36 protein-coding genes and 1 riboswitch are annotated in these 44240 nt (G+C 67.4%); of the genes, 17 read left to right on the forward strand and 19 right to left on the reverse strand.

Annotated features, from left to right (window positions below; genetic code table 11):
* The first annotated feature begins 237 nt into the window (after nucleotides 1-237).
* The 3 genes from ACWDV4_RS29285 (at nucleotide 238) to ACWDV4_RS29295 (ending at nucleotide 4653) form a co-directional block, all read left to right on the forward strand.
* Nucleotides 238-1296, forward strand: coding sequence for a DUF5937 family protein (locus tag ACWDV4_RS29285; RefSeq protein ID WP_449985328.1), 1059 nt, complete (start codon nucleotides 238-240; stop codon nucleotides 1294-1296).
* Between the two features lie 89 nt (nucleotides 1297-1385).
* Nucleotides 1386-2414 carry an endonuclease/exonuclease/phosphatase family protein gene (locus ACWDV4_RS29290; protein WP_449985330.1) on the forward strand — a complete coding sequence of 343 codons (1029 nt, stop codon included), beginning with the start codon at nucleotides 1386-1388 and terminating at the stop codon, nucleotides 2412-2414.
* Between the two features lie 154 nt (nucleotides 2415-2568).
* Nucleotides 2569-4653, forward strand: a complete 2085-nt coding sequence (locus ACWDV4_RS29295; RefSeq protein WP_449985331.1) for a catalase — start codon at nucleotides 2569-2571, stop codon at nucleotides 4651-4653.
* A gap of 52 nt (nucleotides 4654-4705) precedes the next feature.
* On the opposite strand, the gene ACWDV4_RS29300 is transcribed toward ACWDV4_RS29295, so the two are convergent.
* Both ACWDV4_RS29300 and ACWDV4_RS29305 read right to left on the reverse strand, forming a co-directional pair.
* On the reverse strand, nucleotides 4706-5920 hold the full coding sequence (locus tag ACWDV4_RS29300) for a low temperature requirement protein A (protein ID WP_449985334.1): 1215 nt from the start codon (nucleotides 5918-5920) through the stop codon (nucleotides 4706-4708).
* Nucleotides 5921-6013: 93 nt separating this feature from the next.
* Complete coding sequence (locus ACWDV4_RS29305; RefSeq protein WP_449985336.1) at nucleotides 6014-6385, reverse strand: nuclear transport factor 2 family protein; 372 nt, start codon at nucleotides 6383-6385, stop codon at nucleotides 6014-6016.
* 167 nt (nucleotides 6386-6552) lie between these two features.
* Between ACWDV4_RS29305 and ACWDV4_RS29310 the strand changes: the two genes are divergently transcribed.
* The 3 genes from ACWDV4_RS29310 (at nucleotide 6553) to ACWDV4_RS29320 (ending at nucleotide 10856) form a co-directional block, all read left to right on the forward strand.
* Nucleotides 6553-6879 (forward strand): hypothetical protein, encoded by a 327-nt coding sequence (locus tag ACWDV4_RS29310; protein WP_449985339.1) that lies wholly within the window; start codon nucleotides 6553-6555, stop codon nucleotides 6877-6879.
* A gap of 8 nt (nucleotides 6880-6887) precedes the next feature.
* The gene (locus ACWDV4_RS29315; RefSeq protein ID WP_449985341.1) at nucleotides 6888-10478 is read left to right on the forward strand and encodes a CHAT domain-containing tetratricopeptide repeat protein; all 3591 of its coding nucleotides are present in this window, start codon (nucleotides 6888-6890) and stop codon (nucleotides 10476-10478) included.
* A gap of 108 nt (nucleotides 10479-10586) precedes the next feature.
* Entirely contained in the window at nucleotides 10587-10856 is a 270-nt protein-coding gene (locus ACWDV4_RS29320; protein ID WP_449985344.1) for a DUF6289 family protein, read from the forward strand.
* A gap of 141 nt (nucleotides 10857-10997) precedes the next feature.
* Here the strand turns inward: ACWDV4_RS29320 and ACWDV4_RS29325 are convergent, their stop codons facing one another.
* From ACWDV4_RS29325 to ACWDV4_RS29335, 3 genes are all read right to left on the reverse strand, one after another.
* The gene (locus ACWDV4_RS29325; protein ID WP_449985347.1) at nucleotides 10998-12311 is read right to left on the reverse strand and encodes a B12-binding domain-containing radical SAM protein; all 1314 of its coding nucleotides are present in this window, start codon (nucleotides 12309-12311) and stop codon (nucleotides 10998-11000) included.
* Nucleotides 12312-12632: 321 nt separating this feature from the next.
* Complete coding sequence (locus tag ACWDV4_RS29330; protein WP_449985350.1) at nucleotides 12633-13283, reverse strand: HAD family hydrolase; 651 nt, start codon at nucleotides 13281-13283, stop codon at nucleotides 12633-12635.
* A gap of 36 nt (nucleotides 13284-13319) precedes the next feature.
* Nucleotides 13320-15482 carry a hypothetical protein gene (locus tag ACWDV4_RS29335; RefSeq protein ID WP_449985352.1) on the reverse strand — a complete coding sequence of 721 codons (2163 nt, stop codon included), beginning with the start codon at nucleotides 15480-15482 and terminating at the stop codon, nucleotides 13320-13322.
* Nucleotides 15483-15777: 295 nt separating this feature from the next.
* On the opposite strand from ACWDV4_RS29335, the gene ACWDV4_RS29340 reads away from it, so the two are divergent.
* Both ACWDV4_RS29340 and ACWDV4_RS29345 read left to right on the forward strand, forming a co-directional pair.
* Entirely contained in the window at nucleotides 15778-16992 is a 1215-nt protein-coding gene (locus tag ACWDV4_RS29340; protein ID WP_449985354.1) for a globin domain-containing protein, read from the forward strand.
* 99 nt (nucleotides 16993-17091) lie between these two features.
* Nucleotides 17092-17979, forward strand: a complete 888-nt coding sequence (locus ACWDV4_RS29345) for an oxidoreductase (protein WP_449985356.1) — start codon at nucleotides 17092-17094, stop codon at nucleotides 17977-17979.
* Between the two features lie 58 nt (nucleotides 17980-18037).
* On the opposite strand, the gene ACWDV4_RS29350 is transcribed toward ACWDV4_RS29345, so the two are convergent.
* The 5 genes from ACWDV4_RS29350 to ACWDV4_RS29370 all read right to left on the reverse strand — a co-directional run bounded on the left by ACWDV4_RS29350 (nucleotide 18038) and on the right by ACWDV4_RS29370 (nucleotide 23419).
* Complete coding sequence (locus tag ACWDV4_RS29350) at nucleotides 18038-18664, reverse strand: LysE family translocator (RefSeq protein WP_449985359.1); 627 nt, start codon at nucleotides 18662-18664, stop codon at nucleotides 18038-18040.
* A 3-nt stretch (nucleotides 18665-18667) separates the two neighbouring features.
* Nucleotides 18668-19114 carry an acyl-CoA thioesterase gene (locus ACWDV4_RS29355; protein WP_449985413.1) on the reverse strand — a complete coding sequence of 149 codons (447 nt, stop codon included), beginning with the start codon at nucleotides 19112-19114 and terminating at the stop codon, nucleotides 18668-18670.
* A 213-nt stretch (nucleotides 19115-19327) separates the two neighbouring features.
* A riboswitch (cobalamin riboswitch) is annotated at nucleotides 19328-19554 on the reverse strand.
* 32 nt (nucleotides 19555-19586) lie between these two features.
* Nucleotides 19587-20594, reverse strand: coding sequence for a DUF1996 domain-containing protein (locus tag ACWDV4_RS29360; protein WP_449985362.1), 1008 nt, complete (start codon nucleotides 20592-20594; stop codon nucleotides 19587-19589).
* Between the two features lie 279 nt (nucleotides 20595-20873).
* Nucleotides 20874-21644 (reverse strand): hypothetical protein, encoded by a 771-nt coding sequence (locus ACWDV4_RS29365; RefSeq protein ID WP_449985365.1) that lies wholly within the window; start codon nucleotides 21642-21644, stop codon nucleotides 20874-20876.
* A gap of 266 nt (nucleotides 21645-21910) precedes the next feature.
* Entirely contained in the window at nucleotides 21911-23419 is a 1509-nt protein-coding gene (locus ACWDV4_RS29370; RefSeq protein WP_449985368.1) for a hypothetical protein, read from the reverse strand.
* A gap of 156 nt (nucleotides 23420-23575) precedes the next feature.
* Between ACWDV4_RS29370 and ACWDV4_RS29375 the strand changes: the two genes are divergently transcribed.
* Nucleotides 23576-24187: an ArsR/SmtB family transcription factor gene (locus ACWDV4_RS29375; RefSeq protein ID WP_449985371.1), complete on the forward strand. Its 612-nt coding sequence runs from the start codon at nucleotides 23576-23578 to the stop codon at nucleotides 24185-24187.
* Between the two features lie 69 nt (nucleotides 24188-24256).
* Entirely contained in the window at nucleotides 24257-25015 is a 759-nt protein-coding gene (locus tag ACWDV4_RS29380) for an SRPBCC family protein (protein WP_449985374.1), read from the forward strand.
* 58 nt (nucleotides 25016-25073) lie between these two features.
* Here the strand turns inward: ACWDV4_RS29380 and ACWDV4_RS29385 are convergent, their stop codons facing one another.
* On the reverse strand, nucleotides 25074-27728 hold the full coding sequence (locus tag ACWDV4_RS29385; protein ID WP_449985377.1) for a M14 family zinc carboxypeptidase: 2655 nt from the start codon (nucleotides 27726-27728) through the stop codon (nucleotides 25074-25076).
* A gap of 258 nt (nucleotides 27729-27986) precedes the next feature.
* On the opposite strand from ACWDV4_RS29385, the gene ACWDV4_RS29390 reads away from it, so the two are divergent.
* Complete coding sequence (locus tag ACWDV4_RS29390) at nucleotides 27987-28481, forward strand: YciE/YciF ferroxidase family protein (protein WP_449985380.1); 495 nt, start codon at nucleotides 27987-27989, stop codon at nucleotides 28479-28481.
* Between the two features lie 34 nt (nucleotides 28482-28515).
* Here ACWDV4_RS29390 and rnhA read toward each other — a convergent pair whose 3' ends face one another.
* A complete protein-coding gene (gene rnhA / locus ACWDV4_RS29395) occupies nucleotides 28516-29082 on the reverse strand; it encodes a ribonuclease HI (protein WP_449985382.1) in 567 nt (188 codons plus the stop codon).
* Between the two features lie 103 nt (nucleotides 29083-29185).
* On the opposite strand from rnhA, the gene ACWDV4_RS29400 reads away from it, so the two are divergent.
* On the forward strand, nucleotides 29186-30586 hold the full coding sequence (locus ACWDV4_RS29400; RefSeq protein ID WP_449985385.1) for an SWIM zinc finger family protein: 1401 nt from the start codon (nucleotides 29186-29188) through the stop codon (nucleotides 30584-30586).
* The gene (locus ACWDV4_RS29405) at nucleotides 30583-33288 is read left to right on the forward strand and encodes a hypothetical protein (protein ID WP_449985387.1); all 2706 of its coding nucleotides are present in this window, start codon (nucleotides 30583-30585) and stop codon (nucleotides 33286-33288) included. Before ACWDV4_RS29400 ends, ACWDV4_RS29405 begins: the two co-directional genes overlap by 4 nt.
* A 107-nt stretch (nucleotides 33289-33395) precedes the next feature.
* Here ACWDV4_RS29405 and ACWDV4_RS29410 read toward each other — a convergent pair whose 3' ends face one another.
* From ACWDV4_RS29410 to ACWDV4_RS29425, 4 genes are read right to left on the reverse strand one after another with little or no spacing between them, the layout of a single operon-like run.
* On the reverse strand, nucleotides 33396-34193 hold the full coding sequence (locus tag ACWDV4_RS29410; RefSeq protein WP_449985389.1) for an ABC transporter permease: 798 nt from the start codon (nucleotides 34191-34193) through the stop codon (nucleotides 33396-33398).
* The gene (locus ACWDV4_RS29415; RefSeq protein WP_449985392.1) at nucleotides 34190-35116 is read right to left on the reverse strand and encodes an ABC transporter ATP-binding protein; all 927 of its coding nucleotides are present in this window, start codon (nucleotides 35114-35116) and stop codon (nucleotides 34190-34192) included. The genes ACWDV4_RS29410 and ACWDV4_RS29415 overlap by 4 nt, the downstream gene beginning before the upstream one ends.
* Nucleotides 35113-35484, reverse strand: a complete 372-nt coding sequence (locus ACWDV4_RS29420; RefSeq protein ID WP_449985394.1) for a hypothetical protein — start codon at nucleotides 35482-35484, stop codon at nucleotides 35113-35115. The genes ACWDV4_RS29415 and ACWDV4_RS29420 overlap by 4 nt, the downstream gene beginning before the upstream one ends.
* Nucleotides 35484-36104 (reverse strand): helix-turn-helix domain-containing protein, encoded by a 621-nt coding sequence (locus ACWDV4_RS29425; RefSeq protein ID WP_449985415.1) that lies wholly within the window; start codon nucleotides 36102-36104, stop codon nucleotides 35484-35486. The genes ACWDV4_RS29420 and ACWDV4_RS29425 overlap by 1 nt, the downstream gene beginning before the upstream one ends.
* Before the next feature lie 90 nt (nucleotides 36105-36194).
* Between ACWDV4_RS29425 and ACWDV4_RS29430 the strand changes: the two genes are divergently transcribed.
* Nucleotides 36195-36803: a GNAT family N-acetyltransferase gene (locus ACWDV4_RS29430; protein WP_449985396.1), complete on the forward strand. Its 609-nt coding sequence runs from the start codon at nucleotides 36195-36197 to the stop codon at nucleotides 36801-36803.
* A gap of 11 nt (nucleotides 36804-36814) precedes the next feature.
* Here ACWDV4_RS29430 and ACWDV4_RS29435 read toward each other — a convergent pair whose 3' ends face one another.
* Nucleotides 36815-37117, reverse strand: a complete 303-nt coding sequence (locus ACWDV4_RS29435; protein ID WP_449985398.1) for a hypothetical protein — start codon at nucleotides 37115-37117, stop codon at nucleotides 36815-36817.
* Nucleotides 37118-37426: 309 nt separating this feature from the next.
* Between ACWDV4_RS29435 and ACWDV4_RS29440 the strand changes: the two genes are divergently transcribed.
* From ACWDV4_RS29440 to ACWDV4_RS29450, 3 genes are read left to right on the forward strand one after another with little or no spacing between them, the layout of a single operon-like run.
* Nucleotides 37427-39196, forward strand: a complete 1770-nt coding sequence (locus ACWDV4_RS29440; RefSeq protein WP_449985400.1) for a thiamine pyrophosphate-dependent enzyme — start codon at nucleotides 37427-37429, stop codon at nucleotides 39194-39196.
* Nucleotides 39196-42204, forward strand: coding sequence for an FAD-binding and (Fe-S)-binding domain-containing protein (locus ACWDV4_RS29445; protein ID WP_449985402.1), 3009 nt, complete (start codon nucleotides 39196-39198; stop codon nucleotides 42202-42204). The genes ACWDV4_RS29440 and ACWDV4_RS29445 overlap by 1 nt, the downstream gene beginning before the upstream one ends.
* A 6-nt stretch (nucleotides 42205-42210) precedes the next feature.
* Nucleotides 42211-43341 carry an enolase C-terminal domain-like protein gene (locus tag ACWDV4_RS29450; protein ID WP_449985405.1) on the forward strand — a complete coding sequence of 377 codons (1131 nt, stop codon included), beginning with the start codon at nucleotides 42211-42213 and terminating at the stop codon, nucleotides 43339-43341.
* A gap of 163 nt (nucleotides 43342-43504) precedes the next feature.
* On the opposite strand, the gene ACWDV4_RS29455 is transcribed toward ACWDV4_RS29450, so the two are convergent.
* Together ACWDV4_RS29455 and ACWDV4_RS29460 are read right to left on the reverse strand one after the other, a co-directional pair.
* A complete protein-coding gene (locus ACWDV4_RS29455) occupies nucleotides 43505-43663 on the reverse strand; it encodes a hypothetical protein (protein WP_449985408.1) in 159 nt (52 codons plus the stop codon).
* Between the two features lie 103 nt (nucleotides 43664-43766).
* Nucleotides 43767-44090, reverse strand: a complete 324-nt coding sequence (locus tag ACWDV4_RS29460) for a hypothetical protein (RefSeq protein WP_449985410.1) — start codon at nucleotides 44088-44090, stop codon at nucleotides 43767-43769.
* Between the last annotated feature and the right edge of the window lie 150 nt (nucleotides 44091-44240).

Below are 44240 nucleotides of genomic sequence, written 5' to 3' on the forward strand. Positions count from 1 at the left end.
CCTTCCGGGACGGTGGATCAGGTGCGGTCCGAGCTGGGAATCCCGGGCTTGCCCGGGAGGGAAAATCCCCCGGATTAATCCGTGGGGATCGTTAACTACTCTCCCAGTCAGTGCTGCCCGAGCGGTCTCGGCTCGGGCCCAGCGACGGATCACGTGGATCGGTGTGGGCAAGTCGAGCAGTTCGGTTGGTACCAAGCGAGCGATTCGAGGAACTTCGAATGTCCGGGAGGTCTGTTTGTGATCACGATCGGTGTCGACGCCGACGGTCTCGCCAGGTCACGATTCGCCCTGTCCCGGCTTGCTGAACTGACCAACGGTCTGGAGGTGCTGAGCCACCCCGAGCGGGCACCGTACGCCCAGCGTTGGGTGACGGTGACCCGGCCGCAGGTGGAGGAGGCGGACCTGGCAGTGCTACTCGGCCTGGTGGACCACTCGTCGTGGTACGTGCCGGATTTCCTGGTGCCGATCGCGGCGGAGTACGCGCCTACGCTGGCAAAGGAACTGGATGCGGTCGCCACCGCAGAGCCGGAGCTGGTGCGCTACCTGATGGAGATGGCCTTCCGGATCGGCCCGCCCCCGCCGGACGCGCTCCGGCGCAGCGGTGCACGCGCTGGGCGTGACCCGCGTGCTCCGCTGCCGGCTGCGGTCGCCGACGTACTTGCCGTGGGGGAGTCGGTGCTGGCCGAGTGCGTCGCCGAGCAACTTGCCCGCTGCTGGCGGCGCATCATGGCAGGTTCGTGGCCCGCGTTGCACCGGGTCCTCGACGACGACGTGCGACACCATGCGGAGGCAGCCAGTCGGACCGGGTTCGGGTCGCTGTTTGGCGGAATCCACGCCGATCTGCTCTGGGACGGGACGCGGATCAGTGTGCGGCGGCCACTGAACATCCGTCTCGACCGGATATCCGGGGTGGTCCTGCTGCCGTCCGTCTTCCTACCCTGGCCGGCTCTGTGGCTGGGAAATCTGAACTACATCATGATCGGCTATCCGGCACGTGGCCGGGGTCGGGTGTGGGACCTCCCGGAGGGCACAGGGGGCGGAGCTGACCTGCTCGGGCTGCGTCGGGCCGCTCTGCTCGCCGACCTCGACATGCCCCGTTCGACGTCCGAGTTGGCGATACGACACCAGCTCAGTCCAGCGACCGTGTCGTACCACCTTGCTCGGTTACGCCGGGCCGGCCTGGTCATCGGCCGGCAGGCCGGGCACCACGTGCTCTATCAGCGCACGGAACGCTCCACCGCGCTGCTCGCCCTGGCCGAGCCGGAAACGGGCGACAGCGAATCGACCACCGGTTGACCTTGGTTAGGAAGGGCCCCTTTCAAGACAGAAAGCGATAGGAAGGGGCCCCTCCTTTCGCCTGGCGACCAAGTGGAGAATGGGCGTCGATGGAAGAGGTGGACGGTGACCGGGCGGCCCGGGACCAACCCGTCCGGTTCCGCTGGGTGTCGCGATCATCCTGGCGGAGTTGGGGCAGGGACGCGCGGGGACGTTCCGGCTGGAGCCGTGGCCGGATCATCGCGTTGCTCGCCGGGCTCGTCGCCTGTCTCCTGGTGTTCCACCGGGCCGTACCGAATGTGGTCGGGCACCTGGGTAGCCTCTTGGAGACCTTCCTTCCGTGGCTCGGCTTGACCGTGCCGGTGCTGCTGGGCCTGGCGCTGCTACGCCGCTCGATCGTCGGCCTGGTTGCCCTGCTGCTACCAATCGTTGCCTGGTTCAGCGTCTTCGGCGGCCTGCTGCCGCCCCACGCCAACGCGACGTACGACATCGTCGTACTTCAGCACAATGTCAGCGACGAGAACGCGGACCCGGCGGGCACGACCCAGGCCCTGCTGAAAGTCCAGCCTGATCTCATTGCCCTGGTGGAACTGACGCCTCCGGCGTTGCCCACCTACGCGGCGATCCTGGCATCGGACTATCCCTACTACACGGTGCACGGAACCGTTGGGCTTTGGTCGAGACAGCCGATCGCCGATGCGCGACTGCTGGATATCAGGCCGACGGGAGTCGGAACGGACTGGAACCGAGGACTACGAGCCACGGTGCGGATGCCCACGGGAGACGTCGCGGTATACGTGGCCCATCTGCCCTCGGTGCGTCTTGGCATAACGAGCGGATTCAACACTGCCCGGCGGGACGAGAGTGCTGCCCTGCTCGGTGCCGCGATCGCCGCCGAGCCGCTGGATCGGGTGATCCTGCTGGGCGACCTGAACAGTACGGTCGACGATCGAGGTCTCCATCCGGTCAGCTCGCGGTTGACGTCCGCGGAATCCGGTTTCGCGTTCAGTTGGCCCGCCGCGTTTCCGGTGGCCCGGATCGACCAGGTCATGACGCGAGCAGCGACCGTCATCGAGATCTGGTCGCTGCCGGCGACCGGTAGTGATCATCTGCCCATCGCCGCGCGGCTCAGGTTCTGATCTCTCCGTGCGGCTCCGTCAGCGTCGGTGCCGTTGACGGCAGCAATCTCCCCAGCCCTGGTCGGCGCCGTGGGTTTCACGATTTAGGCATAAAACTGGCAATGGGTGGAAAAGATGCAACGGCAGTGACCGCGTGCCGTGCAGGGAGAGGTTCATGAGTAGTCCGCACCAGAACAGCCCGACCAGCAAGGACGAACAACTCGCCAGCTACCGCCTCGACAACCGGGGCAGGGTCATGACCACCGACCAGGGGATACCGGTCCAGGACACCGACAACTCGCTGAAGGCCGGCGCGCGAGGTCCGATTCTGCTGGAGGACTTCCACCTCCGTGAGAAGATCATGCGCTTCGACCACGAGCGCATTCCCGAGCGGGTGGTGCACGCCCGTGGGTCCGGCGCGCACGGCTATTTTCAGGTGTACGAGTCACTGGCTGAGCTGACCTGTGCGGAGTTCCTGACCGACCCGTCGGTGCGTACCCCGGTCTTTGTTCGCTTCTCCACGGTGCAGGGCTCACGGGGGTCGGCGGACACCGTCCGTGACGTTCGCGGCTTCGCGACGAAGTTCTATACCAGCCAGGGCAACTTCGACCTGGTCGGCAACAACATGCCGGTCTTCTTCATCCAGGACGGCATCAAGTTCCCGGACTTCGTCCACGCGCTCAAGCCGGAGCCGTACCACGAGATGCCGCAGGCAGCCTCGGCGCATGACAGCTTCTGGGACTTCGTCTCGCTCGCGCCGGAGTCGATGCACCACGTGATCTGGTTGATGTCGGACCGGGCGCTGCCCCGTAGCTTCGCGATGATGCAGGGATTCGGCGTCCACACCTTCCGGTTCATCAATGCGCAGGGTACGTCGACGTTCGTCAAGTTTCACTGGAAGCCGGTGTTGGGCACGCACTCGCTGGTCTGGGACGAGGCGCAGAAGGTGGCCGGCAAGGACCCGGACTTCAACCGCCGGGACCTGTGGGAATCGATCGAGGCCGGCAACTTCCCCGAGTTCGAATTGGGGGTCCAGCTGATCGACGAGGCGGACGCCGACCGGTTCGGGTTCGACCTTCTCGACGTCACGAAGATCATTCCGGAGGAGGAGGTGCCGGTCCGCCCGATCGGCAAGATGGTGCTCAACCGCAACCCGGACAACTTCTTCGCCGAGACCGAGCAGGTGGCGTTCTGCGTACAGAACGTCGTACCCGGCATCGGCTTCACCGACGATCCGATGCTCCAGGCCCGACTCTTCTCCTACCTCGACACCCAGTTGACCCGGCTGGGTGGGCCGAACTTCGCCCAGATCCCGATCAATCGGCCGGTTGCCCCGATGCACAACCACCAGCAGGACGGCTTCCACGCCGACCCCATCCCGGCTCGCCAGGCCAACTACCATCCCAACTCGATCAGCGAGGGTTCGCCAGAGCCAGCCGGTGACGCGGGCTACGTGCACTACCCGGAGATCGTGCAGGGCCCGAAGATTCGCAAACGACCGGAGAGCTTCGCCGACCACTACAGCCAGGCGACGTTGTTCTGGAACAGCATGTCCGACTGGGAGAAGCGGCACATCGTGGCCGCCTACCGGTTCGAGCTGGGCAAGGTCGAGCGGATGCACATCCGACAACGGGTCGTCGAGCACCTTACCCAGATCGACCACGGGCTCGCCGTTGCCGTCGCCGCGGGGATCGGCGTCGAGGCGCCGGCCAAGGTGGGGGAGAACCATGGTCGCCGCTCACCCGCGTTGAGCCAGGCGAACGCGCCACACGACTCGATCAAGGGACGCAAGGTGGCCATCCTGGTCGCCGACGGAGTCGACGCGGCCAGCGTGACGCCGCTGGTCGATGCCCTGCGGGCGCAGCACGCCGTACCCGAGTTGCTGGCCGCCGCCGACGGTGCGGTCACTGCCGCCGACGGATCGGCCCTGCCGGTGGACCGGGCCATCACCACGATGGCGTCGGTGCTGTACGACGCGGTCGTGGTCCCGGATGGTGCTGCCGCCGCCGAGACGTTGCGGGCCGACGGGTACGCGGTGCACTTCGTCGCCGAGGCGTACAAGCATGCCAAGCCGCTGGGGTTCGTCGGCGCTGGCGCCCAACTCTGGATGGCCGCGCACCTGCCCACCGGCGGTACGGCCGACGCGGGAGTGGTCACCGCCGAGGGGGACGGACTCGGCAGCCAGTTCATCGACACGTTCCTCACGACGCTGGCCGGGCACCGGTTCAACGAACGGCTGGTCGACGCCGTCGCCGCCTGATCCAGTGTTGGTTGGCGCACCGATCCGACCGGTGGGCGAACTGGCCGTGTGGTCAGAAGGGGGGCACCGCCGGCTCCGGCGGTGCCCCCCGGGACCGGCGCAGGTCGGCCACGGCAGCGGCACCGAGCACCACCGCAGCAACGGCGGACGCCACCAGCGTTGGCGCGAACAGTACGACTGGCGCGAGCACGAGCAGCACCGCGATCGAGACGATGCGCGACGGCGACACTCGGGAGAAGACCTCGTATTCGAGCCGGGACCGAGCGGCGATGAACAACACTGGCCCGCCGAGGATGGGGATCAGCCAGGATGCCTTCGGATAGTCGAAGGCGTGGTCGATGGAGATCTCGTAGCCGGCGGCGGTAGCGACGATGCCGATGGTCATCAGGATGTGGGTGTTGGCGACCGACCGACCAATCGTCGCGGGATGTGCCGATGCGGCCACCGCTTCGGCGAGGATCAACCCGGCGCGGTGGAAGTAGATCCGCCAGATCAGCAGCGAGGTGATGATTGCCAACGCGAAGGCAGCGGTACGGCTGTTCGTAAAGCTGCCTTCGCTGTAGGTGAAGCCGATCACCAGGATCGTCTCGCCCAGCGCGATCAGGAAGAATTGCTGGAAGCGCTCGGCCAGATGGCCGCCGGCGATGTCCCAGCGGGACAGGTCAGAGCGCGCCAGGCCGGGAACCGGCCACCCGAACCGGATCAGGGTGTACTCGGCGACCAGCGCCGTACTCCAGAGCAGGCCACGCGGCCATCCGACGACCAGCGCACCGGAGATCCACAGCACGGCCAACGCGCTGTGGGTGATCAACATTCGTAGCTTCAGGGCCTGCCGGTCGTGTTGACGCAGCGCGATCCGTAGCAGGAGCGGTCGGCTGATCTGGGCGATGCAGAAAGCGATCGCGAAGGCCAGACCACTGCTGCTGAACGCCCGGGGCATCGCTACCCCCATCACCATGCTGCAGACCAGGGCGATGATCACGATGATCTGGACCACGGTCGAGTCCGGGTTGTACCGGGTGGTCGCCCAGGCCGTTCCGTGCCAGACGGCGAACAACGCCAGCAGCAACACGACGGCCTTGAAGAAGCCGAGCGTGACCTCCCACAGTTCGTTGCCACCGGGATGGATGGTCAGGCCCTCGTCGATACGGGCGACGATCCGGGTCAGCGCGAAGACGAAGACCAGATCGAAGAAGAGCTCGAGAGAGGTGGGGCGGCGTGACCGCTCCTCCGGCGACCCGAACTCCGCCTCGATCCCCGTACGCATGATCAGCCTGCCCGTTCCTCGACCTACCTCCTCCCGCAGTCGTAGCATCCCCACCCGCTCGGCGGGGCGAGACCGGCGAAGCCCTGGCTGCGGTCAGTGTGGATCTTTCGGCTCGACCGTGTAGTGGATCGTCTGGGCCACGATCCAGCCGTCCTCGACGACGTACGAGTCCGCGCCGTCCCGTACCCGTGAATGCGCCGCCTCGGCGGACCACTCCAGGAAGGCGACGCGTCCCTCGGCCAGCCGACACGTGTAGGTGTACCGCGCATCGGGAATCTCTTCGGCAAGAAACCGGGCCAGTTCACGTGCCCCCGTACGACCCCGGAACACCCCACGACGCTCCAGGATCACGCAGTCCGGTGAGACGTTTCGTTCGATGTCCTCCTCGAACCGGTTCTCAGCGGACAGTTTTAGGTGGTCGTCGAGGACTGCGGTGGCCGAACGTGCTCGCAGGTCCTGAGTCATTCGGACCTTCACCACCTCATTTGATTCGAGCCGGTGGCCCGGGCGGACCTCGATTATCGCCCGAAGAGTCGGTGCCCGACCGGCCAATGCGAGACACCGGAGCGCAGTCTGGCGGGGTGGCCGACGTCCTCTATCGTTCGACCCGGGAAGACGCCCGGAGGTGCTGCATGGACGTGATCGTCGCCGTCGACGACGAATTCGGGGTTACCGCATCGGAGTTCGTACACCAGTGGAACATGAGCGACGATCACGCATTGGTGGCGGTGGCCCGCCCCCATGCCGGTCCCCTCGACCGGTTCGACCCGGGTGCCCTGGTCGATGGCACCCTGGTGGTGCTGGGCTCTCTGGCCACGGGCGTCGCCGGTAACGCCCTCTACGACCTGATCAAACGCCTGTTGAGCCGTAAGGCGCGGGGCCGGGAGGTCTACTACCGCAAGACCGAACGACCCGACGGCAGCAGTGTCGTCGAATTTCGTCTCACCGAGCCAAACTGAGCCGCAGCGTGTCCGGCGTACCGGATCGCGACGGGATCGATCTTCTCGTCACCTTCGACGGGGTCGACCGAATTACGCTCACCGATGGTGCGCGTAGCGCCGAGGCCGAGTTCCGCACTCCGTACACCGATGAGCGCGCGGAAACACTGCGTTGGCTGCTGGAGGAGTGTGCGCCGCTGCCGTTCGGCCCCGAACGGCAGCGTTACCTGACGGCGCTCAACGACTCGGAACAGCTCGGTTACGAACTCTGTCGGGCGCTCACCGACTCCGCCGGACTGACCGAGATCTTCGAGGACTTCGTCCGGACCGTGGACGACGCTCGGTCCGTCCACTTGATCTCCGAGGACCCGCAGTTCCTCGCCATCCCCTGGGAGTTGCTGCGCATTCCCGGGACCGACACCTACCCCCTGGCCTCGGCCCGGGACTTGACCCGCTGCGTACGCCTGACCCACCAGGACAAGTCGGCACCGGCGCACACGGGACCACTGCGGGTGCTGCTCGTGTCACCGCGGCCCTACGGTGCCCAGGACGTCCGGGCCCGAACCATCCGGGGGCCGATGCTGAAGGTCGCCGCCCGGTCGGTGGGTTCGGTGCACGTGGACCTGCTGCATCCGCCGACGATGGAGCGGCTTCGCGAGGTGCTGGCCACGACACCGGACTACTCGATCGTGCACTTCGACGGGCACGGGTTCTTCCGAGCCGATTCGACCCCGGCCGAACTCGCCAGTGGCCTGGTGTTCGAACGGGCCGACGGCCGCCCCGACCGGGTATCGGCGGCCGACTTCGCGGCGGTCGTCCCGGTCGAACAGACGCCCGTCGTGGTGCTGAACGCCTGCCGCTCGGCGCACCGCTCCACCGACCCCAACCTGCGTACGGTCGCATCAGCACTGCTCGCCGCCGGGGTGCCAGCGGTGCTGGCCATGACCCACAACGTGCCTGCCGCGGTCGCCTCCCGGTTCATGGCCGCCTTCTACCGGGCCCTCGGCAACCGGCAAACCATCGGTGCCGCAGCCTCCGCCGGCCGTCGCGCCCTGCTGGATCAGATTCGCCACCCGTCCACCACCCTGGGCCGCACCCGGCCGTTCCAGGTCATGCCGGTGCTCTACACCCAGGCGGTAAGCACCACCCCGGTACTGGACGTCCCGGTACCGCCCGGCGAACCCGTACTCGATGAAGAGTTCGACGACCTCGACATGCTGATGTACCGCGACGACGAGGTGACCCACCTCGACCGGCAGCTCAGGTCGCCGGCTCCGGTCGTGGTACACGGCCCCGTCGCGCTCGGTAAGAGCGTCTTCCTCCGGTCGTACGCCCGCTATGCCGAACTCGTCCACACCTTCGAACGAGTCGAGTTGGTGACTGGTGCAGAGCTCGCCAGCATGACCGGGAGGTTGCGGAATGCGGCGCTGGCTGCGGAACGGTCCCAGGTACTGCACATCTGGGACGGGATGGACGAGCACCTGCCGGCCTGCGAAGAAGCGTTGCACCTATTGCCCCGAGGGCATCGGGTCATCATCGGGCTGCGACACGACACGCTCGGTGCGGCCCACCACTCGTATTCGCTGCAGGACGTTCCGCCCGAGGTCACCGGCATGCTGCTGCGCCGGGCGATCGTCGACCACGGTGGCGAGCAGCAGCTCCAGTCGGTCACCGCGCCGCTTTTGCGCTGGCTGATCCGCTGCACCGGATGGCACGGCGGCTCGGTTCAGGCCGTCCTACGAGCCCTGGCCACCCACTCGGTGGAACAGGTCTGCCGGCAGATGGAGTTCGGTCTACCGGCCGAGGCCGAAGGTGAGGGCGAGGGCGAGGGTTTCGCCGGCACCGTCTCGCCGCCGCACCCGTCAGATCCGCTGTACGACGAATCGGTCGCCCGCTGCCTGGACACGCTGCCGGAGTCCAGCCTGCGCCCACTGTCCCTGCTCGGGTTGCACGGCGCGGTGGTCCTGCCCCGGCTACTCGCCGTCCTGACCAACAAGGGACTCACCGAGGACCCGTACACCCAGGCCACCGGCATGGTCGTTCCGGCAGCCCAGTGGCGGAAACTGCTCGCCGAGGCGGCCCAGGCCGGACTGGTACGACAGCTCGCCGCCGACCCCGACGTGGGTTTCGAAGTCGCGCCGGTGGTCCGGTACGCCCTCCGCGCGACGCTGCGTCGATGGTTCACCCCAGCCCAGGTGGCTGCTCTCAGCCGGGGAGTCAGCGCCTCGGCGATGGTGCTGCTGGCGAACACCCCCGGCCGGGGCACGGCTGCGGGCCAGGGGCGCGGTGCCTACGCCGACCGGCAGACCCGGGACCTGACCGTCAACCTGCTCGAATCAACCACACTGTTGTCGTTGTGGCACGCCGTACGGACCGGAGCCTACGAACTGGCCAGTTCGGTGGCGCAGGCGTTCGCCGATGAACCGGTCGGCTCGTTCGGCTGGAAACGGGCCCGCAGCCTGCTGGACGACTTCCACCAACTCGCGTTTGCCGAGTACGCCACCCGCCCCGGAGCCGACGTCATCTTCAACATGTTGGACGCGATCTTGGGACACGCCGCCATGGTGCGGGACGACTGGGCCACCGCCCGGGTGCACATCGACCGGCTGTTGCAGGACGAGCAGACCCCCTTCATGCGACGAAACCTGGTGACTATGCGCCTGCACCAGGTGACGATCCTGCTGGCGCTGGGGGAGCCGCCAGCGGCGGCGCAGGCGCTGCGCGTGGCCGTCGGGCATGCCGTGGCCAGTGCGACGGCCGACGCGCTGACCGCCTGCCGGATCGAGTTCGCGCGGTTGGTCGAGACCCTGGCACTCAGTGAACCCCAGGCGGCCGCGCTCGCCGTCGAGGTCGGGCTGCCCCCGGCCGAGACGGTGACGCCCGCGCGAAACTGGGACGTGACCGAGACCGACGAACTGGCCGCCCAGCTGCGTACGGCGGAGCTGCGGGGCGACTTCGAATCGTCGGTCAACATACGTCGTTACCTTGGTCGCCGGGCCCGACTCGGCGGCGATCTCGACGGAGCCCGCCGCTGGCTCGCCGCCGCGCTCGATGTGGACCAGGGCGAGGGGCAGCTGGGGCGGACCAGCCTCGCCGAGACCGCACACGAGCTGTCGATGGTGGAGGAGCAGTCGGGCAACTACGACGACGCGGCGCACTGGTGCGCCTATGTGATCGAGACCGCCGACCTGTCGTCCCGCCTTTACGCCGACGCCCACCACGAGCTGGGCATCGTCGAACTCTGCCAGGGACGACTGGCCGAGTCACGGACCGCCTTCGAAACGGCGCTTGGCATATACCAGGCACGTTCGATGCCGGTCTACGCCGCGGAGACGAGCTTCATGATCGCGTACGTGATCAGCGAGTCCGGTGACGTGCCGGAGGCGTTGCAGCGGTGCGCCCGGCTGCTCGACGAGTTCACAGCCGCCGAGTCGTGGTCGAACGTCGTACGGGTAAGCCTGTTCCTGGCCCAGACGTACGGCGAGCGGGGTGACCGGCGACAGGCGATGGCGTACGTCGAAACCGCCCGTACCCTGCTGCCCAGGTTGGCACCGGGTGAACGAGCGGAGGCGGGGGCGGCCCTGGATCAGATCGAGGTATCAGTTGACGCGCAACCCTGACAAAGTGTGGCGCCAGGCGTTGGCCGATGGAAATCTGTCGTTGCGCGTGGCGAGGTGTTGCCCGACGATGTGTCAATCGACTCCGATTGATCGTCGTCAGGAGGCTCTGTGTCCCTTCGTGCCGCAGTGATCCGTCGTACCCTCGCCGCCGCGTTTGCTGGTGTCGGGGCTGCCGTCGTACTCGGCCCCGTGACCCCGGCCCAGGCGATTCCCGCCTGTGGGTCCGGCTACCAGTGCACCTACACCTACTACAGCTCCAACACCTACGAAACGGTCGTCGGTGGCCGCACCCTCTTCTGCGACGGCACCAGCGACACGTTCGGTAGCACCAGTCGCTGGCTGCGCTTCACCACCGCCCAGTGCAACGACCCGTCCTGACCGGTCGTCAGGAGTCCCCTGGCGTCGAGGGTCCCTACGCCGGCTCGCCCGGCGTAGGGCTGGGCAGCGGGGCTGTCGCTCGCCGGTAGGTAAACTCCGCAGCCCCTGCGCGAGAACGTTTCTATCCGTACGCGGGGGCTGTCAGGGCGGCGGGGGATGTTGGGCCGCCGAGGTGTCGCCCGACCTGGCTGACACTGGCCGACGGGCCTGCTCCACCCGCTCCAGGTCGGCAGCGAATTCCTGCCGCCATGCGGGTGCGTTCCAGGCGTAGCTGAAAGCCCAGGGGGCGACACCGGTGAGCTCGACTCCCGGCGGAGGGTGGGTGACCATCGGTGCACCCCGAACCATTTCCAGCATGTTCAACGAACAGTCGACCCGATCCGTCGGCGCTGCCGCCTGCAACCGGAGGAACCACGCCAGTTGTGCCTGGGCCTCAAGTTCCTGCTCGCCGGGAAATCCGAAGATCAGGTTGACTACCACCGTGATGCCCTGTGCGGCCAGGGCCAGGATCAGTTCTTGGAGCATGACGGGGTCAGCCCGCTTGTCGAAGATACGTTGACCGGTCGGGCTGATGGTCTCCACGCCGATCTCCACTGTGACGAGCCCAGAGTCGGCCAGGAGGGGGGCCAGCGGGATGAGCGCCCGACTGGCCTTGGTGGTGGCGCTCCACTGAATGCCGGGTATCGGATCGACCAGCAATACCTGAGCGAAGGCATGCAGCATAGGGGCAGTGAACAGGGAATCCTTGAGCGAGAACCGGCGAATTCCGTGTCTGCGTAGGAGCGTGTCGACCGTGGCCCGCGCGGCCGCTGGAACAAGGGGGGTGCTCTGTGGCTCGACCACGGGATAGGTGCAAAACGTGCATCGGCCGTACGAACATCCGCGGGTGAACTGGACCGGCAACGTCATCCACCGCCGGTCGTAGTGGGCGAGTTGCTGTTCGGAGAAGGTGGGAAGGTACTCGAACGGGGTGTTGGCCCGAGGAGGTGTCGGTAGCAGTGGTGGCCGTATGCCGCGTGGGCTGAGGCAGGCCAGGGTGGAGACGAACTCGTCCTCGCAGTGGCCGGTGAGCACGAGGTCGGCCACGCTCCCCAGCCGAGCGTCGCGACGCATTTCCTCGTGCAACAACGTCACATGACTGCCGCCGAGGATGGTCGTTACGTCTGGCCAGATCTTCTTCGCCAGACGCAGGACAAGGAGGCCGATGAAGACCTGGGAGGGCCCCATCAGCGACACGCCCACCATCGTTGGTGGTCGGTCGCATGCCGCCCGAAGCTGGTCTTCGAGCCAGGACCGCCAGGGTTCTGGATCGGTCGCGGCGACGTTGACGGCAGTGGTGATGGCGGTGACCGGGTAATGCATGCCCGCCACCGGATCGGCGGTGTCGGGCAGGTGTAGCGGCGGCGTGTCACATAGGCCGGTATGCGCGAAGAGCCATCGTGCTGCGGCCGCCATGCCTGCACGGTCCTTACCATGATCGCCCAGAGTTCGCCCCAGGCTGGGGGCCCGGTTGCTGAACCGTCTGAGTAGAAGGACGTTGAGGTCCAGAACCTCCACATGAAAGCCGCTACGTGCCGCGACAGTCGTGAGGATCGCCGGCCCCAGGGGCGGGTTGGTGTCCGATGGGGAGGGTGGTGGTACGACGATCAGTGCATCGCAGATGTGTTTCCGTGTGCCATGCGTTTCGGACAGGGCGAAGTGATGCGATGACATGATCCACCTCACACATGGTCAGGCGCTGATCGCTGTCAGTGTAGATGCCGCCTTCCAAGCGGTCTACACGCGGCGTAGAACCTCTCGGAGGTCGCGAATCCGGAAGTCGGCAGCGCAGTCGCGGAAGGCGAACTCGGGATGGGCGAAGAGGTAGGTGGTCCCGCCGGCTACCTCCGCTAATCGCATGTCGCTCGCCGAGTCTCCAATTATCACCAGCTCATCAAAAGCTGGTCTCCCGAGGAGATATTCCCCGAGGACGTCCTTCTTGGTGGTCTTCGCGTCCCGAACGTGCTGGTCCACAGCGAATGCTCGTCCTGCTGGGAAGTGGTCCGTGAGCTCCAACAGTTTGAGGAACATGTCCAGAGTTCCTGAGCGGGTGTTGGAAATGACGATTTGTTGATGGTGGGCGCCGATCGCAGTGAGCACGGTACCGACGTGGGGTGTCGGCGTCATCCACCGGCACTGCAGGTCGGGTTCTTCCTCCGAGAGTGTGAAGCATGCCTCTTGGAGCTCCAGGTGGCGATCGTGGGTTTCGTCGGGCAAGATGAATGAGAAATACTCATACCACTTGTGTCCGTATAGTTGCCGGCCTTTCTGGTAGTCGAAGCGTTGCTCGTATCCGAAGGTCGACAGTACCTCGTTGGAAATATCGATCACTGCTCGGTCGTTTCCTTGCTCCAGCACGCCGTGCAGGTCCCAGACGAAGAGTTTCACAAGCTCCCCTTCTTGTGGTGGAGTGGTGTTGGTTGCTCATGTGGTGAACGAGGTCGAGTTTGGGTCCGCTATGGGGTGACTAGAGATTGCTTTCAGCATGTTCGATAGTTGTTCTTCCATCTGATGGGGCAAGCCCTGTCCTGTCAGTGCGTCGACCGCACCCCGAAGGGTGGACAGGGTGCGGTCGGTGATCACTTCTTGACGTACAAGATAGATGTCCATGAAGGTGTAGATATCGACGTAGCGGCGTTGTGCGGGGATCTTCTGAAAGTTAGGACTTTCGAACATCGCCAGCACTTGGCTCGAGGTGCGTTCGTGCGACAGGTAGGGAGGCTCATCCAGGAACGGTGGCTTTCCTGTCCGGACATCGCCGTAGTAGTAGAGGACGTAGCCCCGGCTGTAGGTTCGGAACTTAGGGTCGTGCTGCAACAACGAAAGGAATCGGGCGAGTGCCGAGTCCGACCTGTGGTGGCACAACGCCCAGAGGATCGAGTTGAGCAGAAACTCGCTTCGCTCCCGACGTAGCAGCACCCCCAGCTGCCGGGGAGCTGTTGGGCTGATTCGGGAAATCAGGTAGACCAGGAGATTACATACGGTGAGTCGGTCGACGGGATCGAGGTCCGGTTGGTCGCGCAGTTGCCCGTACAACTCGGACAAGCGCTCGCCGAGCCGGTCATCAGCCAGCTCCTGTAGTTGACCGACGAGGTGGTGTCGAATTTCCCGGGTCAAGTCTCGACGCAGCAACACGACCGCCTGATCGGCAGAGAGTTCAGAGCGCAGGCGGTCACGGATGTACGAGGCCAGCAGATACTCGTAGAACGAATAGTGCAGGAACTCGCCGATCTCCGTACCGTGCAACGTGCGACGGTCGATCACCTGGTCGAGCGCTCGGATTTCGGCGCTGCGCCGATCACCGGGAAGCGACGCGTGTAGGTCGATCATCGGAATCGCGTCCGCCGGCAGTTCGCGCGAGTGTACGAACCATCCCGCCATCTGCCAGACGGCCAGTGACTGGCCGTTCCACACGGGGTGGCTACTCCGAATCGCGAAGTCGGTCGCCTGGCTCAGCCGGATCAGGTACTCGCCGTAGAGCTTGCTTACGCTGCTGATCTGGGCGGCCGCGTCATGCCCGATGAAGGTGAGCATCCTGGCGTAGAGCGGCCGTGCCACCAGGCGGGCCAATTGTTCCGAAGCCACCGCCGTGCGGTAGAGGGCCGGATCGGCGATCAGCCGGTGCCGTCGTAGCCGGTCCAGATAGTCGGCGAACTCATCCTCCACCGACCAGCCCTTGAGTACGAAGACCTCGTCGAAGCTGATCGCGGTGGTCTCGAAAGCGATGCGCTCCTCGTACTCGCGGATGCGGGAGGTGACGAGTGCGGGGGTGCGGTCGAGTAGGTCGAGCAGCGTGGCGGCGAGTGTGCTGTCACTGGTCAACTCGCTCGCCTCGTCCAGGCCATCGACTAGAGTCACCGTATTTCCCGCCGCCATCGGGTCCCGCCCCACCCTACGGACACTGTCGAGAACCTCTGCGGCGTCCAGCGCGCGTAACGGGATGGGCAGCAGGCCGGCCTCCTGTAGTGCCAGTGCCACGCCATACAGGGAGAGACTCTTTCCGGATCCCGGCTCGCCGAGAAGAAGCACCGACTCACCCCGTCGCAACCGGGCTGTCAGCGCCGTTACGGTCCGCTCGCCCGATTCGGCGTCGCGTTCATAGTAGGGGGCGATCCGGCCGGGTACGAACAGGCCCAGTCGATGCAGTTCGGCCAGGCTCAAGTCAAGGGGGTACGCCGTCCGCCGCCGACCGAGACGGTTGACCAGCTCCATGGAAAGGCGGGTCAGTCGGACCCGGTGTTCGTCGTACCGGTCCTCGTTCGCGGGCGTCTCGTCACTGTTCATCCGGAGCAGTGCCGTCGACACCTCGGTCGGTGTTGCGGGTTCGGTGTTGGTAGGTGCTAACCGATGATGGCTGGTGGTCTTGTGCTTTGTGTCCTCGGGCAACACGGCCAGCGCGACGGTCAGACCGACCAGAAGCAGCGCCAGTACGCCGAGTGACTGCCACGGGTGGGTTCGGACAAGTTCCAACCAACCAGGCCAGCGCTGCTGGGCTGACGCCTCGTTCGTGATCAAGCCCGTCAGCACTGTCGCGGTGGAGAGGACGGCGGTAACTGCGATCGCCACCGCCATTCGGGTTGTCCTCATAATCGGCATCCCTAATCACCGTCACGTGGCCGGGTGATCGTGGTTTTCCTGGGCCAGCCCCACGTCGATCAGCTGACGGCCACCAGGTCTGACCGAGCGTATCGCCAATAATCGATGTTGACTGTCGGGGACATGGCGGCAGTGTTGTCGATCAGGTCGCCGAACCGGACCTCTGGGGGACCGCTGGTCGACTGCCGGACGACCTGCGGACCTGGGACTTCGGTCCCTAAAGAGGTGTTTTCTGCGCCTGTTTTATGAGGGTGGTCGTCCTGAAAAACCCACCGAGGAGAAACCCATGCTCACCGCGACTTCCGCAGCAATTGTCACCGCCACCCTGCCGCTGCTCAAGGCGCACGGCGAAGAGGTGACCGGCCACTTCTACCAGCGGATGTTCGCGGAGAACCCGGAACTGCTCAACCTGTTCAACCGTGGTAACCAGGCCACCGGGCAGCAACGCCAGGCACTGGCCGCCTCCGTGGTCGCGTACGCCGAACACCTGCTAGGCGATACCGGTGCACCGTGGAACGCGATCCTCGACCGCATCGCACACAAGCATGCCTCGCTCGGGATCACCCCGGCCCAGTACACGATCGTCGGTCGTAACCTGATCGCGTCGGTCGGCGAGGTGCTCGGCGAGGCGGTCACCCCGGAGATCGCCGCCGCGTGGGACGAGACCTACTGGCTGATGGCCTGCGAGCTGGTCGCCCGCGAGGCGCGGCTCTACCACACCGCCGGGGTTGGCCTCGACGTCGATGTCTGGCATTTGTGGCGGGTGACCGGGCGGACCGAGGAAACCGACGACGTCGTCTCCTTCAGCCTGGCCCCCGCCGACGGCACCGCGGCACCGTCCTTCACCCCCGGCCAGTACGTCTCCGTCGCGGTCGACCTTGGCGAGCACGATCAGCAGATCCGGCAGTACAGCCTCTCCGGTCGGCCCGGCGCGGCCGAGTGGCAGATCACCGTCAAGCGGGTACGCGCCACCGACGACGGTCCCGCCGGGGCGGTCTCGACCTTCCTGCACGAGCAGGTTTCGGTGGGGGACATGCTGCGACTCAGCCCCGCGTTCGGAGAGGTGAGCGCGGTCGCCGGGGATGGCCCTCTGGTGCTGGTCAGCGCCGGCATCGGCCTCACCCCCGCCATGTCAGCGCTGGAGTACGTCGCTGCGGCCACCCCGGACCGGGCGGTGCTTCTGGCCCACGCCGACCGGAGCGAGACCCACCATGCGCTGCGCCGGCACCTGCCCCGGCTGATGGAGCAGCTACCGAACCTACGGGTCAACCTCTGGTACGAGGATGTCGCCTCCGACTGCTGGTTGCCGACGGCACAGGTGAAGGCGGGCTGGATCGATCCGGACCTCATCCCGCTGGAGGCCGCCTCAGAGGTCGACGTGCACCTGTGTGGCCCGCTGCCGTTCATGACTCTGGTGCGCGGCAATCTGCTCACCCGTGGCGTATCCGTGGAGCGGATCGGCTACGAGGTGTTCGGCCCCGGGATGCTGCGCACCGCCTGACTGACTTTCCGGCCGCCTCCTATTTTATTTCGGAGGCTTGATTGGCTGCGCAGCCACCACCGACATGGACCCGTTGCCGGCACTGGCAGGCTGCGAGTCGTGACTATCGATATCAGCGCGGCCTCCGCAGGCACCTGGAAACTCGGGGACCGGACAGTCAACCGGATCGGATTCGGTGCGATGCGGTTGACCGCCCGGGCCGACGGGACTCCGATGGATCGCGACCGGGCGATCACGATCCTTCGGCGGGCAATAGAACTCGGCGTCAACCACATCGACACTGCCGCGTTCTATTTCTCGCCGTTGCGCTCTGCCAACGAGTTGATCAACCGAGCTTTGGCGCCGTATCCGGATGATCTGGTTATCGCCACGAAGGTCGGGCCTGGCCGGGATCCCTCAGGCGAATGGCTGCCGCTTGCCAGGCCCGACCAGTTGCGTGGGCAGGTCGAAGAGAACCTGCGCCAGCTCGGGCGGGATCACCTCGACGTAGTTAACCTGCGCGTCCACGGTCCCGAATCGATCGCCGAGCGGTTCGGCGCATTGGCCGAACTGCGCGACGCCGGGTTGATCCGCCACCTGGGCATCTCCAATGTCAGACCCGAGCACCTGGCCGAAGCCCAGGCCATCGCCCCAGTGGTCTGCGTTCAGAACGCGTACGGCATCGCCTACCGTCGGCAGAACGATGACCTCCTGTACACCTGTGGTGAACAGGGCATAGCGTTCGTACCGTTCTTTGCGGTCGCCGGTGCCGGCCGCGAAGCGGGCGCGAGTAGCACCGACCGGTCGGAGATACTCGCCATTGCGGGCGCCCACGGGGCGACAACGGCGCAGGTCCGGTTGGCGTGGACGTTGCAGCGCGGTCCGCACGTACTGGCGATTCCGGGTACCGGCGATCCGGAACATCTGGTCGCCAACGTGGCCGCTGGTTCGCTGCGCCTTTCGACTGAAGAGCTGACTCGCCTCGACTCTTTGTCGGCTGACCGGTAGGGCTGTCCGGTGCTGCCTGCCGGGCGGGGGTGGTGCCGACCCCGCCCGGCGTCATCGGTCACCCCAGGGCCAGTCGCAGCCCCAGACCGATGAAGGTGACCGCGCAGGCTTGCCCGATCCGGCGGGTCCAGCGGTCGGTGGTGAACCGACCGGCGAGGCGCCCGGCCAGCATTCCCAGTCCGATGTCGAGGGTCAACTGCACCAGCACGAACAGCACGCCGAGGGTGATCAGTTGTCCTGTGACGTTCCCGGCGGACGCGTCCACGAACTGGGGGAGGAACGCAACGCTGAACAGGATCATTTTCGGGTTGAGCAGGTTTGTTAGCAGCCCTCGGGTGAAGGCTCGGCCCAGCCCGGTATTGGGTCGATCGGCCAAGTCTGTGTGGGACTGCGGGTTCTGACGTAGCGCCAGTAGGCCAAGGACGACCAGGTACGCCGCGCCACCCCACTTGATCGCGGTGAACAGCATCGGTGAGGTGGTGATTACAGTGGCCAGCCCCAGTACGACGGCCAGGATGTGGATGGCCTCGCCGGCGGCGACCCCGACCGCAGCGACGACTCCGGCGCGGACGCCGTACCGGGCGGCGTTGGCCAGCACGAACATCATGTCCGGCCCAGGCGTGATCATAAGAAGGGTGATCGCGGCGAGGTAGCCGACCAGCACGCCGGTGGAGAGGGGACCCACGGCTCAGCCCTCGGTGGTGTGCTGTATGAGTGCCTGCCGTAGGGCCAGCCGGTGCTCACGTCGGATCCGGGCCTCCCGGTAGCGGCGACGGTCGTCGTCCGTCTCCGGCAACACAGCGGGGATGGCGCGTGGTTGACCTGCGTTGTCCACGGCGACCATGACCAGGTGCGCGGTGGCTACCGTGACAGCCGGTACCGCCCGGTCCCACCGGTCCGCAGTGACCCTGACGGCGACCTCCATCGAGCTACGACCGGCCCAGGTGATCCGCGCGTCAACGTGTACGACGTCGCCGACGCGCACCGCCCGCAGGAAGGCGGTCTCGTCGATGGCGGCGGTCACCGCCGGACCATCGGAGTGCCGGGCGGCCACGACTCCCGCGACGGAGTCGATGAGGTTCAGAATCCGGCCGCCATGGACGGTGCCCATCAGGTTGGTGTGGTGCTGGTCCATGATCTGCGACAGGGTCAGGTGTGAGGCCGAAGGCGGTCGGCCGTCGTCGGCGTCAGGCCGGGAAACGATGGTGGTGGTCACAGCAATAGTCCGTCCCTCGAGAACCGAACCGTCGATCCCCGGGAGACAGCGGCCTGCCACGTCGCGGCGTTGGCCAGCCACGGCGCGTCATCCGCCCGGCCCACCCGCGAAGCCGACGGCTGCGTACACGGGTTCGTGTACGCAGCGCGGGCAGGTCTTCGGACTCGCGGGCATCACATCGGAGACAGCCTCCGATGGCGTCCTACTGGCCGTCGCTTCCCAGACGTGATAGCGCCCAGTGCGTCTGACGGCGGTCGTTCCCGCTCACCGCTGCGGGGCAGTCCCGGATTCTCACCGGGTTCCCTCTTACGACGCCCGAGCAGCAAATTCCCGGGCGAACCAGCGCCGTGGACGAGCATAGCCGGCCGGCGGCGGGCAGGGATCGGATGCCTTACTGCTGGATCGGGTTGCCGTCGTTGCCGCAGATGTAGCCGGCGACGACGCAGTTGGTCACTCGGCGGGCGAGTTCGTCGACATCCCAGACGTTGAAAAAGTCGCCGTGGAAGGTGTAACCGGGGGCATCGGTGACATTGACCCCGTTACGGGTGCCGCCGAGGCTCAGCCCGCCGCCGTTGATCGGATAGGTGATCAGGAACTCCAGCCGAGGTACCGGGACCGGATGGCTGCTCGGGCAGTAGCCGCCCTGCCCACCGATGCCGAAGGCCATGTGGCTTTTGTGGTCGGCGCTGTCCAGGTTGATGCCGTCCCAGCAGGTCGGAAAGTCCAGATAGGTTTCCAGCTTCGAGTTGGCCGGGCAGGTCAGAAAGTCACGGCTGGACTGTGACTGGCCGACGCATGACCATCGGGCTGCCGGGTTCTGGTCGGGGTGGGTGGCCAGCGGGTTGCCCACCACGATCTTCAGACCCCGGGGGTACGGCTGGACCCGCGTCGGGTCGGTGATGCCCTGGTAGTAGACGGTGACGTGTTCCGGGGCCACCGGCACACCGTTCTTGTACAGGGTCGGCACCCAGTACGCGGACAGGTCGGCCACCGGGTTGCAGTTGGTGGTGCCGGCGCCTAGTGATTGCAGGGTGGAGTACGCGTTGGTTGTCTGGTTGCCGAAGAACTCGTGCATGTGAGAAGTGCCCGGCTGGCCGTAGCGCACGATCGGGTCGTCGGGGGAGCGGCCCTTACTGGCGCAGTCCGCCCGGAACTCCGAGCCGCGTAGCGGGGCTCGTTGCAGGGCGATGGCGGCCGCCTCCTGCTCCGGGCTGAGCGCGTACCCGTGATTGGTGTGTCCGCCGGAGACGGTGTTGGCACTGGCGGTCACTGCCTGCGCGCCGGCGGAGCTGTGGTTGACCAGGATTCCCGCGCCGAGCAACGTCACAAGCACCACGGCGATGGCGGCGGTACGACGTAGCTGGTCGGTGTTGTCGTGTTCTCCTCGTGTCGGCTGCACTCGTGCCTCCTTGCCCGCGCACCGAGAGGGGCCGGGTTGCTGGGTGTGACGGGGCAGTGAGAGCGCTCTCACAATCATTGATAACTTTATGCAACAGCCTTGTCAATGTGACCGTCAGTTCGGTTCACCAGCCGTGGTAACTGCCAGGGTGTGTCCTGCGGATCATGAGTGTGGATCATTGTGCTGATCGTGGATCAGTGATCAACAGGACTGCCGTAACCGGTCGGGTCGCGTTCTGTGGGCCCGACCCGACCGGTTTTTGTAATCCGCAGGACACCTCTAGTACTGCATGACGCAGTAGACGACGACCGGATCGGTGAACCGGTACCAGCGGTTCCATTTGTAGTCGCGCGTGCACCCCCTGTCGTTGGAGGCGCCAGGGACGATGTCGATGATGTGAACGGTGCCCTTTGCCTTGCAGGCCGCCCCCACGATCCAGCCGCTACCCTTCGGGAACTTGTAACAGTAGAAGCGCACCAGATGTCGTTCCAGGCACAATCGATATCCATCCTCGGTGAGGTATCCGGATTTCGGATTGGCGCAGTTGTTTTGCTCGTAGTCCACTGAGACCACCCGGTAGGTGCCACGGCTACCGTTGCAGTTACCGATTCCCTGGAAGTCGCCCTGCTCGCTGACAACGATGCACTGCCCAATTTTCGCCGGTGGTGGCGGCGGTGCCTGGGTTGTGGGGAGCCTGTTCGGTGGGTCCGTGTCCTCGTCGTCGGAGGGTGCCGGGTAACCAGTCCTGCGGGGAGTGGGGGAGGGCCACAGGTCGGTATCGCCGGTTGCTTGATTCTGCTGATCTTCTCGGTTGTTGAAGAAGAACACCGCAGCCACCGCGATCCCGCAGGTGCCGAGTAGGCAAAGCGCCAGCACCCCGGCGATCACGCCGACGATGAGGGGGCCATTGCGTTTCGGAGGCATCGGCGGTGGCGGGATGCCAGGCGCTGGTGGAGGGAAGCTGGGATATTCAGGCATCGGGATCGTGCCCTGGTCCGGCGGAGTCGCACCCGGTGGCTGGGGCATGCTCGGCGGCGGCGGGATCGTCACTCGCCGAGTCTCACATAGGCCGACCGCAGTCCGCCAATTCGATGTCCGATTTAGACTTCATGTGGTTCCGGTTTCTGCCACGATGTTGCTCTTCGCATCACCGCTATGTTGTCTGCCGGGCAAGAGGACACGATTCCGCGGCCTTGTCGAGGGCGTGTGAGCGGCGCTGGGCTGTCGTTACTACGACGAGGACGGCTAGGGCGACGAGGACTTGCTGCCTGGTGATCGTGGACTAATCGAGCCTTGCGCGTCGCCTGTTGGAGCGCCTATGTCGGTTCTGTCGGTGGGGATGGTTCGACCGGTTGTCCGACCCGATGGGCGAAGATGAGACCGGCCGACACGGCAGCCAGCCCCAAGAGCAGGGCGCCCATGTAGTTGGTCCACCCCCGGGCCCAGGCGATGTAGGGTGCCCACCAGCCGAGGGCGACGATCACGCTGATCATGAGGACGTTGAATAGCCTCCGACGCCCCACGACCCGCCACGGTGAGGTGGCGAGTAGGCCAATGGCGGCGATCAAGGCGAAGCACAATCCGGCGGCCACCATGACTACTGCGACCGCCGCCATAGGGCTCCCGTCCCAGGGGCGCAGCCCGCAGATGACCGCCACTGCGCCGCCCAGGCCAAACATGATGATGAGTCTGGTCCGCCCGGCTCGGCGAGCTAACCGCCAACCCGACGCGGCCACCACCAGCAGAGCTACCAGAATCGCGATGATGGTCTCGGGAATGAGTACGGAGGGCCGCGCGTCCAGCGGAGCAGAATCCCCTCCGTGTGCGGAGGTTCGCGTCCAACTCCCAGCGGTATCGCGTAGAGCGATGCCATCCCGGCCGTTCGCCACCAACACGACATGACCGCCGGGCACCGGGTGCACGGCCAGGGCATAGGACGACAGGTAGGTGTCGATGTCGTTGAGCTCCGGGTAGGAGCGCGCGAGGTAGCCACGCCGACTGTCCGGGATCTCCCAGCTCACCGACCATGTCGTACCGCCGTCGGTGCTCTCCTCGACGCGTAGGTGTCCCCGTACGATGCGGTAGCAGTGTGCGGGCTCGGACGGCACGCAGGAGCGCTCTGCTGTCGTGGTGAGCGCGGGCAGCTCCTGTTCGAAATCCGCTTCCTCCGTGTCTGTCATCGACCGCCAGCTCTGACCGTCCGTGCTCACCGTCCAGATTTCCGGGCTCCGGTCCTGGAGATATGCGTTTGCCTGACCAATGACGAGCAGGTTCCGCCAGGACGTCGCCGCCACGACGTCCGGGTAGTACGGAGCGCTGGTAGCCACTACCGCGAGGGCGGCGGTAGGCAGCACGACGAGCACGCCGACGCGGCTCGGCGTGCGTTTCGTAGCTGACCGTTGGGTCACCCGCGTCCACGCCCACGCGGCAACCCCGAGCGCGGGAAGCGCGATGAGGTCGGTGTGATCGGCCAGGATGATCGACGGTCCGCTGAACACGCTCCAGCTCGTGGATGCGATTGCCGCACCGACTGTTGTCGACTTGGCTGCGGTGAAGCCCGCTCCGGTGACTAGCAGCGCGCCGCAGGCCACCGGTGTGCCAGTCAATCGCGGGGCGACCGCCGATACGAGCGCGCCGAGCAGTGGCGGCGCGACGAGCAGGCCGGCGAAGTCGCTGAGTTTTCCGGTCACCAGCCCCGGATAGGCCGACTTGAGCAGGTGGTCGTTGACCACGAGTAGGACGATTCCGAGCACGGTCACCGGATGGGTGAGCCAGGCGAGCATCGCACCTGTCGTACGGCGGTCGTGGTCGGCATCCATGGTCATCACCGTTCCAGTCGGGGGTAACGATGAGGGCTCGGGCATGTTGCGGATGGCCGGCGGCGAGGTTGTGCGCAGATCGGCTAGCTCGAGGCCCAGATCCGGCACGCCGACAATATTTTTTGTCTTGACTATAAAACTTGTCGGTGAAAGAGTGGCGGCATGTACGACATCGCAGTGATCGAGGACCCGTCGGCGGCGGAGGCGTCACTCGACCCAACGCGGGCCCGGTTGCTCGCCGCGCTCGCCGAACCGGCCTCGGCGACGATGCTCGCGGCCCAGGTTGGCCTTGCCCGGCAGAAGGTCAACTACCACCTTCGGGCGCTGGAGCAGCACGGCCTGATCGAGCTGGTCGAGGAGCGCCGCAAAGGAAACGTCACTGAGCGCGTCATGCAGGCCACCGCCGCGTCCTACGTGATCTCACCGGCCGCACTCGCCGCCGTAGGCCCGGATCCGGCTCAGGCCCCGGACCGGCTCTCCGCGCGATGGCTCCTGGCGATCGCCGCCCGACTCGTCCAGGACGTGGGTGCGCTGATCAGCGGCGCGGACCGAGTCAAGAAGCGGGTGGCGACCTTCGCCCTTGACGCCGACATCCGCTTCGCCTCGGCCAGCGACCGGGCGGCCTTCGCCGAGGAGTTGGCCGCCACCGTCACCCGCCTGGTCGGCAAGTACCACGACGAACAGGCCCCTGAGGGGCGTACACACCGGATGGTGATCGCCCTGCATCCGAGTGCGAGCCCACCGAATCGCACGCCCGATTCCGAGAAGTCCTGACCGGGCCGTCGGCCTAGCTCCATCCGATTGACCGCATCGGCCAGCCCACCGACACAGAGAGGTGCCACCATGGGACACCCGTTTGAACTCGGCAAGGAAATCGAACTGTCCGCCACCCCGGAGGAGGTCTGGTCTGCGATCGCCACCGGACCGGGAATCGACTCCTGGTTCATGGGACGCAGCGAGGTCGAACCGCGCGAAGGTGGACGGCACCGGTTCACCATGGCCGGCGAGGTCGAGGACGCGACAGTGACGGCCTGGGAGCCGGGGAAGCGGTACGCGCAGCAGACCGAACCGGGACCGGACGGCACCTTCATGGCCATCGAATACCTGATCGAAGGCCGCGACCACGGCAGCACGGTGCTGCGAATGGTGCACAGCGGCGTGCTCGGCGACAACTGGGAGACCGAGTACGAGGCCCTGCGTACCGGCTGGGACATGTACCTCGGGACGTTGGCGGCATACTTGGCACACTTCACTGGTCGTACCGGCACCCCGGTCACCGCGTTTCGACCCGGGGCGGGCGACCCGGACCAGGTGTGGGCGGCGGTGACCAGCGCGTTCGGGCTTACCGGCCCCACCGTCGCGGGTGAACCTGCCCGGCTCGAGCTGCCTGGACTGCCACCGGCCGACGGGGTCGTGGACCTGGTGGGGCTGCCGACCTACTTCGGTGTACGGACCACCGACGCCCTCTACCGGTTCATCCACTCCGGTACGGACCGCGGCAACGCCCTGGTCGTCGGGCACCACATCTTCGCCACCGATTCCGACCCGGCCGACACACAGCAGGCCTGGCAGGACTGGCTGACCCGCCTGCCAATCGGCTGACCCGCCGACCGCTCTCGCCGTGGCGGTGGCGGAGTTGGCCACCGCCACGGCGAGATGGTCAGTTGAACCGTGGTGCGTCCGTCGGCTGTGCCGGACCGTGGTAGATGGAGTTGTAGAGCACCGGGAAGGCGGCACGTGGCCAGCTCCGGAAGGTGAGTTCGGCACCGGCGATGGTCACGTGGCCCTGTCCGACGTCGAACGACACGACATTGGCCTGGCCAGCGAGGGCCTGCTGGCCATGGGCGTACCCGCTGGCCAACAGCTCACCCTGGGTCGGATAGCTGGCCGCCACCCGGGCCACGGTGTCAGTGACCTGATAGGCGGAGTTGTTGTAGAACCACACCGGCCACTGCGCCGGCATGCCCCACGCCGCCGGGACGCTCGGGTCGAAGGCGTTGCGCACCAGCGCCCCGGGCACGTTGAACTGGTCCCGGTTGGTCGGTACGACGTTGCGGACCGGCAGGTCGAGCAACTCCCGCGCGGTGTCCGCGCCGTCGCCGATGGCGACCAGGTTGCCACCGCCCTGGACGAACGCCCGCAGTTGGGCCCAGCCCGCCTCACCGACGCCCCGCGCCCAGGCGAACTCCTGCGGATGACGGGCCGGGTCGATTCCGGTGACGATCCGCTGCTTGGTGATGCCGTCGGCGATGACGATCGTGTCGTATTGGGAGGCGAGGCCAGCACCGGCGTAGTCGTCCGCGCTGACGACCCGGTAGTTGATGCCGTACTGGTCGAACATCCACATCAGCCAGCCGCCCGGCATGTTGTTCGCACCCCGGATCAGGCCAACCCGGGTGTTCGGCTTGAGCTGGAAGCCTCTCACCCGAGGGGTGCTGTCCGTGGCGAAGACCGGTACGCCGGTCTCGGCGGAGACTCGGGCCAGCACCGTACGGGCCTGGCTGCTCGGCGGGACGATTACGGTGCCGGCCGCGAAGTCTCGGCCGGACGCGGCGAACGTGCCCTCCGATCGGAACACCGGGACGTTGGCGGATTGGAGGGCGGCGAGCATCTTGCCGACCGCGTACGAGTGGGGCGAGACGAGGTAGGCGCCACTGGCCTTCGGTGCGGCCGGCATCCGTACCGGGGCCGGGTCGATCCGGCTGACCCGCTCCAGCCGGGCGGTGAACGGATCCGCGACGGCGTCCACGGCGACGCCGAGCAGCAGCGCCAGATTGTCGGTGGTCTCGCTGTACGGCATGATCAGCGGGCAGTTGGCGCACTTGCGGGCGTTCTGTGGGTACGCCTCGATCTTCAACAGTTGGTCGACCCACCGGCCCAGCGGCTGCTGAGTGCGGATGACGTACGAGCCGGCCTCGTAGTGCCGGTTGCCTGCGGTGAACGCCCTGGTTGCCCGATCGATCTCGACCTCGCCGAATTCCAGGATGTCGAGCAGTTCGAAGGTGGCGTACGGGTCGCGTTGCCCGGTCGGGACAACGTAGGCGTACGGGCCGCCGGTCCAGGTGAGGCTGTTGCGGGCGACCTGGTAGAGGTTGTTGTAGAGCCAACTCTGGGCGTTGTCGGCGACTGTCTTCAGACCTGTGTAGTAGCTGGTCTTGGCATAGTCGACCATTTGCTCCAGCGTCCACGTGTCGCTGTCGTACGGTGCGACGTTGCGCATGGTCCGGTCCTGCGCGCCGAGCGGCTTACCGTCCGGACTCTTGACCGGGTACGCCAGGTCCCGGGCGCTGGCGATCTCGTGTAGGAACAGTGACGTGCCCCGGTAGGAGGAGTAGCCGGCGACGTCGGCGTTCCAGAAGATGCCGTACGCGTCGTCGTGCTGGACGCCCGTCTTGCCCTCGGCGATCAGGGCCCGGCCGACCTGAGCACCGAGGGAGTTAGCCGACTCGATGGTGATCGGGTCGATGTCCCGGCTGAGCGGCTCGTCGTAGGTGGGTAGCCAGATCCGGGGACTGCCGGTGCCGGCCTGATGTCCGGCGTGGAACACGACCGGTCGGTACCTCTTCTCCAGGTTGGTGCGGATCCGGGTCTCCGGCTGGGTGAACATGAACCAGTCCCGGTTGTTGTCGTGGCCGACGTACTTCTGGTAGAGGTCCGGGTAGACCCGGTTGAGGTCGGTACCGGCCGTCTTGTTGAAGTAGTCGACGACCCGGTGCTGACCGTCGGGATTGCCGGACGGGATCACCATGACGACGAGATTGTCCAGCACGTTACGGGTGTAGTCGGAGTCTTCGGTGGCGAACCGGTGCACGAGGTCGACGACCGCCTGCGTGTTGGAGACCTCGGTGGAGTGCAGGGTGGCTTCCAGCATGTACACCGGCACGCTCTGCGCGGCCAATGCTCGGGCCTGTTCGGGGGTGAGCCCCCGTGGGTCGGACAGCCGGCGGTTCATCTCGACGATCCGGTCGAGTTTGCGCAGGTTACCCGGGGAGCTGAGGAAGAGCACCGGATACTCGTTGCCATCCGTGGTGGTGCCGGCGACCTGGTAGGTGACGCGGTCGGAGTCGCGGTCGATGAGGCGGAGATAGTCTTTGATCTTTGTGAATCCGGCGAGCTGGCCGGTGGTTCCCATTTTGAAGCCGAAGTAGCGTTCCGGCGTCGGGATGTTGCGGGCCTGGGTTTGTGCTGCCGGGGTCCACTCCTGCGCGGTCCGCGTTGTTGCCGGTGATTCTGTCGTCGTCGTCAGTGGCACCAGTAGGAGGCCCGCGGTGGCAAGTACGGCGAGCGCCCGCCTACCTGTGGTTGTGACTCGCATCAGTTCTCCGATCGTGCTCGGGTCCCTCGTGTCGAGTTGTCGCCTGATCCGCTGGTCGATCTCGTCGCCAGGTGGGCACAACCTGACGCATCGATTGACATATGTCAAGATCCAGGCTTGTGAGTCTGATCCCTGCCGTCGCCCGAGGATGGATTCAAATTCGAAATCCTGGGTAGCCGACGACCTCAACAAAGGCGCTGACTCGACCAGGGCACCTGAACCGGTCAGGGCGTCGAGAAGCGGGCGGGGGACCGAAGGATGGGACTGAATACCGCAGAGGGCCTGTTCTTCTACGAACTGGGCATACTTCGCGACGCCGAGCAGGCCGGCGGGAAGATGCTCGGTTGGATAGCCGGCCACATCCAACACGGTGACCTGCAGCAGGCGTTGCGTGAGGAAGAGCAGGCGAGTGAACGACAGTCCGAGAACATCGTGGCCTGCCTCCGCGTTCTCGGGGCCGCGCCCCTGGAGACCCCGTCCTCCACGGTCGAAGGCATCCGGCAACGGCTGGAGCAGTTCCTCGGTCTGCGACCCGCACCCGAGGTGGTGGACCTGTTCGCGGTCGGCACCGCCATCCGGTTCATGTACTTCGCGATCAGCAGCTATCAGAGCATGATCGACTGGACCTCGGTGATGGGCGAGACCGAGTGCGTGCGGAATCTACAGACCAACCTCGCGCAGAAGGAACAGGGTGTGCAGACTCTCGAACGGTTCAGCCATCAGCTGACCCGGGAGGTGCTCACCCCTGCCTAACTGACCCGGGAGGTGCTCACCCCTGCCTAGCTGGTCAGCCTTGCGTAGCTGATCCGAGCGATCGGTTCGGCGTATCGGCGGTCACTGGCGGCCGACCGCTGCGGCGAGCTGCCGGCAGGGCAGTTGGCTGCGACCCGCCAGCCGCCACACACGCCTCCCGCAGTCCCTTGGCCGCGAGCTGGTCGGCGCGCTCGTTCTCCGGATGTCCCGCGTGCCCCTTGACCCAGTGCCAACGCACCTCGTGGCGGCCGGTCGCCGCATCCAGGCGCTGCCACAGGTCGGCGTTCTTGACCGGCTGCCGGGCGGCGGTCTGCCAGCCGTTGGCCTTCCAGCGAGGAATCCACTTCGTGATGCCGTCCCGCACGTATGTGCTGTCGGTGTGCATCCGTACCACCACCGGCCGGGTCAGGCTCTCCAACCCCCGGATCGCGGCCATCAGCTCCATCCGGTTGTTGGTGGTGTCGCCCGCCTCACCACCGCAGATCTCCTTCTCCGTACTGCCGTAGCGCAGCACCGCACCCCATCCGCCGGGGCCCGGATTGCCGCTGCACGCGCCATCGGTGTAGATGTCCACGGCGCGCTGGTTCTCGTGGTCGGTCACGACGGCACGATACCGGGCCGGACCGCTGCACATCGTGCACAGTCCACCCGGGCGGAGCGCCGGGTCGACAGGGCGTCGTACCCCGGAGGTAGCTTCCCGGGCCATGGCAGCGGTTGCTTCGTACTCCTATCTCGGCTCGTCGAGCCTCGCGCCCGACGGCGGGCGACTGACCCTACAGACCTCGGGCGGCCCGACCACACACCCGAGATTCTTCACTGGTTTCGTCACTGCGCCCGAGGCGGCGGCCGTCGGCCTGCTCGCGGTCGCGGAGGTGGCGCGTACCCGCTATTACCAGCCGATCAACCCGGCGAGCCTGGACCCGGTGGTGACCGGCAGCCGGGACCGGCTGCGGTTCGAGTCGTTCTCCGGATGCTGCGGCGTCTACGCCCGACTCGATGTGCTGCCTGCCGGGCTCGACGGAGACGTCGTCGCGCACGGCACCACCAACGTCGACGTCAACCCACCCCTGCGGCAGGCGCTGGCCCGGATCGGCGGGGGAGACCCACTGCACCTCGCGGTCGGCCCCGACGATCTCACCGTGACCACCTTCGACGGTCCGATCGTCGAGCGTAAGGTGCCCCTGCCCGCGCGCTGGCTGCGTGGGTTCGCCGAGGCCCAGGTGATCACCTCCAGCTTCGACCTGCGGGCCCAGATCAACGGGTCCGACGCCATGGCGTTCCTCCGTCGACTACCGGCTGGCAACGACCGGTCGGTGCTCTGGGCGATACCGGCCGGACGCGCTCTACGGCTGACCTCCCGACCGCTGCCCGGGGCGGTCTGTCTGCCAGGTGCCGGAAGACTGTCGGCCCTCCGCCCGTTTCTGCGCTTCGCCACCAGTTTGCGGATCTACGGCCCACCGGTGGGGGCGGGCAACAGCCCGGTGTCGAGCACCTGGGAGTTGACCACCCCCGCACTACGGTTGTCGGTGACGCTGTCGCCCGAGCCGCATCGGGGCTTCTCCGGCGAGGGAGCGGTGCTGTCCGCGCTCGCCTCCGACGAGGCCGCCGACGACGCCGATCTGGTCAGTGCCCTGCTCTCCTGGGATCCCACGATCGACCTGGCGGCCCTGGCTGACGTGTCCGGGTTGGACATCGCCCGGGTACGGGCCGCGTTGACCCAGCTCGGCACCGCCGGTCGGGTCGGCTACGACGTGGCCGAGGCCGGCTACTTCCATCGCACCCTGCCCTACGACGCGGGCACGGTCGAGCGGATGAACCCCCGGCTCCGCGCGGCGCGGGCGTTGGTCGCGGACCATGCCGTCACGTTGGCCGGTGACCTGGCGACGGTACGCGGCGACAACGGCAGCTACCAGGTACGGCTGTCCGACGCCGGACTGACCTGCACCTGTCCCTGGTGGGCCACGCACCGGGGCGGGCGCGGGCCGTGCAAGCACGCGTTGGCGGTACGGCTGGTGCGTGACGGTGCGGCCCCGGACGTTCCCGAGGAAGCAGCCGCTCCTGCGACGCAGCCGAGCACGGCGCATGGCAGTGAGGTGACGAGGTGACCGAGTCGATGCTGACCTGGCCGATGGTCCAGGACCGGATCGAACGCGCCGACCGGGGCGGCGTGTTTCGCCTGCTCATCGCAGCCCCCGAGGAGCAACGTCTCGCGTTGGCCCGCGACCTGGAGGCGTACGTCCGGAAGGTTCCCGTCGACCGGTGGTGGGGCGGTGCCGGCAACCCGGCCGCCGGGGTGGGCCTGGCCGCGATCGGTTGCCTGCCCTCGGCGGCCCGGGCCGCCACACTGTTGTGCCGGCGCAGTGTGCGGGACGTGTGGAACCGCATCCCCATCCGACTCTTCCTCGACCTGGCCCGGGCCCGGCAGGTGCCCTGGCTCGGGGACCTTGCCGTACGACTTGCCGGCCGACTCGACCGGGACGCCTTCCACTGGACCTTCGTGGCGGCGCTGCTGATCGAGACGGGAGCCACGCCGCCGGTCAACGAGGGCTTCGCCCGAGGCTGGCTGAACGAGGTGCTTCGTGTTGACGCTGATCGGCGTGCGGTGCCTTTCGCCGACCGACTACGCGACGATCCCTTTCTGGATCTCGTCCTACCGGCGATCTTCGAGATCGACGGGATCGGCAACAACCTCGTCCAGGGCAGCTGGGACAACCAGCGGCGGGTGTGGGACGACAGCCCGATCTTCCCCACCGCGCTCGTCACACTGGCCGGGGAGGGGCGGCTGGACCGTAAGGTCCTGCTGGATGGTTGCCTGGGGCGGTTTCTGCGCGGCGATCGGCCCGGTGCGCTGCGCCCGTTCCTGGTGCTGCACGAGTCGCTGGCTCCGACCCTCGACGAGCTTGCCGATCGGGTGCTCGACTACGCCCGGTTGCTGTCGGACGCGCCGAGCACCGTCGCCGGCTTGGCCCAGCGTGCCCTGCGCACCGTCGACGATGCCGGACGGCTGGAGTTGACGACCCTGCTGGACGTGAGCCGGCAGACCCTGCTCCGACGGGAGAAGGGGCTGGTGAAGGCCCAGCTCGGCTGGCTGGACCGGGTGACCCGTCGGCACCCGGACCAGGTTGGCGAGGTGCTCGACGTGGTGTCGGTCGCGTTCGGACACGAGGCGCTCGACATCCAGGACCGAGCGCTGGCGGTGGCGGCGAAGCACCTGGACCGGGCGAATCCCGCCACCATCGCCGGCCTGGCGGACGCGGCGTCCCTGCTCGGCGGGGACCTGCCAGCCCGGGCCGCCGACCTGTTCGGCACGGCGGGGGTGTCCCCGGCCGAGGAAGCGGGTGACACCAGGTTGGTCGGGATGTTCGAGTTGCCGGTGCCTGCCCCGGCGGCGATGCCCGCACCGATCGGCAGCGCCGCCGAGTTGGCGGAGGAGATCTCAGCCCTCCTGCACGGCGGCGAGACCGCAGTGGCCTGGGAGCGAATTCTCGCTGGTGTGGTGACACTGCATGCCGACCAGGCGGCTCTGGCGGACGCACTGAGCCCGTTACTCGACCGCCACGCAGCCTTCTTCGGCAACCAGAGTTGGATGCATCGGCACCACTTTGGCTGGCTCGGTGAGGCGATTCGCAGCGCCATCCTGCCCGGCCGGCTTCGCAGTCTCGGGGAGGGAACGGCCGCCGTCATCCGACACGCCTGGGAGGGCGACTCGTTCGGCCTGCCAGGCTCGGGGATTCCGCGGACTCCCGACCGGGTGCTCGGGTTGCGGATCGCGGAAATCGCGGTGCGACTTGACCGGCGATCGGTACCGGCGCTGATCTCGACCCCCACCTCGGTCACCGGATCACTCGCCGTCGAGGTGCTGCTCGGCCGGATCGAGGCAGCGGAGGCGGCCGGCTGGCAGCCCTGGCCGATTGACCTGGAGCAGGCGCTGCTGCGGTTGCCTCGCGGTGCTGATCCGGCTCTGACTACCCGGGCCCAGGCGCTGCGTTCGCCGGCCGGAAAGCAGCTCGCCAACCGGTTGGCTGTCGGCGGGGCACCGGATCCGGTGGCGGTCCGGGTGGAGCAGCGCCCCCAGCCGAACCGGTCGCCCGGCTACTGGCAGTCCGCCGCTCCGGCCCGTCGGGTCGTGGTCGATCTCCAGCCAGCGGGCGAACCGATCGGTCATCTCGACCAGCAGCTGTTCACCCTGCATCGCGCGACGGCACCGACGATCGTTCCCGCCTCCGGCAGCGACCTGTGGTCGGCGGCGCTGCCGCACCACCGTGAGGTGGTGGCCGCGTGGGCGCTACCGGGTATCGCGGCGTTGGCCGACAGCGACAGCCGGGGCGACGGTGCGATGCTGCCGTTGCTGGCGGAATGCGACGGCTCGGTCGGACCGGCGATGTCCCTCGCGTTTGCCTACACACTTGCCGCCCGCCACGAGGCCGATCGGGTGGCCGGGGTCGACGCGTTCCTGCTGTTGTCCGGGGCGGGCACGCAGTTCGCCGCCGGGGTGGGGCGCGAGCTGGGCGATCTCGGCGCGGACGGGACGATCAAGCTGAGCCGGGTGGTGCCGGCGCTGACCGACGCGGCCCGGGCCGGCGCGGTCGCGACCGTGTGGCAGACGATCGTCGCCGCGCTACCCGCTCTGTTGCCCGCAGCACCCCGAGGACTGCCCGATCTGCTGGCTCTCGCCACCCAGACGGCGGCCCAGCGGGGCGCGGGTGACCCGCCGCCGAGCCCCGAGCTCGCCGCCGTGGCCGGGCGTGGCGGTACGAGTCGCCTGGTCACCGAGGCCCGCCGACTGCAACGGGTGCTCGGCCACTGACCCGACACAACTGCGGTTCGCTGCGGCCGGCCCGGTGGCGGTACGGATCCGTACCGCCACCGGGCGATCTCAGTGCGTTACCGGGATGAACGCAGGTAGGTGATTGGTCAGGTGACGTCGCGGCGCAGCGGAATGATGACGGCGATGACGGCGGCGACCAACGCGTACGCCGTGAGCAGCAGTGCACCGCCGGCCGGGGGGAGGAGCGGGACAGCCGTACTGCCGAGTTGTTCGGACACGGCGTCGGCGAGGTAGGTGAAGTCGGTGAGGGAGGCGGTGGCGCCCCCGGGCAGGAGCGGATAGAGCAGGTTCACGCCGGGAATCATCATGAGCAGCGTCTCGGCCATATACAGGTAGCCGACGACGACACACAGGGCCGTGACCTGGTTGCGAATGAGGGCACCCATGGCGACGCCGATGAGCAGGTACACCACCATCGCGATGCCGATGCGGCCGAGCAGCGCCAGCACGGTGGGGACCGGCAGGCCAAGAGGGACGCCCCGGGCGGCGGCGACGGTGATGAGGGCCGCAGCGGCGGTGCCGGCGAGGATGAGCCCGTACGCCAAACCGACGACCGCGTACGTGGCGAGCTTGGCGACGAGCACCTGCCAGCGGCGTGGTACGAACAGGAACGTGACGGCGGCGGTGCGGTGGCGGTACTCGGAGGTGACCGCGACGGTCCCGGCGGCGGCCGGCACGAACGCGGTGTAGCCGAGGATGCCGAGGATCGAGCGGATGCCGGTTTCGGTGTCCAGGCCGGGCATCGGGGGATCGAAGTTCTCCGGGCCGACCAGCGCCATGGCGCCGATCAGGCCGCCGCCGAGTAGGGCAGCGGTGAGCAGCAGGCCGCCCCACATCCGGGTGGCCAGCAGTCTGCGGACCTCCGCTTTGATCAAGAGATTCATGGGGCGGTCGCCTTGTCGGTCGTCAGGTGGAGGAAAAGGTGTTCGAGGCTGGGGTTCTCGGTGGTTAGTTGATGTATCCGTAGCCGTTGCGCGGCGGCGAGGTCGGCGACGGTCGCCGTGTCCAGCCCGTACACCCGCAGCTGGTCTGGTCCGGCCGATTCGATTCGTGGCGCGGTGGTGGGGGCAGTGCCCGGGCCGGCTGCCAGCGCGGCGGCCAGCAGGTCGGCGTCGGGCGAGGTGACCAGCACCGCTGGCGGACCGGCGAGGCGGGACCAGGGTCCGGCGGCGACGAGTTCGCCGCGTCGGATCACGATCACGTCGTCGACGAGTTGTTGGACCTCGCTGAGCACATGGCTGGAGATCAGGACGGTGCGCCCTTCGTCGGCCAGCCGGCGCAGGAAGCTACGCAGCCACGACATGCCTTCCGGGTCGAGGCCGTTGCTCGGCTCGTCGAGCAGTAGGACACGGGGGTCGCCGAGGAGCGCGGTGGCGAGGTTGAGCCGTTGCCGCATGCCGGTGGAGAAACCTCGGGTACGGCGCTCGGCGGCCTCGGTGAGGCCGAGCAGGTCAAGCAGTTCGGTGACCCTGCCATCCGGGTGGCCGCCCATCGCAGCGTAGACGCGCAGGTGGTCGCGGGCGGTGTGGCCGGGGTGGAACGCGTTGGCGTCGAAGACCGCGCCGACGGTACTCGACGGTCGGCGCAGCCGGGCGTACGGCTGCCCGCCGATCGTCGCGGTGCCGGAGGTGGGCGAGACGAGGCCGGTCAGCATCCGCATCGTGGTGGTCTTGCCAGCACCGTTGGGGCCGAGGAATCCGGTGACCACGCCGGGCTCGACGGTGAAACTCAGGTCGTGTACGGCGGTGACGCTGCCGTATCGCTTCGTCAGGTGGGAGACCTCGATCGCCATGCGGTTGCCGGTCATGCTTGGGCCGCCCTTGCCTGTCCGATCGCCTCGACGATGTGCGGTGCGGCCGGGATGGAGAGTACGACCTCGTCGAACTCGCCGCCGGCAGCCGCGCGGTCCAGGACGAGGTGTAGACCTGGTTCGCCGCGGCGGGCCGCCACGAGCTGTCGAGGGCCACCGAACAGGCCCCAGATGCCGATTTTGACGAAGCCGGACACCACGTATCCGCGTCGCGCGCCTCGGGCAAGGTGCAGTGGACTGTCGACCGTGGCGGCCTGCCGTACCACGGTGATGGGCAGCGCCAGCCGCTCCCGCCCGATCCACATCCGCTCCCAGTTGGTGAACCGGATGTCGATCAGATCGCCGGTAACCGTGACCGAAGCCATCAGTCATCCCCCGTTCGTCGTATGGAGCCGTTCGCCGGCTCTGGTGGTTCGCTGTCGCTGTCGCTGTCGTTGTCGTTGGTGGCTGTCGGCTGGTCGGCCGGCAGCAGGATGGTCGCCAGTAGCCGGGGCACCCGCCCGTTGCCGGGCTCGTTGGCCAGCAGTGGCTGGATGAGGGCGTTGAGACCTGCGGCGAACTGGCCCAGCTCGGCGTCGGTCAGATGCATCACGAGCTGGTGGTATCCGACGCCGTCTGCGGCGAAGTCGATCCGCTCCCGGGCGAGGTAGCGGGAGAACTCCGACAACAGGCTCGACACGAACGCCGTGAAGTAGCGCTCGTGCTCCTCGGCCGTGGCCGTGGCCAGGGTCGAGGCATCCAGCGCCGAGCCCTGTTCGGGTAGCGCGTACACCCGCTCGACGGCACCTCGGACCTTGCGCTCCTCGACGACGTCGAGCAGTGCGGCGTTGACCAGGGTTGCCAGGTGTCGGTAGAGCGTGGCCTGCGGAATGTCCGGTAGCAGCTCGACAAGGTCGTGCGTGGTGAGCTGGCCACCCGCGACGGCCCGCAGGATCCGGATTCGTACCGGATGCAGGACCAGGTCGGCCCAACGTTCCCTCGGCATCTTCACGACGCCAACGTTATCACTATCGAGAATGATAATGAAAGAGGGGTCGTTCAGAGGTCATAGAGCCAGACCGACTACCGTCGGCGAGTGCCGTCACTGGTCGAACCCGTATTGCCGCCCGGTTGCCTGGCGGCGCTGGAGCAGCCGGTGATCTCTGCCCACGGCGTCGTGCTCCGGCCATGGCAGCCGTCCGATCATCCGGCCGTCCGCGTCGCGTACGCCGATCCGGCCATCCAACGCTGGCACTGCCGGTCGATGACCGACGCCGAGGCGCGTGACTGGATCGCCCACTGGTCCGACCGGTGGCAGGCCGAGACCGGGGCGGGTTGGGCGGTGGTCGACTCGTCGCAGGTAGTTGGCCAGATCAGCCTGCGCCGACTCGTTCTGCACGAGGGGCTGGCCGAGGTGTCGTACTGGGTGCTGCCCGCCGCCCGAGGCCGTCGGATCGCCCCACGGGCGTTGGCCGCGGTGACCCGCTGGGCCTTCGCCACTCTCGGCCTACACCGGGTCGAGCTGAACCATTCGACGTCGAACCTCGCGTCCTGCCGGGTCGCACAACGCGCCGGCTTCGCCGCCGAGGGGACGAAACGCGGCGAGGCCCGGCACACCGACGGCTGGCACGACATGCACGTGCACGCGCGGCTCGACAGCGACCCGGACTTGGGGCTACAGCTCGACAGTGACCCAGCCGGGTGACGGCGGTTGCGTTACCGGCCGCTTCGTTTCGAGACGCCCTCCGGGCGCATACCGGTCTGTTCCTCGACCGCGTTGTCCGGCAGGTCACCGGTCATTGCCTCGCTCGGGAAGGTCCGGCGACGCGGCGCGGGGTCGGGTGGTGCACCCGGTCCGGCCGCCGGTATCCGGCTCGGCTCGACCGGGCCGAACCCGTGTCGCCCGGCCGGGCCGGTAGGTTCACTCGGTTTCCCGGCCCGGCGCTCACCTCGGCGGCCCGGCGGTACGGCGGTCGGCTCGCTGCCCTCGTCCAACGGCGAGTCCTCACCGACACCCATCGGCGGCTCCCGGTCGATGCCGCCGCCCCAGCCCCACGGGCCGGCCGCCCCGGGCCCATCGTTGTCCGGGCGGGATCTGCCAGCGCCTGGCCGTCCGGTTCCACCACTGTTCGACGATTGCTTCTTCGCACTCATGACAGCCCCCATCCGCTCAGATGCCTCTGCGATACCGGGTGAATGCCCAGGTCATGGCCGGCCATGCCGAACAGTTCCCGGCCCGTGTCGGCGTCACAGTTCCCGGGCCCGCGCCGGCGCCGTTCCGGGACCGCCGCGACGTTTAGGGCGCGTCGGGCGGGTATGCGGTCCGGCATGGGTGCGATCGCCGCTGAAGTGCTGGTCAGCCGCTTGGCCGACTGGGGTGTCCGGACCGTATTCGGTCTGCCCGGTGACGGCATCAACGGGATCATGGAAGGGCTTCGGCGCAACGCCGACCGGATCCGGTTCGTGCTCGTGCACCACGAGGAGGCGGCAGCCTTCATGGCGACCGCACATGCCAAGGCGACCGGGGAGATCGGGGTGTGCCTGGCGACCAGCGGTCCGGGGGGCATCCATCTGGCCAACGGGCTCTACGACGCGAAGATGGACCACCAGCCGGTGCTCGCGATCACCGGTATGCAGGAGACCAGCGTGCTGGGCACCGGCTACCAGCAGGAGGTGCAGCTCGACCGGCTCTTCACCGACGTTGCCGTCTACAACGAGATGGTCGTCAACCCGGCGCAGCTGCCCAGCCTGGTCGACATCGCGATCCGCACCGCGTACGGCCGACGGGGCGTGGCGCACCTGACCGTGCCCAACGACATCCAGATCGCCGAGGCTGGGCAGCAGCCGTACGAGTTGGTCGCCCCGGCGAACCCGCCGGTGACCGCGCCGATCTATCTGGCTCCGGCGGTCCGCCCCCGGGAGGCGGAGCTACGCGCGGCTGCCCAGCTACTCAACGATGGCCAGAAGATCGGCATCCTGGTCGGCATCGGAGCCAGGGGAGCGGGGCAGCTCATCGAGCAGATGGCCGACACTCTCGACGCGCCGGTGATCAAGACGCTCTCCGGCAAGATGGTGCTCGCCGACGACTCGCCGTACACCACCGGGGGTATCGGCCTGCTCGGTACGAAACCGAGTGAGGAGCTGATCGAGGAGATCGACACCCTGGTCATGCTCGGCACCAACTTTCCGTACACCAAACACCTGCCCACGCCGGGAAAGGTGAAGACGGTGCAGGTCGAGATCGAACCGACCCGGGCCGGGGTGCGGATGCCGACCGACGTACCGCTGATCGGGGATGTCGCCGCAACCCTGGCGGCGCTGCTGCCGATGCTGCACCGCCGTCCGGACCGGCGCCTGTTGCGCAGCTACCAGGCGAAGATGGCGGGCTGGCGGACCAACATGGCGGCGTTGGAGTCCGCCGCCCGCGACCCGATCGCCCCGCAGTACCTCGCCTCGCTGATCGACGACCTAGCCACCGACGACGCCGTACTCACCTGTGACTCGGGAACGGTGGCGACCTGGGCGGCCCGACACTGGACCATCCGGGGCGGCCGCGAGTTCTATCTCTCCGGCAACCTGGCCAGCATGGCGCCGGCGCTGCCGTACGCGATCGCGATCCAGCACGCCTACCCGGATCGGCAGGTGATCGCCTATCCCGGGGACGGCGGATTCGCCATGTTGATGGCCGAGTTCCACACCGCCTGCCGGTATCGGCTGCCCATCAAGGTCGTGATCAACAACAACAGCTCGCTCGGGCAGATCCTGTGGGAGCAGATGGTGCTCGGCTATCCCGAGTACGGTGTCCGGTTCGACGGACAGAACCCGGACTATGCGAGCTGGGCACGCGGCTGTGGCGGGTTCGGGGCGTACGTCGACCGGCCGGGCAACCTGCGCGGGACGTTGCAGGAGGCGCTGGCGTACGACGGTCCGGCGTTGATCGACGTGATGGTCGACGCCAACGAGCCACCGATGCCCGGAAAAATCAAATACGAGCAGGCGAAGAACTTCGCCGAGGCGTTCCTGCGCGGTCAACCGCACCGGGCGTCGATCGCCACCACCCTGTTCAAGGACAAGATCCAGCAGTTGCGGGAGCGGTGATGGCGACCGTTCTGCCCACTCCCACGCTCCGCCCCGGCGCGGGACCCGTCGAAGTGGACGTCACCGCCCTGGCCCGGGCGCTCTCCCACCGGATCCTCGGCGAGGTGCGCTTCGATCCGGGCAGCCGGGCGCTCTACGCCACCGACGGCTCCAACTACCGTCAGGTGCCGATCGGGGTGGTCGTACCCCGGGACCTGGCCGACGTGGCCGCCACCATCGAACTGTGCCGGGAGTACGGTGCGCCGGTGCTCGCCCGGGGCGGCGGGACGAGCCTGGCCGGCGAATGCTGCAACGTCGCCGTCGTCATCGACTTCACCAAGTACGTCAACCGGGTCGAGTCGTTCGACCCGGTGCTGCGTACGGCGACCGTGCAGCCGGGCATCGTGCTGGACGAACTCAACGCGTACACCCGGCGGCGGGACAACCTGATCTTCGGCCCGAAACCGGCCACCCACTCGCACTGCACCATCGGCGGGATGATCGGCAACGACTCGTGCGGCTCGACGGCACAGTGGAGCGGTACCACCGCCGCCAACGTCCGGCGGCTGGAGGTGCTCACCTACGACGGCACCCGGATGTGGGTCGGCCCCACCTCCGACGCCGAGTACGAACGGATCATCGCCGCCGGTGGCCGTCCCGCCGACATCTACCGTCGCCTCCGGGAGCTGGTCGACCGGCACGCCGACGCGTTGCGCAACCTGCCCCAGCTGCCTCGCCGCATCTCCGGCTACAACCTGGCCGCACTGCTGCCGGAGAACGGCTTCGACGTCGCCCAGGCGCTGGTGGGCAGCGAGTCGACCTGCGTCACCGTGCTGCGCGCCGAGTTGGCCCTGCTGCCCGAACCACCCGTCAAGGCGATGGTGCTGCTCGGCTACCACGACATCGTTGCCGCCGCACACGCCGTACGGGACGTCAACCCGCACCAACCCTTCGTGCTGGAGGCGCTGGACGACAAGCTCATCGACTACGAGACCCGCAAGCACATGCACCCGGAGGCGCTGCACCTGCTGCCCGAGGGCGGGGCGTGGCTGATGGTGCAGTTCGGCGGTGACACCGTTGCCGAAGCCCGGGGCAAGGCCGACGCCCTCGTTGAGGTGTTACGCCACAGCGATCACCCGCCGACGGTGAAGGTCTTCGACGATGCTCGGCACGAGGAGCAGATCTGGCACGTTCGGGAGTCCGCCCTGGCGGCCACCGCCCGCGTACCGGACATGCCGGACACCTGGCCGGGCTGGGAGGATTCGGCGGTCCCGCCGGAGCGGCTCGGCGACTACCTGCACGACTTCATCGGGCTGCTGGACGAGTTCGGCTACGGCGCGGCCAGTCTGTACGGGCACTTCGGCAACGGTTGCCTGCACACCAGCATCCCGTTCGACCTGGTCACCGTCGGCGGGGTGGCCCGGTTCCGGGCCTTCGTCGAACGGGCCGCCGACCTGTGCGTGGCGCACGGCGGGTCGCTCTCCGGTGAGCATGGCGACGGGCAGGCCCGGGGTGAACTGCTGACCCGGATGTACGGGGACGACATGGTGCGGGTGTTCGAGGAGTTCAAGGCGATCTTCGACCCGGACGACCGGATGAACCCCGGCAAGGTGGTGCACGCCAACCCGCTGGACAAGCAGCTGCGCCTCGGTCCCGACTACGCCCCCGCCGAACCGGGCACCTGGTTCCAGTACCCGGCCGACCAGCACAGCTTTGCCCGCGCCGCGAACCGCTGCGTCGGCGTCGGGCGGTGCCGTAGACACGGCGGCGACGGGGTGATGTGCCCCAGCTACATGGTCACCGGCGACGAGCAGCACTCCACCCGGGGTCGGGCCCGGCTGCTGTTCGAGATGGTGCGCGGCGAGACCGTCACCGGAGGCTGGCAGGACCCTGCGGTAGCCGATGCCCTCGACCTCTGCCTGGCCTGCAAGGGCTGCAAACGCGACTGCCCGGTCAACGTCGACATGGCCACCTACAAGGCCGAGTTCCTCGCCCACCACTACGCCGGCCGGATCCGTCCCCGGGACCACTACAGCCTCGGCTGGCTGCCGGTTTGGGCCCGGCTGGCGATGCTCGCGCCCGGCACGGTCAACCGGGCCGCACGCACCCCCGGCGTCGGCACCCTGGCCAAACTGGTTGCCGGAGTGGACCCGCGCCGGCAGCTACCGACCTTTGCCGCCGCCAGCTTCAAGCGCTGGTTCCACCATCGCACCCCGGGCGGCTCCGGCGAGCGGGGACAGGTGCTGCTCTGGCCGGACACCTTCACCACCTACCTGTCGCCGCACGTCGCGGCGGCCGCGGTGGGGGTGCTGGAGGCGGCCGGATTTCGGGTGGTCATGCCCACCCAACAGGTCTGCTGCGGGCTGACCTGGATCTCCACCGGTCAGCTCGGCACCGCCCGACGGGTGTTACGGCGCAGCCTCGACGTGCTCGCCCCCTACCTGCGCGACGGTGTGCCGGTGGTGGGTCTGGAGCCGAGCTGCACCGGGGTCTTCCGGTCCGACGCACACGAGCTGCTCGGCCACAACGTGGACGTGGAACGGCTGGTCGCGCAGACCAGGACCCTGGCGGAACTGCTCACCGAGCGGTCCCCCGGCTTCACCCCGCAGCTGACCAGCCTCGACGGTCGGCGGCCGAAGGCAGTCGTACAGACCCACTGCCATCAGCACGCCGTCCTGGGCTTCGACCCGGACACCGCGCTGATGCAGCAGGCCGGTCTCGACGTCGAGGTCCTCGACTCGGGCTGCTGTGGGCTGGCCGGCAACTTCGGCATGACCGCCGAACACCGCGATGTCTCGCTGGCCTGCGCCGAACGGGTCCTGCTGCCGGCCGTACGCGCCGCCGACCCGGCCACCCTGGTCGTCGCCGACGGCTTTTCCTGTCGTACGCAGATCGAGGACGCCGCGATCGGCCGTCGGGCCGTACACCTCGCCGAGATTCTCAACGGTGCCGTCCGGGGGTTGGCCCCGGGGGACTACCCGGAACAGATGCTTGCCCGACGTCCCGGCCGCGCCCACGCTCTCAGGTGACCTGGCATGTTCCACATCGACCTGCCCGACTCCGACATCGAGGTGCCCATCGAGGACCTGCGCTGGGCGGTCTATCGGATACCCACCGACCAGCCGGAGGCGGATGGGACCTTCCGTTGGGACGCCACCACCATGGTGCTGGTTCGGGTCACGGCCGGCGGGGCGGTCGGCACCGGCTGGACGTACGGGGCGGCGGCCGGCGGCGCACTGATCGGGGAACTGCTCGCCGACGTGGTCACCGGGCGGTGCGCCCTCGACGTCACCGGCACGTACGAGGCCATGTGCCGGGCGGTGCGTAACGTCGGGCGGCCCGGAATGGCCGCAATGGCGATCTCCGCGATCGACACCGCGTTGTGGGACCTCAAGGCCCGGCTGATCGGGGTACGCCTGGCCCGGCTGCTCGGCGTCGTGTACGAGCAGGTGCCGGTCTACGGCAGCGGTGGCTTCACCACGTACGACGAGATGCGGTTGCGCGAGCAGGTGAGCCACTGGGTGCACGAGGTGGGCATTCCCCGGGTAAAGATCAAGATCGGTGAGTCCTGGGGGAAAGCGGTCGATCGTGACCTGACCCGGATGCGACAGGCTCGGGACGCCATCGGTGCGGACGCTGAACTGTACGTCGACGCCAACGGCGGATACACGGAGAAGCAGGCGATCCGGGTTGCCGATGCCGTGGCGGATCTCGACGTGCGCTGGTTGGAGGAGCCGGTCTCCTCCGACGATCTCACCGGCCTACGCGCTGTACGGGACGCGGTCACCCCGGATGTGACCGCCGGGGAGTACGGCTATGACCTGCCCTACTTCCAGCGGATGTGTGCAGCCGGAGCGGTGGACTGCCTCCAGGTCGACGTCAGCCGCTGCGGCGGCATCACCGAGTGGCTGCGGATCGCCGCCGTGGCCGCCGCGCACGGGCTTCAGGTCTCCGGCCACTGTGTCCCGCATCTGCATGTCGACGTGGCGGCAGCTACTGCCAACCTGCGTCATCTGGAGTGGTTCCACGACCACGTACGCATCGAGTCGCTCTTCTTCGACGGTGCCCTCGTACCCGACGGCGGCGTACTCGTACCGGACCTGACCGTGCCCGGCAACGGCCTGGAGTTCCGCGAGACCGAGGCGCAACGCTACCGCGTCGCATAGTGCTCCCGATACGGCTGGGCACCTGGGCTCTCGCTGGCGTGGCAGGACACCGCCTATGAGCGGTGTCCTGCCACATACCAGGGGTGCCGTACGCAGGGTTGAAGAGCCAGAAGCGCATCTTTCTACCTGCCCGATGCTTCAGTTGCCGGACGAGCCGATCGCGTCAGCGGCGCGGGGCCGATCGGCCGGTGATCCGCTGTGCGAACTGTTGCAACTTTTGTTGCGTCCTTGGCTTGGCTGCCTCGCGGCGTCCCCGGTCCATCAGCTTGCGGCCCTGCGGGCTGCTCAGGAATCCCTTGATCCGTTGGGTAACCGATGTCACGACATGCCCCTTTCGGTGCTTTTTGGCAACGGGACCGCGTCGCGGCTCCTGTCTGCCGGTTGGGTACCCCGGGCCAGCCATGTCGAAGCGTTCCGCAGCTGAGCTACTGGGGGTCGTCATCCTTGCCTTTGCCGAGCAGGCCCGACGTGGCAAGGAAGAGCACACCGCCGGCTATCCCCACCAGGCCGATGACGAGCAACCAGGTTCCGTTCTCGCGGACCTCCACCCTCTCCTCATAGGTCTGTCCTCCTCCCCGTGAGGACAGACAATAATCACCCGGCGCCATCGCCTTACCCCCACAGTCCACCTCATCGCTCCACGGCTGGCGAAACAGCCCGGCGCAGCAGAGCAGGACCCCGATGAGGAGGGCGACCGCTCCAACGGTTACCGGCCAAGCCTTCTTCTCGCCCGGCTGACTCATGGTCATCTACTTCCAATCGTCTGGTGTGGACAGAGGAAAGGTCGGATCAGATCGGAAAGAGTCTAAGAGGGACCGTCAGTAGGTGTTATTTGAGGCGGCGGGTGGTGGGGCGGGTGTTCCAGCGGTAGTGGGTACGGGCTTGCCGGATGAGGGCAC

Source organism: Micromonospora sp. NPDC003197, assembly GCF_053590565.1.

What these genes read in the sequence shown, in the direction of transcription:
- ACWDV4_RS29375 (WP_449985371.1), top strand. Translation starts at nt 23,576, where the DNA reads ATGTACGACATCGCAGTGATCGAGGACCCGTCGGCGGCGGAGGCGTCA.
- ACWDV4_RS29355 (WP_449985413.1), bottom strand. Translation starts at nt 19,114, where the DNA reads ATGGACCAGCACCACACCAACCTGATGGGCACCGTCCATGGCGGCCGG.
- ACWDV4_RS29325 (WP_449985347.1), bottom strand. Translation starts at nt 12,311, where the DNA reads ATGGCGGCCGCAGCACGATGGCTCTTCGCGCATACCGGCCTATGTGAC.
- ACWDV4_RS29450 (WP_449985405.1), top strand. Translation starts at nt 42,211, where the DNA reads ATGTTCCACATCGACCTGCCCGACTCCGACATCGAGGTGCCCATCGAG.
- ACWDV4_RS29310 (WP_449985339.1), top strand. Translation starts at nt 6,553, where the DNA reads ATGGACGTGATCGTCGCCGTCGACGACGAATTCGGGGTTACCGCATCG.
- ACWDV4_RS29415 (WP_449985392.1), bottom strand. Translation starts at nt 35,116, where the DNA reads ATGACCGGCAACCGCATGGCGATCGAGGTCTCCCACCTGACGAAGCGA.
- ACWDV4_RS29295 (WP_449985331.1), top strand. Translation starts at nt 2,569, where the DNA reads ATGAGTAGTCCGCACCAGAACAGCCCGACCAGCAAGGACGAACAACTC.
- ACWDV4_RS29390 (WP_449985380.1), top strand. Translation starts at nt 27,987, where the DNA reads ATGGGACTGAATACCGCAGAGGGCCTGTTCTTCTACGAACTGGGCATA.
- ACWDV4_RS29460 (WP_449985410.1), bottom strand. Translation starts at nt 44,090, where the DNA reads ATGACCATGAGTCAGCCGGGCGAGAAGAAGGCTTGGCCGGTAACCGTT.
- ACWDV4_RS29440 (WP_449985400.1), top strand. Translation starts at nt 37,427, where the DNA reads ATGGGTGCGATCGCCGCTGAAGTGCTGGTCAGCCGCTTGGCCGACTGG.
- ACWDV4_RS29370 (WP_449985368.1), bottom strand. Translation starts at nt 23,419, where the DNA reads ATGACCATGGATGCCGACCACGACCGCCGTACGACAGGTGCGATGCTC.
- ACWDV4_RS29385 (WP_449985377.1), bottom strand. Translation starts at nt 27,728, where the DNA reads ATGCGAGTCACAACCACAGGTAGGCGGGCGCTCGCCGTACTTGCCACC.
- ACWDV4_RS29300 (WP_449985334.1), bottom strand. Translation starts at nt 5,920, where the DNA reads ATGCGTACGGGGATCGAGGCGGAGTTCGGGTCGCCGGAGGAGCGGTCA.
- ACWDV4_RS29410 (WP_449985389.1), bottom strand. Translation starts at nt 34,193, where the DNA reads ATGAATCTCTTGATCAAAGCGGAGGTCCGCAGACTGCTGGCCACCCGG.
- ACWDV4_RS29445 (WP_449985402.1), top strand. Translation starts at nt 39,196, where the DNA reads ATGGCGACCGTTCTGCCCACTCCCACGCTCCGCCCCGGCGCGGGACCC.
- ACWDV4_RS29340 (WP_449985354.1), top strand. Translation starts at nt 15,778, where the DNA reads ATGCTCACCGCGACTTCCGCAGCAATTGTCACCGCCACCCTGCCGCTG.
- ACWDV4_RS29290 (WP_449985330.1), top strand. Translation starts at nt 1,386, where the DNA reads ATGGAAGAGGTGGACGGTGACCGGGCGGCCCGGGACCAACCCGTCCGG.
- ACWDV4_RS29435 (WP_449985398.1), bottom strand. Translation starts at nt 37,117, where the DNA reads ATGGGTGTCGGTGAGGACTCGCCGTTGGACGAGGGCAGCGAGCCGACC.
- ACWDV4_RS29305 (WP_449985336.1), bottom strand. Translation starts at nt 6,385, where the DNA reads ATGACTCAGGACCTGCGAGCACGTTCGGCCACCGCAGTCCTCGACGAC.
- ACWDV4_RS29380 (WP_449985374.1), top strand. Translation starts at nt 24,257, where the DNA reads ATGGGACACCCGTTTGAACTCGGCAAGGAAATCGAACTGTCCGCCACC.
- ACWDV4_RS29335 (WP_449985352.1), bottom strand. Translation starts at nt 15,482, where the DNA reads ATGAGGACAACCCGAATGGCGGTGGCGATCGCAGTTACCGCCGTCCTC.
- ACWDV4_RS29400 (WP_449985385.1), top strand. Translation starts at nt 29,186, where the DNA reads ATGGCAGCGGTTGCTTCGTACTCCTATCTCGGCTCGTCGAGCCTCGCG.
- ACWDV4_RS29425 (WP_449985415.1), bottom strand. Translation starts at nt 36,104, where the DNA reads ATGCCGAGGGAACGTTGGGCCGACCTGGTCCTGCATCCGGTACGAATC.
- ACWDV4_RS29420 (WP_449985394.1), bottom strand. Translation starts at nt 35,484, where the DNA reads ATGGCTTCGGTCACGGTTACCGGCGATCTGATCGACATCCGGTTCACC.